We start from the raw sequence: 57,671 nt of genomic DNA on the forward strand, positions 1-57,671 counted from the left end.
TTCACCACGATTTGTGGGTGTAAAGCGGCTAATTTTTCTCCTTCGGCTACCATTCCTTCAAAATCAGTCGAAATGACTTCGGCACTGACATCTCCGTCAACCAGCTCACATATTTTTACATAATGGGCAATAATGTTATCAGTTCCTGTAATTCCTTCCTTCGCCATCAATGATGGGTTAGTGGTAACGCCATCCAGGATTCCCAGGTCGTTAGCTTCTTTTATGTCTTTTAAATTTGCGGTGTCAATAAAAAATTTCATGTCTTTATTATTTTAAATGTTTATTTACTTTCTTCGATATAGTTTAGGATTTCTGCACAAACGTGTTCGCTTGTAAATCCAAATTTTTCGTCTAATACACTTGCCGGAGCCGAATAGCCAAAATGCGCTAAACCAATTACTTTTCCGCTATCGCCAATCAAACCTTCAAGATTTACAGGAAGTCCGGCAGTTAATCCGAAAACTAATTTTCCGGTTGGAATAATACTTTCTTGATATGCTTTTGATTGTTGTTTGAAAAGCCCTTCAGATATAATTGAGGCTACATTTATTTTTAGATTTTTTTCTTTTTCCAAAAGGGCAGCAGCAGCTATAAGTGTGGCAACTTCTGAACCATTGGCAATCAAAGTAATATCAGGATTTGGAGTAGATTGAACTAAATAACCTCCTTTTTCAGCTTGAGTAGCATCTTGATATCTTGATGTTCCGGTTGCAGGAATAGCAGCAATATTTTGTCTGGAAAGAATTAATCCCGTAGGAGTTTTGGTGTTTTTCAAAGCCATATCCCAAGCTACAGAAGTTTCAATCGCATCGGCCGGACGCAGGGCTAACAAACTTTGGTTCCCGGAATGGTTTTTGATTTTTTCCAATAAACGAATTTGAGCTTCTTGCTCAATAGGTTGGTGTGTTGGTCCGTCTTCACCCACTCGGAACGAATCGTGTGTCCAAACATATTTTACCGGTAATTCCTGAATCGCAGCCAATCGAATCGCTGGTTTCATATAATCTGAAAACACAAAAAACGTAGCTACTACAGGAATAATACCACCGTGAAGCGCAATTCCGTTAGCGATAGAAGTCATTGTTAATTCCGCAACTCCAGCTTGTAAAAAGGCGCCGCTGAAATCGTTTTTTTGTAAAACAGAAGATTTTTTCAGGAAACCATCTGTTTTATCACTGTTCGATAAATCAGCCGATGAAACGATTATGTTTTCCACGTTTTCGGCCAAATATGCTAATACCGCCGATGAAGCATCTCTTGTCGCTGCATTAGCTTTTTGTACTACACTACTCAAATCCAATTCCGGTAATGCTCCGGATAAAAATAAATCCATTTTTTGAGTCAACGCTGGATTTTCTTTTTTCCAAGCAGCGATTTGATGTTTTTTGTATGCGGCATCTTCAGCTTTTTTGGCTACTATTTTAGAATAATGGGTTTTAACTTCTTCGTAAATATCAAAAGGACTTTCTGGATTGGCACCTAGATTGATTAGTGTTTTTAAATAATCAGCTTTGGTGTCACCAATAGGTTTTCCGTGTAATTCACATTCGCCTTCATACATATCACCATTTGAGGTAACGCAACCTTTTCCCATAATTGTTTTTCCAATTATTAAAGTTGGTTTCTCCAATTCTTCATGAGCTTCATTCAGCGCTTTTCTAATTTGCTCATGATCATGTCCGTCAATAGTGATGACTTTCCAGCCCCAAGCTTCATACTTCATCGCTGTGTTTTCTGAGGTCACTTCATCCGTCATCGACGAAAGTTGTACATCATTTGAATCATAAAACATGATGAAATTATTCAAGCCTAAATGCCCTGCAATTCTTCCGGCACCTTGTGAAATCTCTTCCTGAACACCACCATCAGTGATGAAACCGTATATTTTGTGATTGAAAAGTCCGCTAAATCTGGCATCTAGAAATTTGGCTGCTATAGCTGCACCAACTCCCATTGCGTGTCCTTGTCCTAATGGGCCGGATGTATTTTCTATTCCTCTAAGGACATCTACTTCCGGGTGTCCTGGAGTTACAGAACCCCATTGTCTGAAGTTTTGAACATCTTCTTTTTTGTAGTTTCCTAATAAATAGTACTGTGCATACATCAAAGCAGATAAATGTCCAGCATCCATAAAGAAACGGTCTCTAAAAGGCCAATCCATTTCGGTTGGATCAAAATTTAAATACTCAGTATATAAAATGTGCATAAAATCAGCACCACCCATGGCGCCTCCCGGATGTCCTGAATTTGCTTTTTCTACCATTGAGATAGCCAAAGCCCTTACGTTATCAGCTGCTAAATTGTCAATTGTTTTATTCATGTTATGATTATAAAATTATATGTGCTTGGTTGAAGTTAAAGAATTTATAGGCTGGTAAAATCTTCAACTGGTGTTCTGCCGAAGTCTATATGGCGGTTGTAAATTCTTTCTGTTTTAATCAATAGGATTATTAAAATTTATAGTAATAAACATCAAAAACCATAAGTAGATTAAATGATTTTGTCACTTTTTAATAGTAAACGGCTAATTAACTGCTTGTTTTTTAGCATGAGACCGTTTGAAACAATAATAAGTGTAAAAAATACATTTACAAATGTAAACATTTTTTTTTTACAATAACAAATAAATTTTTTTCTTGTTATTGTAAAAAGGAAACTGCATTTATTTTGCCAATAAAAAAGAATAGTCCTATTTTATATCCTTGGCTGAAGTTTTAAAGAAGGGTAGTATTTACAGAGAATTCCGAATAATCAAGGCGCTTTTGTTTTCTATTTGTTCTTTTTTTCCTTTCAGAATCATTTGAGCCAGAATCTTTCCCATCGCTTCAAAATTTGTCGAAATAGTTGTAATTCCGTTTGCGACAATTTTTTTTAATGGGGTTTCATTATAGGAAATAATTCCAAAATCACTTCCTAATTTTAAGTCTTGAAGATTTGCTTTTTCGATTACCCGAACCAAATCCCGGTCACTCGGAATCACATAAACTTCGCCTTTATTTATTTCCCGATTCTTAAATTCAGTGATGATTTCAAAATTAAATTCGAAATTGGAACAAAAATTCTCGAATCCAATTTTCATTCCTAAAGGTTCTCGGAATCCTGGGAAAATCATAATAAGTTTTTCGTATTTATTTAATCTGGATTTCCCTTTTACCAAGCCTTCATAGATGTCTTTTTTATGATTTTGATATACGGCGGGAAAGGAATTTAGTTCAGGATTAGTCTGATCTAAGATATAAACGTCATTTACTGGTAGGGTTTCAATAATGGCAGCGGCTCCAATTAAATTGGTGGGCATTATAATGTATTTTGTGTAATTACCATTACTGTCATTGATGAGTTTTTGAAAAACCTGAAGGTTAAAATGATGAAAGAAAATATCAACCTGAACGTCTTTTCCAATGTTCTCTAAAAAGGAATTATACAGGTCTTCTTTAAAAATATTCAGTTCTTCAAAAAGTAAAAATATCCGTTGTTTTATGCTCACTTCGGTACTTTTTATATAGTATCCTTTCCCAAGAATGGCGTAGATTATCCCTCTTTTTTTCAACTCTTCGTAAGCCTGTAAAACGGTGTCTCGCGACAAAGAAAATTCAAGACAGACTTTGTTTATTGAAGGCAATCGCTCCTCTTTTTTTAAATGGCCTTCATCAATTGCTTTCTCTATTGAAAGGATAATTTGCTTGTATTTTGGGATGCCAAGATTGTTTTGAATCGAAATTATTTTCATAAATGAATGAATTTTTTCGCAAGATACAAAAACTGGTAGGTACTGGTATGTAAATGATAACAATTATTTTACTTTTGGTTTTCATATTTGATAAAAAAATAATGAAAATAAAACAGATATCACATTTAAAAGACAATTCTATAATGGAATTAATTGGTATATTGGCTGATGGAGAAATTGTTGATTCTTGTGAATTAACGAATGAAAACGGAATGCAGTTGAAGATTATTAATTATGGTGCAACGGCAACTTCTTTGAAAATCCCTTTGAAAAACGGAAAAACCGTAGACGTTGTTTTAGGATTTGATACTCTTGAAGCATATTTAAACTCGTTCGATTTAGAGAGCGCTCCTTACTTTGGCGCAACTGTAGGCAGGTATGCCGGCAGAATTAATAAGGGTGTTTTTAGTTTGAATGGAAAACTAATTCATTTAAACAAGAACAATAATGCTAATGCTTTACATGGTGGAAATATTGGCTTTAGCCAAAAAATATGGGAGATAAAAAACGTAAAAGAAGGGAAGAATCCGTCAATAACTTTAGCGTATTTTAGTCCTGATGGCGAAGAAAATTATCCAGGGGATTTATCTGCCGAAATCACCTACATGGTATCAGAAGAAAACGAATTAATTATTGAATATAAAGCCATTTCAACCGAAGATACAGTTGTGAATTTAACCCATCATAGTTATTTTAATCTGGATGGACATGATTCTGATATTTTAGACCAGGAATTAATTGTAAATTCCCAAAAAATGGTGGAGACAACCAGTGAAAATATCCCAACCGGTAGGTTTTTGGAATTAGATAATAATCCTTTCGATTTTAATGAACCTAAAAAATGTCCTTCAAAAATAGATAACACCTTTGTTTTAGAAAATGAAAATGAATTTGCGGCATCGCTTTTCAATAAAAATAATAATCTGAAAATGACCGTTTATACGAATCAGCCCGGAGTGCATATTTATGTCGGAGGAAACTGTTTTAATACCATAAAAGGAAAAGAAAATGTAGATTATCATACTTTGAGTGGTATCTGTTTTGAAACCCAAAATTTTCCGGATGCGCCCAATCACGAACATTTTCCCAGTTCTGTTTTAAAAAAAGGAGAAGTATATCATCACAAGACAATTTATAAATTTCAATCCTTTTAAGATGAAAAATTTCAAAATCATATTGCCGTTGTTACTCTCGTTTTTGTTTTTTACGTCCTGTAATTCTCAAACGAATGTGGATCAGACGCCAACACCAACACCAACGATTTCTGCTTTTGCAAAAGGAGCCGATGTGGGATGGTTGCCACAAATGGAAGCCACCGGTTATAAATTTTATGACACGGATGGTAAGCAAAAAGACTGTTTACAGCTTTTAAAAGACAGAGGAATCAATACCATTCGCCTTCGGGTTTGGGTGAATCCGTCTAATGATAAAGCGAGCGGACATTGCAGTCCTGCCGAAACCGTAACCATGGCGGTTCGTGCCAAAAAATTAGGAATGCGCATCATGATTGATTTTCATTACAGCGATTCATGGGCTGATCCAGGCAAACAAACTAAACCGGCTGCATGGGTGAATCATACTTTTTTAGAATTACAAAACGATGTTTACAATCATACTTTTGAAGTGTTAAATCTGTTGAAAGCAGCAGGAGTTACGCCGGAATGGGTACAAGTTGGTAATGAAATTCCGGGTGGAATGTTATGGCCGGATGGGAAATCTTCAAATTTTGGTCAACTCGCTAAGTTATTAAACAAAGGATACGATGCTGTTAAAGCGGTAAATACCAAGATTAAGGTAATTGTTCATGTTGATGAAGGAAATAATAACGCAAAATTCAGATGGTTTTTTGATAATGCTAAAGCAAATGCGGTAAAGTATGACGTAATTGGAATGTCATATTATCCGTATTGGATAAAAAGTGATTATAAAGTAACTATTGCAGATTTAGCCAATAATTTGAATGATATGGCTTCCAGATACGATAAAGAAGTCATGGTGGTAGAAGTAGGAGGCGATTTTACTTTGGTTCAAAATACGTATGATATGTTAGCAGCAACAATCAAAGCAGTTAAAGCAGTACCAAATAATAAAGGACTTGGCGTGATTTATTGGGAACCGCAAGGAGAAAAGAGCTGGAGCGGTTACCAGTTGAATGCGTGGCAGTCTGACGGAAAACCTTCACCAGCTTTGGATGCTTTTAAAGAATAGTTTTGATTAATAGATCTTAAAAAATAGTACCGTTCTGCCTTTTGCGGAAGCAGGAAAATATAAAGGAACAAATTGTAATTGCATGATTTTAAATAGTTATAAAGGTTTAAAAATGAAAAAATTAATACATTTTCTGGTTCTATTTTTAGCATTTACACAAATGGCTTTGTCTCAAACACGTGAAGTTAAAGTGTTAGATACCAATTGGAAATTTCAAAAAGGCGATTTTGAAGCCGCGCATAAAGTAAATTTTAATGATTCGAAATGGGAATCCGTAACCGTTCCGCATGACTGGGCAATTTACGGGCCTTTTGATAAAAATGTAGACATACAAAAAGTTGCGATTGTTCAAAACGGAGAAAAAGTAGCTACCGAAAAAACAGGACGAACTGGTGCTTTACCTCATATTGGAACAGCTTGGTATCGCAACACATTCACCTTACCTAAAGATTCAAAAGGCAAAAAAATAATTTTACTTTTTGAAGGTGCCATGAGCGAACCTCAAGTGTATTTAAACGGAAAAAAAGTGGGAGAATGGGCCTATGGGTATAGTTATTTCTATTTTGATGTTTCCCAATTGATAGAAGAAGGAGCCAACACATTATCAGTAAAATTAACCAATAAAGAATTTGCGTCTCGCTGGTATCCTGGTGCCGGTTTGTATAGAAAAGTAAGCGTTATTATAAAAAATAACGAAAGCATTGATCAATGGGGACAGTTTGTAACAACACCTTTTATCAATGAAGAATTGGCTAAGATTAACATAAAGACCAAAGCTTCTGGAGAAAATACTCGTTTAGTCACCACTATTTTTGATGCTGAAGGACACAAACTAAGTTCAGAGGAGTCGACTTTGCAATTCGGAAAGGAGTTCGATCAAAATTTAAAAGTAGAAAATCCAAAATTGTGGAGTCCTGAAACCCCTTATTTGTATAAAGCGGTTTCCCAATTGTATGTTGGAAAAGAACTGAAAGATGAAATATCAACACGTTTTGGAATTCGAGAAATAAAATACGAGGCTAATAAAGGATTTAGCCTAAATGGAAAGATAACCAAATTTAAAGGAGTTTGTCTGCATCACGATTTGGGTCCGCTTGGAGTTGCCGTAAATAAAGCCGCTTTGCGCCGGCAAATGCAGATATTAAAAGATATGGGCTGTAATGCGATTCGTAGTTCACACAATATGCCCTCTTTCGAGCAACTTGAATTGGCGGATGAAATGGGCTTTATGTTTCTAGCAGAGAGTTTTGATGAATGGGTACTACCAAAAGTAGAAAACGGCTACCATCGCTTTTTTGAGGAATATGCCGAGAAAGATATCGTGAATTTAGTGCAGGCAACAAGAAATCATCCTTCAATTGTGATGTGGAGTTCTGGAAATGAAGTGCCGGATCAATGGGGAGAAGCAGGTGTAAAAAGAGCCAAATGGTTGCAGGAAATCTTTCACAGAGAAGACCCAACACGTCCGGTAACTGTTGGTATGGATCAAGTAAAAGCAACTATGGAATCTGGTTTTGGAGCTTTGCTTGATGTTCCGGGGTTGAATTATCGGGTACATTTATATGATGAAGCCTTTTCAAAATTTCCTCAAGGGTTTATTTTAGGTTCAGAAACCGCTTCAACGGTTAGTTCCAGAGGGATTTATAAATTTCCTGTGGTTCAAGAAAAAATGAAGCAATATCCTGACTTTCAATCTTCATCTTATGATTTAGAAGCCTGTAGTTGGTCTAATGTACCAGATGAAGATTTTGTGCTTCAAGATGATAAACCTTGGGTAATTGGAGAGTTTGTTTGGACTGGTTTTGATTATTTAGGAGAACCTACGCCTTATGATGAAAGCTGGCCGTCTCGAAGTTCTTATTTTGGAATTAACGATTTAGCGGGTTTGCCTAAAGACCGTTATTATTTATACCGAAGCCGTTGGAATACAAAAGAATCCACGCTACATATCTTACCGCATTGGAATTGGGAAGGTCGTGAAGGAGAAATAACCCCCGTTTTTGTGTACACGAGTTACAATAGCGCTGAACTTTTTGTAAATGGAAAAAGTATGGGTATTCAGACGAAAAACAAAAACACTCCGCAAAATCGCTACCGCCTGATGTGGATGGATGTGAAATATGAGCCGGGAACGGTAAAAGTCGTGGCTTTTGATGACAATGGTAAAGCTGTTGCCGAAGAAGAAGTACGTACTGCCGGAAAACCTTACCAAATTGTTTTAAACGCAGACAGAAAAACAATTAGTGCCAATGGAGAAGATATATTTTTCGTAACCGTATCTGTAGTGGATGAAAATGGAATTCCTTGCCCTACGGCGACGAACCAATTAAAATTTAAGGTTACAGGAGCGGGTACTTACAGAGCGGCTTGCAATGGCGATGCTACTTCACTCGAAATGTTTCATAAAGATACCATGAAACTTTTTAGCGGAAAATTAGTAGTGCTTGTAAAATCGAAAACAACCGCAGGGGATATAAAACTTGAAGTAAAAGGTGCAGGGCTTAAAAGCGGTAAACTGACTTTGGGTTCTGTCAAATAAATAAAAAAGGGGAAGTAGTGCAACTATACTTTTGAAAACAAAAGATTTAAAAAAGGAAAATTATGGTTCAAGTATTAGGTACGGCTTTAAAATCGGATACTTTAGCAATTTCAAAATAACAGTAATTTAAAGAAAATGAACGATTTATTAATTAAAAAAACGATAGCTTTCTTTGAGGAGAGCTTTGGTTCAGCACCAAAAAAAACAGTGCTGTCTCCGGGAAGAATTAACATTATCGGAGAACATATTGACTATAATGATGGTTATGTTTTGCCGGCAGCAATTGACAAGATTATTTGTTTTGCTTTCGAAAAAAATTATACCAATACCTCAAAAATCATTGCTATAGATTTAGATGATTCGTTTGAAGTTGATTTGACAACGGACATGGAATTGACGGATAATGTATGGACCAATTATATTCGTGGAGTTATTAATCAATTGAAAATCAAAGGTTTTAAATTTGATGGATTCAATTGTGTTTTTAGCAGTAATATTCCTGTAGGTTCAGGTTTGTCTTCTTCGGCGGCATTAGAATGTGGGTTTTTGTTTGGAATCAATGAACTTTTTGACTTGAAAATAAAACCGGTAGATATTGCTTTAATGGGTCAAAGTGCGGAACATTGGGTGGGTATCAATTGCGGAATTATGGATCAGTTTTCGAGTGTCATGGGACAAGAAAACAAAGTCATAAAAATTGATTGCAGAACATTAGAATACGAATATCATAATGCTGATTTTAATGATTATTCTTTGATTTTATTCGATTCGAATGTAAAACATTCCTTGATGACATCGGCTTATAATGAAAGAAGACAGCAATGTGAAGAAGGGATTGCGATTATAAAAAGTAATTTTCCGGAGATAACTAGTTTTAGAGATTGTAACGAGCAACATGTTTTAGAATTGCAAGATGTAATGAGTGCCAATGTTTTCAAAAGATGCCTTTTTGTGGTAAAAGAAATCAAACGAGTAACTCAGGCTTGTGACGCTTTGGACAAAGGAGATATCGAAACCTTGGGTAAATTAATGTTCGAAACGCATCAAGGATTATCGGTTGATTACGAAGTAAGTTGCGCCGAATTAGACATGATTGTAGACACGCTTAAAAAGGAAGACGCCGTAGTAGGTTCCCGATTAATGGGCGGCGGTTTTGGTGGATGCACCATCAATTTGATTAAAAAAGGGCATGAAGAGCGAATTAAACAACAGCTTTCTGCACTTTACTTAGAGACTTTTGGAATAGAATTAAAAATTTACGATGTTAAAATCGGAAATGGAACATCACTTTATATCGCGAAATAATGAAAAATTTTGATATCAACGAAGATCCGCACAGACGTTATAATCCGTTAATCAACGAATGGGTTTTAGTTTCTCCACACCGTTCGAAACGTCCTTGGCAAGGGCAAAATGAAACAGTAACTTCGGATGCATTGCCAGAATATGACCCAACTTGTTATTTGTGTCCGGGAAATGTTCGTGCGAACGGAATGGTCAATCCGGACTATGAAAGTTCTTTTGTTTTTGAAAATGATTTTGCTGCTTTAAAGCAAGAAGAAATTGCTTTTGAAGAAAACAAAAATGAAACTTTTTTTAAAGCAAAACCAGAAAGAGGAATTTCTCGAGTAGTTTGCTTTTCGCCAAAACATAATTTGACCTTGCCAGAAATGCCAGCTGATGCCATTGAAAATATCATTCATACCTGGCAAAAAGAATATACGGATTTGGGTAATGTAGATTACATAAATCATGTTCAGATTTTTGAAAATAAAGGAAGTGTGATGGGTTGCAGTAATCCGCATCCACACGGTCAAATTTGGGCGCAATCGTCTTTACCAACCGAAGTAGAGAAAACGCAAAATAACTTGAAAGCTTATTTTGACAAACATAACAAAACGCTTTTAGAAGATTATGTAAAAGAAGAGTTGAAGTTAGACGAACGCATCGTTATTGAGAACGATCATTTTGTGGCATTGGTTCCTTTTTGGGCGATTTGGCCATATGAAACTATGATTGTCAGCAAACGAAATGTGAGTAAAATAACGGATTTTACAGAAACGGAAGTATCAGATTTTGCTGTTATTTTAAAACAATTGACAACCAAATATGACAATCTTTTTGAAACGTCTTTTCCTTATTCATCAGGTATTCATCAGTCGCCAACAGATGGAGAATTGCATCCGGAATGGCATTTTCACATGCATTTTTATCCGCCATTGTTGCGTTCTGCAACCGTGAAAAAATTTATGGTAGGTTACGAAATGATGGGCGAATCACAAAGAGATATTACACCGGAGAAAAGCGCTGAAATTTTGAGAGCGCAAACGAATGTACATTATAAAAAGAAGTCATGAAAATAGTAGTTACAGGAGGCTTAGGCTTCATAGGTTCGCATACGGTTGTCGAGTTACAAAATGAAAATTTTGAAGTAGTCGTGATTGATAATTTGTCTAATTCTTCTGTCGAAGTTTTGGATGGTATTGAACGCATTACAGGAAATAAACCTATTTTTGAACAAATAGATTTAAGAGACAAAGCAGCGGTTCACAGTTTTTTTAAGAAATATGATGATGTGGCCGGAGTGATTCATTTTGCAGCCTCAAAAGCAGTTGGCGAAAGCGTAAAAGAACCCTTGTTATATTATGAAAATAACATTGCTTCGCTGGTTTATATTTTGCAGGAATTGCAACAAAAACCGGAAGCTAATTTTATTTTTAGTTCTTCTTGTACGGTTTACGGTCAAGCCGAAGTGATGCCAATTGCCGAAACGACACCAATTCAGCCTGCGATGTCTCCTTATGGAAATACCAAACAAATTGGAGAAGAAATTATTACTGATGTGACCAAAGTAAGTAACATCAATGCTATTTTGTTGCGTTATTTTAATCCAATTGGGGCGCATCCGTCAGTAGAAATTGGGGAATTGCCTATTGGTGTTCCACAAAATTTAGTTCCTTTTATCACTCAAACTGGAATGGGCTTGCGTAAAGCATTATCCGTTTATGGAAATGATTATCCAACGGTTGACGGGACCTGCGTTCGTGATTACATACACGTAGTCGATTTGGCGAAAGCCCATGTCATTGCTCTGCAACGTTTGATTGACAAAAAGAATGCAGATAAATTAGAGATTTTTAATCTGGGAACTGGAACCGGAAGCTCTGTTTTGGAAGTAATTCATGCTTTTGAAAAAGTTAGCGGACAAAAATTGGTTTACAATATTGTGGAAAGAAGAGAAGGAGATGTTACTTCGGCTTACGCCAATACGGATAAAGCGAATACTGTTCTGGGCTGGAAAACCGTTTCAACTCTGGAAGAAGCTATGGATAGTGCCTGGAAATGGGAACAAAAGGTTAGAAGTAAAAACTAATTCGAAAAAAGGCTATAAATCCGGTAGGGGATTTCCTTTGATTTTTAAGATTTAATTTATTTTTCATTTATAAATGTAAAAAACACATTTATAAATGATGTAAATAAAAATTTTTATTTTACTTTTGACTTTCATAAATTCATAAAAAAATAATAAAATTAAAACACATATCACATTTTATCCTCAATTCTATAATTGAATTGTATAGTTTCAAGCGGATATTAAATGTGATTTAGGAAAACAAAAAAGAATACAGTTTGAGTATTAAAAATAAGAAATAGCAGACGACAATAATCACATTCATTATATATTAATTTTTTAAAACAAATTACCCATGAGCCAGAACCTTGCTTTTGCAGATTATGCAGTATTTATTATCTATTTTATTGTGGTGTCCGCTTACGGATATACCATTTATCGCAAGCGCGAAAAAAACGAACATGATGCCAAAGCTTATTTTCTTGCAGAAGGAACTTTGACATGGTGGGCTATTGGAGCTTCATTAATTGCTTCTAACATTTCTGCTGAACAATTTATCGGAATGAGTGGAGAGGGATTCTTTTTAGGAGTGGCTGTTGCTGCTTATGAGTGGATTGCTGCGATTGCTCTGATTATTGTTGCGGTTTGGTTTATTCCTGTTTATTTAAAAAACAAGATTTACACCATGCCTCAGTTTTTGAAAACCAGATATAACGAATCTACGGCTTTGATTATGGCTGTTTTTTGGTTGTTTTTATATGTATTTGTAAACTTAACTTCTATTTTATATTTAGGAGCTGTTGCTATTAATGGATTAGCTGGTGGAGAATATCTGCATGCTATTATGATTGGTTTGGCGCTTTTTGCCTTATTAATTTCTTTAGGAGGAATGAAAGTGGTGGCGTATACTGATGTAATTCAAGTAGCGGTTTTGATTATTGGTGGATTGGTTACTTCGTATATTGCTTTGACTACAGTTGGACAATATTTTGGAGTTGGCGAAAATGCTATTGCAGGTTTCAAAGTATTGATGGAAAAAGCTCCGGAACATTTCAAAATGATTATACCGGAACCAACTGCGACTTCTTCTCAATTAGAAATCAACAAATATCTTACTTTTCCTGGGATGATGTCTTATTTAGCGGGTATCTGGATTATCAATCTTAATTATTGGGGTTGTAATCAGTACATTACGCAAAGAGCTTTGGGAGCTGATTTACAAACTGCCCGTACTGGTATTTTGTTTGCAGGGATGTTGAAATTATTAATGCCGGTAATCGTAATGTTACCAGGTATTGCAGCTTATGTTTTATACGAAAATGGACATTTACCACAATTAGTTGGAGGAAAAGACGGAGCCTATTCTGCTATGTTAACATTCCTTCCAACAGGTTTAAAAGGATTGTCTGTTGCAGCTTTAACGGCAGCGATTGTAGCTTCTTTGGCCGGAAAAGTAAACAGTATTTCGACTATTTATACATTAGACGTGCATAAAAAATACATTCAAAAAAATGCTACCGACAGAGCTCAGGTAAATATCGGAAGATATGCTGTTTTTGCTGCAATGCTTCTTGCGGTTATGTTTACTTGGAATGATTTACTTGGAATTGGTGGTGTAGGTGGATTTACATACATTCAAAAATATACAGGATTTATTAGTCCTGGTGTATTTGCTATGTTCTTCCTTGGAATGTTCTGGAAAAGAACAACTGGTACAGCTGCGATTGTTGGTGTAATTGCCGGTTTCTTATTGTCAGTTCTATTCAATGAACTTGCACCTTCATTGTTCGGAAATGAGACATTGTTGTATACGGCTTACGCCAATGGAAAAGGTGGTTTCGAAATACCATTCCATATTTGTATGGGATTATCATTTGTGTTTACCATGCTTCTTATGATTGCCATAAGTTTTGCCGGACCAAAAGTGAATCCGAAAGCATTTGAACTAGATACTGAAATGTTTAAGGTAAAACCGCAAACAACAGTATTAATTGTAATAACACTATTGATTATTTTTGCTTTGTACGTTAAGTTCTGGTAAAAATTAATAGACTTACTTTATTGAAAAGTGTGAAACTGAATTCGTTTAGTTTCACACTTTTTTTATGACATAAGTTACGATTCCCCAAATGATAAGTTGGTTTTCTTCGGTGACTTTTATGGGAGAATAATTGGAGTTTTCCGGCATCAGGTACAAACAGTCTTTTTCGAGTTGAATGCGTTTTACGGTAAATTCTCCGTCAATAAAACAAATAGCAATTTTGTTGTTTTTTGGTTCTAAACTACGATCAACAACCAGAACATCTTTGTCATTTATACCGGCATCTATCATTGAATTTCCTTTGACTTTGATGTAAAAAGTAGCCAGTGGATTATCGCTTAATACTTTATTTAAATCAATATTAGATTCCATAAAATCAGCAGCAGGCGATGGAAATCCTGCCGAAACCCCTTCCTTAATAAAAGGAATTTGCATGTCGCTTTCAAAATCGGGGCGATAGAAGGTTAGCTTAGGTACTTTTTTTATAGACATTTTATTTCGAGAATCTGGTTAAAATTAGTACTGTATCTTGGTGACAAATGATTCTGATTCATATTCCAGGTTAAGCTTAAATTCTGGGTGGCCAATTTTACTTTTTTATCTCCAATTTTTTTATTCAGATGATCCATTGCTTTCATTAAAGCCAGATGTTTCGGATTTTCTTCTTCAAATAATTGCAGTTGTTTTTTGTTTTCATCAATAAGCTCTGTCACAATAACGCCGGCTTTTTTGAACTTTATATTTTCATTTCCTTGATGCAATTTTTTCAGCATTGCTATAGCTGTATTCGAAATCGTTAAGGTTGAATTGGTGGCATAAGGCAAAGTTACAGCCATATTAAAATAATATTTTGAAGCTTGTATCGAATGTCGGTCAATTACTAATAGTACAATTATAGTATGACAGCAGGTGTTTTGCTTTCTCAATTTCTCTGCGCAAACGGCTGCAAAAGTGGCTACTCGTTCCCTGAGTAAATCAAAATCAGCAATTTGTTTTGGGAAGCTTCGGGTGATAGCAATACTTTTCTTTTGGTCTGCAACAGGTTCTAAGTTTAAAACTGATTTTCCTTCTAATTCACATTTTAGACGAAGACCAATAACACCCATTTCTTTTTTAATCCAACTTTCGTGTTGCGGTTGTATGAAGTCAAATGCAGTATTAATATTTCTAAGTTTTGCTTTTTTTGTTGTTCGGTAACCAATGCCCCAAACGTCTTCAATTTTTGTCCACTTCAGGGCTTTGATTCGTTTTTCTTCGCTGTCAATTACATAAACGCCTTTTGTCCTGTTTTGAAATTTCTTAGCAATTTTATTGGCTACTTTTGACAATGCCTTTGTTTCGGCAAAGCCAATACAAACCGGAATTCCAACCCATTTTTGTACGCGGGTTTTCATCTGAAGTCCGTAATCTTCATAATCTAGGATGTTGAGACCGTCAAAATTCAAAAAGGCTTCGTCGATGCTGTAGATTTCAACATTGGGTGTAAATTGATTTAAAATAGCCATAACACGATTACTTAAATCACCGTACAGCGCATAATTAGAAGAGAAAACCTGAATCTTTTTTTCTTTCACCAAGTCTCTAATTTTGAATATTGGCGCACCCATAGGAACTCCTGCAGCTTTAGCTTCGTCGCTTCTTGAAATCACACAGCCATCATTATTGGATAATATGGCAACTGGTTTTCCTACGAATTGAGGTTGAAAAACCCTTTCGCAGGAAGCATAAAAATTATTACAATCGACTAAAGCATACATGCTGTAAAATTACGGAATCGTGTCGTATGGTTTTGGAAAACGAAAGTTAATTTTTGGAACTGTTGATAAGTAAAACAGATTCAATTTTAAGAAATATAAATCAATTTTGCAACATATATTAGTATTGAAGGAAATAGAGTTGTTCTATTATTTCAATACTGAGCGCAGTTCCTGACGGTATTGTGAAGCACTTTTCCCCGTAAACTCTTTGAATGATTTATTAAAATAACTGAAATTGTTAAATCCGCTTTCGTAACAAATTTCCGTGATGCTTATGGGTTTTTCGGCCAGTAGCTTTGATGCATGAACCAAGCGGTAATCATTCACAAATTTGGTAAACGTTTTATTAGTAATTTTTTTGAAATACCGACAAAAAGAAGGCACAGTCATACTCACCAAAACAGCAACTTCCTCTAAGGTGATGGCTTCTTGAAAATGATCTTTCACATGATTGAAAACAGTATTAATTCGGTCGTTATCCTGCATTTGCATTTCCATAGAAAATCCCTCGGCGTTGAGTACTTTAAATTCTTCGGATAATTCCAGTTCATTTAAGATGGCTAGTAAGCTCAATAGTTTCTCTAATTGCGACTGGCCATCCATAGCTTCAATTTTGTGGCCTATTATTTTCTTGGTTTCTCCACCAAATGCTATTCCTGCTTTGGCTTGATCAAATAGGTTTCGAATATTTTTCATTTCTGAAATATCAAAAAAATCATTTCCCAGAAAGTCCGGTTTCATTTGAATCACGGTTTCATTTGTGTTGCCGGTTTGTTCATTAGTGAATCCACAGTGCGGCAAATTACTTCCAATTAATATAAGGTCGCCGTCATTATAATAGGAAACATGGCTTCCTACTTGTCGTTTGCCGGAGCCTCCGTTTATATAAACCAATTCGATTTCGGGATGATAATGCCAGAGGTGCGCTTTGCTATTGGCATTTTCTACATATTTAGAAAACGAAAAGGAACTACCAAAAGATGGTGTTATGATTTCTAAGGTTGGTTGTATTACTTTCATAATTCCATAAGTTTAGAATTTGGATAAAATTAACCAAAATAGATGTAATATTGTCATATTTTAACCTAAAACGTTTTCGTAAAAGGTAATATAGAACACAAAATGGGAAATACTGTGTTATAGATGATTGATCTATTGCTCTAAATTTGTAACAGATAAAAGATTATAAATCTAAAAAGAACGATTATGAAAAATTTTTTAAAACTTAGTTTAATATTTGCTTTAATATTAACTGCTATTAGTGCACAAGCTGGAGAAGCTGATTTTTCACTTAACGTGAAAAAAGAGAAAGGAAAAACAGTAAGTTTTGCTTTAAATGAAGTAAAAAATATTGAGTTATCTATTTATGATACAAGCGATAAATTAATTCATACAGAACGTATTAGCTCAAATGGTCATATTAATAGAACTTACGATCTTGCTGCTTTACCTGAAGGAACATATTATTTAGAAGCAGAAACAGAAATGAAAATTGCAAAATATGCAATTACAGTTGTTGGTGAAACAGCTACATTATCTGATTTAGCGCTTTCTGAAGTATACAAACCAATAGTGTTAAACAATAATGGGAAAGTGTCGTTAAGTATTTTAAATTTAGACAAATCTCCAGTTAGTGTTTTGATTTACGATACGGATGGGAATGAGGTTTACAACAATGTTTTTGAAGGACAACAAACTGTAGACAAGTTTTTTGATATAACTAGTGTACCACGTGAGAAGTATACTTTTGTAATGTCATATGATAATAAAACATTTACTGAAACAGTAGCTGTAAGATAGTTATTAAAATAAAATTGTAGTAATTAAAACAGCTCTTTAACGGAGCTGTTTTTTTTGTTTTCATATATTTCCTGTTATTTTATCCATAACCCAGTTGGTATGGGCTGCTGTAAAACCATTTGATGGATGTGTGCTATTACCTAATAGATGTTCCCTCATTTGTTGTACATGATACAACTGAATATTCTCTGGATGCTCTATGTCTAAAGCAGTTTCTCCTTCTTCGTTAGAAAGGACTAAAGGGATATTTTCAAAAACAGAGAAGATTATTTTACCTTTACTGCCATAAATTTCTACTTTATCTTCTCGTTCATAGCAACCAAAATTCCAACTTCCGGTTCCGGTGACTCCAGTTTCATGAGCCCAACAAGCTGTCACTGCATCTTTGGATGAATACAAACCTTGCTGATTGAGACTTATACCGGAAACCTCTTTTATATTTCCTAAAAGATGAATAAACAAATCTAATCCATGACTGGCCAAATCATCAAAATAACCTCCAGTAGCGATCTCAGAGTCAGTTCTCCAATTGTATGTTCCTGATTTATCTTGCTCAGAAGTTGGTTTGCTCAAATGCCATCGTATATGCCTGATTTCACCAATGCTGTTGGTATCAAGCCATTTTTTTATTTGTTCAAAGCGAGGAAGTGTGCGCCTGTAATAGGCAACAAATAAAGGGATATTTTTTTCTTCAAAAGCTTCATAAATGCTAATACAATCTTGGTAATTTGGTGCCAAAGGTTTTTCGATACAGCAAATTTTTCCGGCTATTGCCACTTTAAGTCCGTAATATTTATGAGTATCTGGTGGCGTTGCAATATATATGGCATCTATATCAGTATCATTAATTAAGTCATCGGCATTAGTATAATATTTCTGTATGCCATGTCTTTTAGCATAATCGGCAGCTTTATCAGCATCTCTTCGCATTACTGCTTCAATTTTAAAACCTTCCGTTTTCTGGTATGCGGGGCCACTTTTTACTTCAGTAACATTACCACATCCTATTATTCCCCAACGAATTATTTTTGGACTTTCACTTTTGTTAATCATTTTTTATAGTTTTTCATATCCTTTTGCAAACAAAATAGTCTGTTCGGTATAAAGTAAATTTAAAGATTTATAGGTAAAGACAAAACATTCATCAAGGTTATTTCTCCATGGTCAGCAATAAAAAATGATTTCTAATTTTAGTTCTTTTCATTCTTAACAATAAGAAAAAATATTCGTAAAGAGAAGGTATTCTTAAAAAAAACATAAATAGTCTTTTCTTAAAAATGATATTTCGTATTTATTTTTGTTTTTTAATAAATTGATATTGAGTGTTTTAAATACCTAAAACCTGTTTGTAATTCATAAGTATGAAACGGGTATTCAAAATTTTGGCACGCTACTTGGATATACCGAATCAAATAAATATAGCGAAAGCCGAAAAGCTCAAGAGTAGGCAAAACATAAATTGTATTGATTATGAAAAAAATTACCTTTTTAGTAGCTAGTATCTTTCTTATTGGAAGTGGTGTAGCGAATGCAACAGAAAAAACCAATTTTTCTCATGAGAGAGGATTGCCTGTTGATGTTAGAAATGCGGAACCAATTGTATTCACCGAAAGAGGAATCGAGTTTTTTGTGTTTCCTGACGGACAATTTGATTTTAATACACGCCCATCAAGTGGTAACGATATGTATTATAAATCAACAAAAGCGAAAGTTGTAAATAGAACATATGGTGCGCCTTCAAATTCTCGAAACCAAAATTACGGTATAAAAGTGCAACATGATAATTCAGGAAAAGTAAGACGTATTGGAAATGTATTTATTAACTACGATGCATATAATAGAATTAAACGAGTTGGTTCAGTATATATGTCTTACAATCGTTTTGCTTTAGAACAAGTTGGCGGATTACAAATTATTTATAATCGTCGTGGTCAAATTGTTGATTTTATTGGGAACGTAAAAGGACGTAGAGCCTATGAATACAGCCAAAACAATTATGGCAATAATGATCAGGATTATGGAAATAACCAAAATTCAAATGATGAGGATCAATACTATTATAGAACTACAGGAGCAAAAACTAAGGTTCAAAGTACAAAAGTAACCGGGAGTTTAGATATTAGAGTAGATAAAAGATAATAATTTTGTATAATTGGTTAGTTAAAAAGTCCCGTTGGTATTGGTATCAACGGGACTTTTGTTTTAAGTTATTTCTTGTTTTTTAGTCACAACCATTAATGTCACAACTATTCTCGGCATTTGTATTTAATACCGTTATTTTCGATTCAAAATTTCCTTCTTCCCACACTTTTTCTAATGTTTTCAAGAAAGTAGTTGCGTGTTGCGCTCCGGAAACAGCATATTTATTATCGAAAACAAAAAAAGGAACACCTTGCACGCCAATTGAATTAGCTTCTTTGATATCCTCTTTTACTTCTTTTGCGAAAGCATCAGAATGTAATACGTTTTGAATTTCTTCGGTCTCCAGTCCAACTTCTAGTCCTAATGCGGTTAATGTGTTTAAATCATTAACGTTCTTTCCTTCGGTCAAATAGGCCTTAAACAATAATTCTTCTAAGTTATTTGCCAAATCGTACTTTTTTGCTAAATGCAACAAACGATGTGCATGAAATGAATTGGCTAAAATTGCTTTTTCAAAATGAAAATCCAATCCGGCATTTTTTGCATTTTGGGTCATGTTATCGAGCATTTCTTGTGCCCAATCCTTGTCTTTTCTATACTTTTCTGCTAGATGTTCTACCATGTTGTCCTCAGGAGTTGCAATGAAACCAGCATCTAATTGAAAGCTTTTCCATTCAATAGTAACAGAATCTTTATGCTCAAAATGTTGAAGTGCTTCTTCAATTCTTCTTTTTCCTATGTAACAAAACGGACACATGATATCCGACCAGATTTGTATGTTTAATGTGTTTTGCATGAACTGAAAAATTATTTTTGTTGTAAAATTGAGTTATAATCACAAAACTAATCAATTCGGTTTGTAGCTTTTGTACTTTTAAGTTTTTTTTAATAAACCAAAAAACCATCAAAATTACTCTTGATGGTTTTTTTATATTTTATTAAAAAGGATTTTATCCTAATATATCCAATACTAATGAAGGAAATAAACCAATGATGATATTCAAAGCAATTGCAACAACAGCGACCGCATAAATCATAAAAGGTCTTCCGGTTCTTTCTTCATTTGGTTCTTTGGTATACATCGCTAAAATTAATTTGAAGTAGTATCCAACACTGATGATAGAATTGATTACTGCTACAATAACCAGAGCAATATATCCATCTTGAATGGTTTGACTGAATAAAACTAACTTAGCAAAGAATCCTGCAAAAATTGGAATTCCAGCCATAGAGAGTAAAGATGCAGTTAGGATAGCGGCCAATAAAGGATTGCTTTTTCCTAATCCGTGGAAATTGGTAATATCTTCGTTGTCTCTGTTTTTACAAACGTATAAAATTACGCTGAAAGCAGCGATTCCAGCTAATGAATAAGCAGATGTGTAATATAATAAACTACCCGCAGAGGTAGATAAACTCAATAAAGTCATTAACATAAAACCAGCGTGAGAAATCCCTGAAAATGCCAACATACGTTTGACATTGACTTGTCTTAAAGCCATGATGTTTCCAACGGTCATTGAAGTCATAGAAATAACTACAACTACAATTTTAAATGCTTCTGAAATATCGGCATTCATAACTGATAATAATTTGTACAAAGTTGCCATTGCAACTACTTTGGCTAATGTACTCATCAATGCTGTTGTCAAAGCTGGCGAACCTTCATATACATCTGGTGCCCAGAAATGAAAAGGAACTGCGGCGATTTTGAAAAACATTCCAATAGTCAATAAAGCAATTCCAATTGGAAACCAAATTGGTAATTCAGCTGATTGTGATAATTCACTGATTTCAATTACATCAAAACTTCCCATTGCTCCGTAAATTAAACAAATACCAAACAATAAAATTCCAGAGGCAAAAGATCCCATAAGGAAATATTTCATTCCGGCTTCGTTACTTTTTAAATTCAATCGGTCGCTTGCCGCTAAAATGTATAAGGAAATAGATAAAACTTCGATTCCTAAGAAGAACATAGCTAAGTTTCCAAAAGAAACCATAGCAACGGCTCCTGCCAATAAAAATACTTTTATGGCAATAAAATCAGAAATTTTATTTTGATGATTTTCGTAGAAATTATGTCCTAAACCTACCAAAAATATAGTAAGTACAATAAATAATGAAGAGAAAGCAGTCGAGAACTTACTTACAGTAATCATGTTATTGTAGTAACTTTCGGTTGAATTAAATTCGGATACTGTTAGTCCAAGAACCGCAAGCAGTCCGATAATTGTTACCGGAACAATGGCTTTTCTTAAATTAAAAATTTCAAATAAAAGGCATAAAACACCTAATCCTATTATAGCTATTAATGTATTCATTTTTTATTTGACTTAGTTAATTCTGTTTATTTGTGTTAAAATTTCTTGAAGACTTGGTGTAATCAAATCTACGATTGGTTTTGGATACAATCCAAAAAAGAATAAAACGGCAATGATGAGCACCAAAGTGATTCCTTCATTTGCGGTAACATCTGCGAATAATTTTGAATTAGTTTCCCCCAACATGGCATATTGAAACATTTTCAACATATAATACGCTCCTAAAATAATGGTTGTTCCCCCTAAAATGGCAAACCAAATATTTATTTGTGAAAGGCTGTACAATACGGTGAATTCTCCAACAAAGTTAAAAGTAGATGGTAAAGCTACAGAAGCTAGAACCAATATTAAAAACATAGAAGTAAATTTTGGAGATTGAGCACGAATTCCGCCCATTTCTGCAATTACTCTTGTTTCGTATCTTCTAAAAATAATTTCAGCTACAAAGAACAAACCAACGACTACAAAACCGTGAGCAATCATTTGTAAAACCGCTCCGTTTAAACCGTCTAAAGTTAAAGTGTACGTTCCGGCAGCAATTAATCCAACGTGAGCTAGTGAAGAGTATGCCAATAATTTTTTCAAATCTTTTTGTCTCAAAGCTACGATTGAACCATAAATAACACCGGCAATTCCTATAGCAATGAATATAAACATATATTCTTTTGCAGCTAATGGTGCCAAAGGTAATTGCCAACGGATTACACTGTATAATCCCATTTTAAGCATAATTCCTGACAAAAGCATAGTTCCAACTGTTGGTGCTTTTTGGTAAACTTTTGCTTGCCAAGTATGAAATGGAATCAAAGGAATTTTGATAGCATATGCTAAAAAGAAAGCTAAGAAAATCCATAATTGTTCAGCAGCTGATAAGTTGATTTTGTATAAATCTTCTATAAGGAAACTACCTGCTTTTTGGTACAAATAAACAAACGCCACTAGCATGAATAAAGAACCTGCCAGGGTGTAGATAAAGAATTTTACTACTGCTTTTTTACGTTCTTCAGCATCTCCGTTACCCCAAATTAAAGCGATAAAGTAAATAGGAATCAATGATAATTCCCAGAATATGTAATATAAAAGTCCATCAGCAGCTAAGAACGTTCCTGCCATAGCAAATGCCATGAAAAGAATTAAAGCATAAAAAGCTTTTGCATTTTTATAATCATTCCCAAAAGAAGAAAATATAATTATTGGAGTCAAAGCAGTTGTCAATAAAAGCATGGCTAATGATAATCCATCCGCTTTTAAGGCAAAAGAAACATTCGGTTTAGTAATCCATTGGTTGATTAAACTGATATTTTCGCCTAAATTGTAGTGGTTTAATACTACAATTGAACAGCCTAAAGCCGCTAAGCTGAAGAACAAAGCTACTTTCGAAGCAAACTTATCACCGGCTATATAAGTGGTAAAAGCACCAACCAAAAGAATAATTAATATAAGAGATACATTCATAGTATTAAATTATTGAGCTAAAAATAAATAGGAAATAATGGCGCAAAGCCCTAAAACAAAAGCAAAAAGGTATAATCCAACACTTCCGTTCTGTATTTTTTTACCTTGAAAACTGATTTCGTTGGTTACTTTTCCTAATCCAAAAACCAATGCAGATAATGCGGTTTCTACATCGTCTCTAAAGAAACGAGATAATCCTTTTACCGATTTTACAAATAAATAGTCATAGATTTCATCTACATAATATTTGTTGTACAACACTTTTGTGATTCCTGTAATTTCAGCATCTGCATCAGGAAGAGTGTTTTGTTTAATGTATTTGATGTATGCAATTACTATCCCAACTAAACCTCCGATAACAGCGATTGCCATTAAAATATATTCGGTTATCCCTAAATGGTGTTCTGCCGAAGCTAATTTTGGCAAAATAGGAGTTAAATAACCGTTCAGCCAACTGTGTCCAGGTAAACTGATGATTCCTCCAATAGTAGCAAGGATTGCCAAAATGATTAAAGGAAATGTAATTAAAGCAGGACTTTCATGCAAATGATGTTTTTGTTCTTCGGTACCTCTAAATTCTTTAAAGAATGTCAAGAATATCAATCGGAACATATAAAATGCTGTCATAATTGAAGCAATAGAAGCGACAATCCATAACGGAATGTTATGATGAAAAGCCACTAATAAAATTTCGTCTTTTGAGAAAAATCCTGAGAACAAAGGAACTCCAGAAATTGCCAAAGAAGAAATTAACATGGTTGCATAGGTTATTGGCATTACTTTTTTCAATCCACCCATTTTGCGCATGTCTTGTTCTCCATGTAAAGCGTGAATCACAGAACCTGAACCCAAGAACAAACAAGCTTTGAAGAAAGCATGTGTGATTACGTGGAAAACAGCTACTTCATAAGCGCCTAATCCTAAAGCTAAAAACATTAATCCCAATTGAGATACAGTAGAATAAGCTAATACTTTTTTGATGTCATTTTGTACTAAACCAATAGTTGCAGCAACCAATGCCGTTATAGCTCCAACAATTGCAATTATATTTTGAACATCTGGTGTCAAATCAAACAAAAAGTTCAATCGTGTAATCATAAAAATACCCGCGGTAACCATTGTCGCTGCGTGAATCAAAGCCGAAACTGGTGTTGGTCCAGCCATTGCATCCGGCAACCAAGTGTATAATGGAATTTGTGCTGATTTTCCACAAGCTCCAATAAACAGTGCAAAAGCGGCAGCAGAAAGCCAATACATATTAAGGTCAGTTGCACCAGCAATTGCCGTTTTTAAAGTAGCATAATCTAATGTAGAAAATAAATGTCCAAGAATAAATATTCCGATTAACAATCCTAAATCTCCAATACGGTTCATAATGAATGCCTTTTTTGCAGCATCATTAAATTCTTGGTTTTTATACCAAAATCCAATTAGTAAGTAGGAGCAAAGACCAACGCCTTCCCAACCAATGAACATCACTAATAAATTACTTCCGATAACTAACGTAATCATGAAGAATACAAACAAATTCAAATACGCAAAGAACTTATGCATATTTTCATCGTCGTGCATGTAACTGATAGAATATAAATGAATCAATGATCCAATTCCGGTTACAAAAAGCAGCCATAAAATAGACAATTGATCTAAAAGAAAGCCAAAATCTAATTTGAAAGTACTGATTTGAATCCATTCAAAAAGAGAAACTTGTATTCCTGCAGGATTTGATGAAATCCCTCCGAAAAAATATAAAGTTGCAGCAAAAGAAACCACAACCGAAAGGGTTCCGATAATTCCTGAAACCGATTTCCCAAGGCTCTTTCCAAAGAAAACATTGGTTAAAAATCCTAAAAAAGGAGCAAGAACTAAAACTAAAGCTATATTGGTATTCATTTCCATTTATCCTTTTAAGTTTTTTAAATTATCGATACTAATCGAACCTGAATTTCTGAATATCGACACTAAAATTGCTAATCCTACAGCAACTTCCGCCGCAGCAACAGCCATCGAGAAAAACACGAAAACCTGTCCTTGTGCATCTTGGTGATAGGTCGAAAAAGCCACAAACAATAAGTTTACCGCATTCAACATAATTTCGATAGACATGAAAACGATAATGGCATTTCGTCTGTATAAAACTCCAAAGATTCCAATACAAAAAAGGATAATGCTCAGGAAGATATAATTTTCTATACCAATTTGATTTAAAATATTATTCATATTATTTCTGCAATTTTTCTTTTTTAGACAATAGAACAGTACCAATCATCGCTACCAAAAGCAATATTGATGCAAATTCGAAAGGAACCATATATTCGTTCAATAGTATTTTACCCAACACTTTGATAGATTGATAATCTTCACCAGTTGCAATATATTCGCCAACAATAGGTTTAGAATTGATGAAAATAGCAATTAAAACCAAACAGATTAAACAAAAAGAAACCAAAGCACCAAGCCTTGTAATTCTTGGTTTGTGTACTTCATTTTCTTTATTTAAGTTCATCAACATGATGGTAAATAAGAACAAAATCATAATCGCTCCCGAATATACAATTACATGAACTATGGCTAAAAACTGTGCATTCAATAACAAATAATGTCCGGCAATCGAGAAGAAACAAATCACTAAGTAAATAGCACTGTGAATCGGATTTCGACTAAAAATGGTCAAAAATGCTGTTGATAATGTGATTGCGGCTAATACGCAAAAAAGTATAAGTAATATAGACATTAGTTAGCGTTTTTAAGTTGAGCATTTTTTATGGCCATTTCCAGAGGCATAACCAATTTATCTTTTCCAAAAATAAAATCTTCTCTTTCGTAGCTCGAAGGAACCAATACTTTTGAGGTTGTCAAGTAAATCGCATCTTTCGGACAAGCCTCTTCGCACAAACCGCAAAAAATACAACGCAACATATTGATTTCATATATTTCGGCATACTTTTCTTCTCGGTACAAATGTTTTTCATCCGCTCTGCGTTCTGCCGCTTTCATAGTAATCGCTTCTGCAGGGCAGGACAAAGCACACAAACCACAAGCCGTACAGTTTTCGCGCCCCTCTTCATCGCGTTTCAACATGTGTTGACCACGATATACAGGACTCATTTCACGAACTTGTTCCGGATACTGAATCGTTGCTTTTTTCTTAAAAAAGTGTTTAATCGTAATAAACAACCCTTTTACAATTGCTATAAGATACATGCGCTCCAAAAAAGTCATCTCTTTGTTCGAGACCATCTTCTTTCTACCCGATAATGATATAGTTTCTATTGACATTTTTATTTTTTATTTGAAGCTAATCCTGCTATTCGTTGCAATCTTTTATCCTGAACTTGTTTCAGGATAAAGGATTTCACTACTATCAGGGCTAGGGCTTTTCGTATTTAATTAGAATCCTAAATAAGCAGCAATATCGCTTCTTAAAATCACAATTCCTGTAATCATAATATTGATGATAGATAGCGGAATTAATATTCTCCATCCCAAATGCATCAATTGATCGTATCTGAATCTCGGAATCGTCCAGCGAATCCACATATAGAAAAAGATGAACCCACAAATTTTTGCAAATAAAACAATAATTCCGATGATATTTCCAATATTCACCCCAACGTTTTCAACAACCCAACTCATTCCCGGATAATTATAACCTCCAAAGAATAAAATCGCTAAAATCGTAGAAGAAATAAACATATTAGCATATTCAGCAAACAAATAGAATCCCATTTTCATCGAAGAATATTCCGTATGGTATCCTCCAATTAATTCACTTTCGCATTCCGCTAAGTCAAATGGTGTTCTGTTTGTTTCTGCAAAAGCACAAATCAAAAAGATTAAGAATGATAGCGGTTGGTAAAATACATTCCAGTTCATTCCGGCTTGTTGCGCAGAAATTTCTCTTAAACTCAAAGTACCAGTCATCATCAACAAAGCAATCATTGATAATCCCATCGCTACTTCATATGAAACCATCTGCGAAGCTGCACGAACCGCTCCCATCAAAGAGAACTTATTATTCGATGCCCATCCACCAATCATGATTCCGTAAACTCCCACAGAAACTACTCCGAAGAAGTATAACAATCCAATATTCAAATCAGTAGCTTGTAGTAAAACGTCTCTACCAAAAATATGTAATTTGTCTCCCCAAGGAATTACTGCACTGGTCATTAAAGCCGTACTCATGGCAATAGCAGGACCTACAAAAAATAAGAATCGATTTGGAGTATTTGGTTCAAATTCTTCTTTCGAAAATAATTTTAAACCATCAGCAAGTGGTTGTAATAATCCACCAAAACCGGCACGATTGGGACCAACTCTGTCTTGTAAAAAAGCAGCCACTTTACGTTCCGCCCAAGTAGAGTACATTGCCATAATCATTGTCACAGCAAAAACTACAACAATAACAACACTTTTTTCTATAATAAACGTACTATCCATTTTTAACAAGTTTGGTCATTAGGTTTCAATGGAATTTCAGCCATACTAATTTTTTTACGATCTTCTTCTCTACCTAAAAGGATAGTCTCTTCTGTGTTAATAACAACTTTCTCTAATTTACGATTGTATTTGTTTTGATTGATTACGGAGTCTTTTTCAAAAGCTCTTGGTCCTTCAATAGTCCAATCGTTAACATCTTTATGGTCAAAACGACAACTGTTACAGATGAATTCTTCTACTTCATGATACTCATCTTTACGACCGGTAACACGTTGTATTTCTCCACCAAACATCCAAACGGTTGTTTTTCCGCAACATCCTGGAGTTGTACATTCTCTGTGTGCATTATATGGTTTGTTGAACCAAACTCTTGATTTGAATCTAAAAGTTTTATCAGTCAAAGCGCCTACAGGACATACGTCAATCATATTTCCGGAAAACTCATTGTCAATCGCTTTTGAAATACAAGTAGAAATATTAGCATGATCCCCGCGATCCATTACACCATGTACTCTGTTATCGGTCAATTGATCCGCAACTTGTACACAACGTTGACATAAAATACAACGGTTCATATGCAATTGAATATTTGGACCAATATCTTCCGGTTCAAATGTTCTTTTTTCTTCTATGTAACGACTTTGAGATTTTCCATGCTCAAAACTCAAATTTTGCAAATCACATTCTCCTGCCTGATCACAAACCGGGCAATCTAATGGGTGATTGATTAATAAAAATTCAGTTACTGATTTTCTGGCTTCGGTTACTCTTTCAGAAGATTTACTGTTTACTTCCATTCCGTCCATACAACCCGTTACACAGGAAGCCATTAATTTTGGCATTGGTCTCGGATCTGCTTCACTCCCTTTGGCAACTTCTACTAAACAACAACGACATTTACCACCGCTTCCTTTTAGTTTAGAATAATAGCACATTGCTGGTGGAACTACTTCCCCACCAATCATACGGGCTGCTTGCAGGATGGTTGTCCCTGGTTCTACTTCTATTGACTGACCGTCTATTGTTACTTTCATTTTTTTAGGTCTTATTGTCTAAAATCAGAATTTTAAATTCTAGATTTTTAAATTTTAACTATACTGTTTGTTTTGCTACTAAATGCTTTACTTTTTCAAAAGGCTCATTCACAAAATGGTCTCTGTGTTTTATTTTTTCCGGAAAACGAATGTGATATTCAAACTCATCTCTAAAGTGACGAATCGCAGCAGCTACAGGCCAAGAAGCAGCGTCACCTAAAGGACAAATCGTATTCCCTTCAATTTTGCTTTGAATGCTTAACAGCAATTCAATATCTTCTTCACGACCGTGACCATTTTCAATTCGGTGCAATACTTTTTCTAACCAACCCGTTCCTTCACGACATGGTGTGCATTGTCCACAACTTTCGTGGTGGTAAAAGCGAGAGAAATTCCAAGTATTACGAACGATACAAGACGTGTCATTATATACAATAAATCCACCTGAACCTAACATTGATCCGGTAGCAAAACCACCGTCACTTAAAGATTCGTATGACATCAATCGGTCTTCACCGGCCGCTGTTTTGTAGATTAAATTAGCAGGTAAAACGGGAACTGAACTTCCTCCGGGCACGAATGCTTTCAAAGGTCTGTCAGAACTCATTCCGCCTAAATATTCATCAGAATTCATGAATTCGTAAACGCTTAATCCCAATTCAATTTCGTAAACACCAGGATTTTTGATGTGTCCTGAAGCTGAAATTAATTTAGTACCAGTAGAACGACCAATACCAATTTTAGCATAATCAGCACCTGAATTGTTTACAATCCATGGCACAGCAGCGATAGTTTCAACGTTATTTACTACTGTTGGATTTGCCCAAAGTCCTGATACTGCAGGAAATGGAGGTTTGATACGTGGATTTCCACGTTTTCCTTCCAATGATTCAATTAATGCAGTTTCTTCACCACAAATGTAAGCTCCGGCTCCACAATGAACATGAAGTTCTAAGTCGAAACCTGAACCTAATATATTTTTACCCAAAAATCCTGCAGCCTTAGCTTCGGCAATGGCTCTTTCTAATATTTTGTAAACCCACATGTATTCTCCACGAATGTAGATATACGAACGATTGGCACCCAATGCGTAACTGGAAGTAATCATTCCTTCAATCAATAAATGAGGAATAAATTCCATCAAATAACGATCTTTGAATGTTCCCGGCTCAGACTCATCGGCATTACAAACCAAATGTCTTGGTTTTCCTGATTTTTTATCAATAAAACTCCATTTCATTCCGGCAGGGAAACCAGCTCCACCACGACCACGTAATCCTGAAGTTTTCACTTCTTCAACAACTTCGTCCGGAGTTAGGGTTTTTAATGCTTTTTCTACAGAAGCATAACCGCCGTTTGCGCGATAAACTTCGTAGGTTTTGATTCCTGGGATATTGATTTTATCTAATAATATTTTTTGTGACATCTTATTTATCGTGTAATATTATTGTATTGTTTTTGCAATCGTCGATTAACTGATCGATTTTTTGTTCGTTTAAGTGTTCTTTGTAAAAATCACCCAATTGCATCATTGGAGCATATCCACAAGCACCTAAACATTCAACACCAACAACGGTAAAGTTTCCGTCTTCGGTTGTTTCGCCTAGATTTATACCTAGTTTTTCACAAGTATAGTCCATCAAGTTTTCGGCTCCATTCAAACAACAAGGAGACGTTTGACAGAATTCGAACATGTATTTTCCTATTGGTTTTTGGTTAAACATGGTGTAAAAAGAAACTACTTCATAAACCTCAATTGGTTTAATCTGTATAATTTCGGCAACCTTGTTCATTAATTCAATACTCAACCAATTTTCATGTGCATCCTGAACTTCATGTAAAACAGGCAACAAAGCTGATTTTCTTTTATCTTCAGGATAATGACTAATTAATTCATTGATGCGATTCATCAATGTTTCAGTCATGTTTATTTCTTGTTTGTGATAGGTACGTTCCATAATTTATGCGTCTAATTCTCCGGCAATAACATTTAAACTTGATAAAATAACAATTGCATCCGAAAGCAAAGCTCCTTTAATCATTTCAGGATATGCCTGATAATAAATGAAACAAGGTCTTCTAAAGTGCAATCTGTAAGGCGTACGACTTCCGTCAGTTACTAAATAAAAACCGAGTTCTCCGTTTCCTCCTTCTACAGGATGGTATATTTCTGCCACCGGAACAGGAACTTCTCCCATTACAATCTTGAAGTGATAAATTAAAGATTCCATGTTGTGATACACATCTTCTTTTGGAGGCAAGTAATATTCAGGAACATCTGCATGATATTCATTTCCTTCCGGCATTTTGGCCAAAGCTTGTTTGATGATGCTTAAACTTTCCCACACTTCTGCATTACGAACACAGAAACGATCATAAGTATCTCCAGATTTTCCAACAGGAACAATAAAGTCAAAATCTTCGTATGAACTGTAAGGTTGTGCCACACGAACATCATAATCTACACCAGCAGCACGAAGGTTTGGACCTGTGAAACCGTAAGCCATAGCTTGTTCAGCCGAAATAGCTCCTACATTAACGGTTCGGTCAATAAAAATTCTGTTTCTTTCAAAAAGGTTTTCAAACTCTTTCCAAGCAACTGGAAATTCTTCTAAAAACACATCTAATTTGCGGAAAGCTTCTGGTGACCAATCTCTTTCGAAACCACCAATTCTTCCCATATTTGTAGTTAAACGAGCGCCACAAATTTCTTCATAAATCTCGTAAACTTTTTCTCTGAATTGAAAAACATATAAAAAGCCAGTATACGCTCCAGTATCAACTCCAAGGATAGAGTTACAGATTAAGTGGTCTGTAATTCTTGCCAATTCCATTACAATAACTCTTAAATATTGAGCTCTTTTTGGAACTTCAACACCTAATAATTTTTCTAATGTCATCCACCATCCCATATTATTAATAGGAGAGGAGCAATAGTTCATTCGGTCTGTAAGTGGCGTAATTTGATAAAAAGGGCGATTTTCGGCAATTTTTTCGAAAGCTCTGTGGATGTAACCAATAGTTGGCTCTGCTTCGAGAATTTTCTCTCCGTCCATTAACAAGATATTTTGAAAAATACCATGTGTGGCTGGGTGAGTTGGACCTAAATTCAAAATCGAAAGCTCGCTTCCGTCTTCGTTGTGTCTCTCTTTGATTATTTTAGCATAGCGATGCTCTGGTGGTAATAATAGTTCTGACATTTATTGAATGTGAAAAATTATATATTGTGTTTTTAGCAATTTGATGGTGTTCTTCCAAAGAAACGGTCATCTTTATCCGTTCTTCCGCTGTCTTCCATCGGGAATTCTTTTCGCATCGGAAAAGAAACCATTTCATCCATATTCAAAATTCGTTTTAACTGTGGATGACCTATGAAATTGATTCCGTAAAAATCATATGTTTCTCTTTCCATCCAGTTTGAACTCAAGAAAATATTAGATATCGTTTTTATTTCTGGTTTTTCACCATTAATAAAGGCTTTTATTTTGATACGTTTGTTTTCATACCAATTATGCAAATGATACACCACTGCAAATTGTCTTTCTTCTTCATTATCGGGATAGTGTACACCACATAAATCAGTTAAAAAATGGAAACGTAATGTTGGATCATTTTTCAAAAAAAGAATAACAGCCGTAATTTTATCGGCATCTGCTTCAAATGAAAAAATATCTTTTTCCTGATTGAATTGAAAAACTGCTGAACCAAAGGTTTCAACTAATTTATCTTGAATTTCTATTGTTTCTAAAGCCATCTTGTTATTTGATATTATAAGAAGCTAATAATTCTTGATACTCTGGAGAACTTCTTCTTCTCACGGATTCGTTTTTTACTAATTCTTGCAATTTCATTACACCGTCTACAATTTGTTCTGGTCTTGGAGGGCATCCTGGAACATAAACATCTACGGGAATTACTTTGTCAATCCCTTGTAAAACAGAATACGTATCGAAAATTCCGCCTGATGAAGCGCAAGCACCAACAGCAATTACCCAACGTGGTTCAGACATTTGCTCGTAAACTTGGCGTAAAATAGGAGCCATTTTTTTTGAAATAGTTCCCATAACCATTAGCATATCCGCTTGACGAGGAGAAAAACTCACACGCTCGGAACCAAATCGCGCTAAATCGTAATGAGATGCCATTGTAGCCATAAATTCAATTCCGCAACAAGATGTAGCAAAAGGTAAAGGCCAAAGCGAATTGGCACGTGCCAAACCTACAACATCATTTAGTTTTGTGGCAAAGAAACCTTCACCAACAACACCTTCAGGAGGGGCAACCATGTTTATATTTGAATCACTCATTTTTTATTGTTTTGAATTATAAAATTTGAATTTTAAATAAAATTCAGCATTTAAAATAAATTTTTATTCCCACTCTAAGGCTTTCTTTTTGATGATGTAGAAAAAGCCCACCAAAAGTAAAAGCATAAAAATAACCATTTTTACCATTCCTTCCATTCCTAACTCCTTGAAGTTGATCGCCCAAGGGTAAAGAAAAATTACCTCAACGTCAAATAAAACGAACAAAATGGCAACCAAAAAGTATTTTACAGAAAACGGGATACGAGCATTTCCAACGGATTCGATACCGCATTCGAAATTTTTATCTTTGCTTTCAGAGTTTCTTTTTGGACCTAATTTCCCAGATACAAATATGGTTCCTGCAACAAATCCTACTGCTAAGATTAATTGCATAATGATTGGAATGTAATTTAATTGATCGGATTGCATACTAATTTTTTATGTTGCGTAAAAATAAGACACAAAGATAGCTTTCATGTATTTAAAACACAAGTTTAAAGGACTATTTAGTCTTTCGAAAAATACAAATACCCCTTTATTTTTATTGATTACAAATAAGAATTATTGTTTTTGTTTTTTAGATCTAAAAATTTCGTTAAAGCACAAAAAAAACGTCCCGAAGTACATCGAGACGTTTTAGCCATTCGTAGGCTTAAAAATATGTATTTTTAAGCTTAGATAACTGCTACTTTCGCAGCAACTTTTCCTTTTCTTCCTTCTTCTTCTTCATAGCTAACTCTGTCACCTTCGCGCAATTCTTCCGCGTTGATTCCTGATGCATGAACAAAAATGTCTTTTCCTGTTTCTTCGTCTGTAATGAATCCGTAACCTTTAGATTCATTGAAAAATTTAACTGTACCTGTACGCATTGTAATAGTAATAATAATTTATAATGGAGCAAATGTAATATTTAATATAATACGAAAGACGTTCTTGTATTTTTATTTTGTAAAAATATTGATATTCAACGTTTTCCAGTAAATAAAATCGATGAACTACTTTAGGTCTAATTTTATATGCAGCTCTTTTAGTTGTGAGTCATCAATTATTGATGGCGCATCTATCATTACATCTCTGCCTGAATTGTTTTTTGGGAAAGCAATAAAATCTCGAATTGTTTCTTGTCCACCTAAAATAGCAACCAGTCTGTCTAGTCCAAAAGCTAATCCTCCGTGTGGTGGAGCACCAAATTGGAAAGCATCCATAAGGAACCCAAATTGTGCTTTAGCTTCTTCTTCGGTAAAACCTAAATATTTGAACATTAACTGTTGTGTCGCTTTATCATGAATACGAATAGAACCGCCGCCTATTTCATTTCCATTCAGAACCATATCATAAGCATTGGCACGAACTTTTCCCGGATTGGTTTCTAATAAGTGCATGTCTTCCGGTTTTGGAGAAGTAAATGGATGGTGCATCGCGTGGTAACGACCGCTTTCTTCGTCAAATTCTAATAAAGGAAAATCAACTACCCAGAGTGGTGCAAATTCGGCTGGGTTTCTCAATCCTAATCGAGTGGCTAATTCCATACGCAAAGCACTTAATTGTCCACGGGTTTTATCGGCAGGTCCTGAAAGTACAAAAATCATATCTCCAGGTTTTGCGCCGGTGATTTTTGCCCATTGGGACAAATCGTCTTGGTCGTAGAATTTATCTACGGATGATTTATAGGTTCCATCGTCATTGCATTTTACATAAACCATTCCGCTGGCGCCTACTTGTGGACGCTTTACCCAGTCAATCAATCCGTCAATTTCTTTACGAGTGTAGTTTCCAGCTCCGGGAACAGCAATTCCAACCACTAATTCTGCAGCATTAAATACTGGAAATTCTTTGTGCTGTGCGACTTCGTTTAATTCGCCAAATTCCATTCCGAAACGAATATCCGGTTTGTCATTTCCATAGGTTTTCATCGCATAATCGTAGGTGATGCGAGGAAATTTATCTACTTCAATTCCTTTTATTTCTTTTAGTAAATGTCTGGTTAGTCCTTCAAAAACATTCAAAATATCTTCTTGTTCCACAAAAGCCATTTCGCAGTCAATTTGTGTAAACTCCGGTTGTCTGTCGGCACGTAAATCTTCGTCACGGAAACATTTTACAATTTGAAAATATTTATCCATTCCGCCCACCATCAATAATTGTTTGAAGGTTTGTGGCGATTGTGGTAATGCATAGAATTGTCCTTCATTCATTCTACTTGGAACAACAAAATCTCTGGCTCCTTCTGGAGTTGATTTGATTAAATAAGGCGTTTCTACTTCGCAAAAATCCAAGTCCGAAAGGTATTTTCTAACTTCCATGGCTACTTTGTGACGAAAAAGTAAACTGTTTTTTACCGGATTTCTTCGAATGTCCAAGTAACGGTATTTCATTCGGATATCTTCACCACCATCTGTTTCATCTTCAATCGTAAAAGGAGGAGTCAAAGCGGCATTCAAAATAGTCAGTTCAGTGACTAAAATTTCGATTTCACCAGTCGGGATATTTTTATTTTTGGCTTCACGCTCTATAACGGTTCCTTTTACCTGAATTACAAATTCACGACCTAAGGTTTTAGCGGCTTCAAAAACTGATTTTTCGGAACGACTTTCGTCAAAAATTAATTGGGTTATTCCATAACGATCACGCAAATCGACCCAATTCATAAAACCTTTATCTCTGGATTTCTGAACCCAGCCTGCAAGTGTAACTTCTGTATTGATATGTGAGGCGTTTAGTTCACCACAATTATGACTTCTGTACATGATTTAAATTTTAGACTGCAAAAGTAAACACAAAAATCAAATTAATTCAGAAAACTATACAGGAGATAGAATTTAAAATGAAAAGTTATGTTAATGTTTAAAATCTTCATAAGTAATTTCTTTAGATTTGGGATGCTATAAATTAAAACCCATTAATTATGAAGAAATTATTTTTTACCGCACTCGTATTAATCAGCACGTTGAGTGGTATGGCTCAGAAAAACAAGTATATGACTTTTCGTGGCGAGATAGCCAATAACAACAGTGATGCAATTTTCATTACTGACAGCAAAAATAAATTGATTAAAAAAATTCAGATTAGTAGTGAAGGTGTTTTTAAAGACACGTTGAATGTTGTCCCGGGAAGATATAGTTTATCGGATGGTAATGAATTTACAATAGTGTATTTGAAAAATGGATTTGATTTGACCTTAAAAATGGACACTAAAATGTTCGATGAGTCGATAACTTATACCGGAAAAGGAGCTTTGGAGAATAATTTTTTAGCCAAGAATTCCTTATTTGAAGAACAAACCGATATGGGTAGTTTGCTTGCTGCAACGGAAGTTGATTTTTTGAATGGACTTGACAAGAAAAAAGCAGATGATTTAAAACGCTTAGAAAACACAAAATTAGATCCTGTTTTTATTGACCTTCAAAAGAAAAGTATTGATGATAATTATAACGGAATCGTTCGTTATTACAAAATGAATTATGAAGCGAATTTAGCCAAAAGCAAATTGGTGAATACCATGTCGCCTTCTTTTAATTATGATAATTATGCCGGAGGCAAAACAAAATTAGAGGATTTTAAAGGGAAGTATGTTTACATTGATGTTTGGGCAACTTGGTGCGGTCCTTGTCGTGCTGAAATTCCTTTTTTGAAAAAAACAGAAGAAAAGTACAAAGGCAAAAATATTTCATTTGTAAGTATCTCTGTTGATGTGCAAAAAGATGTAGAGAAATGGAAAGCTTTAATCAAAGATAAAGAATTGGGTGGTGTACAACTTTTTGCAGATAATGATTGGAATTCTCAATTCATAAAAGACTATGGAATTAACAGTATTCCGAGGTTTATTTTGATAGATCCAACCGGAAAAATTGTAAGTGCTGATGCTGCAAGACCTTCTTCTGCGGAATTACAAGTGCAATTGGACGCACTTTTGAATTAATCATCAATTTTCAAAAATATCAAAGTCAGTGCGTAAACACTGGCTTTTTTTTATACTTTTTAATTTTCCAATGTTAAGTTTTTGTCTAATGTTACTAAATTGTTATGTAAATGTATTTTAAATGTAAAATATTATTTAATTTTGAATAACAAATCTATAAAACATTAAAAACTAACGATATGAAAAAGTATTTAATTTTAGCAGCTATTTTATTCACAGGAGTAATTTCTGCTCAAGAAGCAAAACCAGTATTAGAGCCTTTTGGAAAACAAGTGAAAGCAACTTACTTTTTTGAAAATGGACAAGTACAACAAGAAGGTTTTTTTGAAAATGGAAAATTAGAAGGATTTTGGGTTTCCTATAATGAGGATGGAAGCAAAAAATCTTCTGGATTTTATGCTGATGGAATCAAAACCGGAAAATGGTTTTTCTGGAATGAAAAGAATTTAAGCGAAGTAGATTATTCTAATAATGCTATCGCTATGGTTAAAAATTGGAAACAAGAAGCGATTGCAATCAGCAATTAATATAGTTTTCATTTTATAAAATAAAAAAGCCCACTACAATAATTGTAGTGGGCTTTTTTAATAAGTAAGAATTACATTGTTTCTTGTTCTAGTTTACTTTGTTTACGGTCTCTTAACCAATATTTGGTTCTCTTAACCAGATAGAACATTACAGGAACCATTACTAAAGTCAGAACGGTAGCATAAGTTAATCCAAAGATAATAGTCCAAGCTAACGGCCCCCAGAACATTACGTTATCTCCTCCAATGAAAATATGTGGATTAAAGTCTGTAATCAATGAGAAGAAGTCAAAGTTTAATCCAATTGCTAATGGAATTAATCCTAAAACTGCTGTTAGCGCTGTTAGTAATACAGGGCGTAAACGTGATTTCCCAGATTCGATAATTACTTCTTTTATTTCTTCAAGAGTTAAATCATCATGGCTTTCTAAGTGTTTTTCAGCAACCTTTTTGTCTAATAAAAGGACAAAGAAATCCATCAATACAATTCCGTTTTTCACTACAATCCCCGCAAGAGATATAATTCCCATCATGGTCATTAAGATTACGAAATCCATTCCGGCGATGACATATCCGTAGAAAACACCACTAAAACTCAAAATTACCGTGAATAAAATTACCATCGTTTTTGAAACCGAATTAAACTGTAAAACAATAATAATTGTAATTCCAGCAATGGCTAAAAACAAAGCATACAATAAGAAACTTTGGTTTTTACCTTGTTCTTCTTGAACACCTGAGAAAGAGTAACTAATGTCTTTTGGTAATTGATAGCTTTTTAAATCCGATTGGATTTGTTTAGTTATCTCATCACCATTATACCCAGTTAATACATTTGAATAAATAGTCATTATTCGTTTGTGATTCTTTCTTTTAATCTGGTTGTAAGTTGTTGTTTTTTCTGTTTTGGATATTGCCGAAACAGGAATTTGAACAATTTGACCATTATTTTGATTTCTGAAAGTCAACGATTGATTGAAAAGAATGTTTTCGTTTTTTCGTTGATCATCCTGCATGCGCATCACAATATTATAATCATCATCCCCTTCTTTATAAGTAGAGATTTCCTGACCATAAACAGAACGACGTAAAGTAAAACCTAATTGCCCTGTTGAAACGCCCATACTTCCTGCATTAACACGGTCAACACTTACTTCTAACTCTGGACTTTGTTTATTTACATCAATGCTTAATTTTTCAATTCCAGGAATGTTTTTTGAATCAATGAATTTAATCATATCATCAGCTTGTGTAAGCATTTTATCGTAATCAGTTCCAGTTAACTGAATACTAATTGGGTAACCTGCTGGAGGACCATTAGCATCTTTTTCAACTGTAACGGTAGCTCCCGCAATTCCAGTTACTTTCCCTCGGATTTCTTCTAAAATATCAGCAGTATTTATACCTTGTCTGAATTTGAATTCAGAGAAATTAACAGTTACTTTTCCTTTATATGGCGTTTCAGAAGCAGAACCCGCATCTACATTTGGATTTCCTGCGCCAACACCTACTTGAGAAACAATAGATTCTGCTAAGAAATTTTCATTTGTTTTAGGATCTACATATTTCTGTAAAATGGAGATAACTTGTTTTTCTACGAATAAGGTAGCTTTATTAGTTTTCTCAATTGAAGTTCCTTGTGGGTATTCAATATAAGCAATAGCTTGATTTGGAATATTGTCAGGGAAAAACAATACTTTTCTCGGGAAAATTCCCAATAAAATAAAGGAGAAAAACAACATTCCAATAATTCCTGCTAAAGCCAACCATGCTTTTCTGCCTGTAAGTATTTTTGCCAAAAAGTTCTTGTACTTGTCTTCCATTCTTGGAAAAAAGTCATGTTGAAAATCTTGAGTCCATTGGTATAATTTAATTTTATACAACCACATTAATACCAAGGAGATTATTGCCAAATGCCCAATTGCTTTTGCAAATTTTATATCGTAAACATTTCCAACAAGAACAAAAACTACGGCTACTATTGTAAAAATAATAGAATATAATTTAGCTGATTTTTTAGAAACATTTTTGTCGTCAATAGCCATATAACCACCCGTCATTGCAGCATTTACAATCATTGCAACGAATAAAGAAGCGGATAAGGTAAACGTCAATGTGATTGGGAAATATTTCATGAATTTACCCATTGTTCCCGGCCATAACAAGAATGGTAAAAATGCCATCAAAGTAGTTGCCGTTGATGAGATTACAGGCCAAGCGATTTCGCCAATACCAACTTTGGAAGCGGTAACTCTGTCCATTCCTTTTTTCATGTTGGCAAATACGTTATCAACTACCACGATACCGTCATCAACTAACATACCTAATCCCATTACTAATCCGAAAAGAACCATCGTATTTAACGTCAATCCAAAAGCTGAAAGAATACTAAATGCCATTAACATAGAAAGCGGAATTGCAGCTCCTACAAATAAAGAGTTACGTAAACCCATTGTAAACATTAATACAATCATTACCAATACAATACCAAAGATAATGTGGTTTGATAATTCACTTACTTGGTGTTCAACTCTTGAGGATTGATCGTTAGAAAGTGTTAGTTTTAAGTTAGAAGGTAAATAAGATTTTTTAGCGTCTTCTAATTTTTCTTTTACTTGCTCAATAGCAGAAATCATGTTTTGATTAGAACGTTTTTTCACGTTTAGCATCACAACTTCATTTCCTTTTTCGCGAGCATAAGTTGTTTTTTCTTTCTCCTTAAACGAAATTTTAGCAATGTCTTTTAAGTAAACTGCTCCACCAAAAGATTTTACAATGATGTTCTCTAATTCTTTCGGGTCTTTAATTTCACCGATGATTCTAATGTTGTTCCTGGAACCTTGAGAAACTAGATTTCCTCCAGAAAGGGTCATATTTTCGTTTTTGACAGCCATTTGAATTTCATCAAAAGTCACTTGTGCTGCTGTCATTTTGAAGATGTCAACTGCAATTTCAACTTCTTTATCATCTACTCCAAGAATGTCAACTTTCTTAACCTCTGTAATTTCTTCAATATCATCTTGAAGTAATTCGCCATACTTTTTAAGCTGTTGCGTAGTGTAATTCCCTTGTAAGTTGATATTCAAAATTGGCACTTCTTCCGAAATGTTTAATTCGAATACATTTGGTTCTACCTTACTTCCGTTGTCCATATTTGGCCAATCTGTATCCGCTTTGGCATTGTCAACTTTATCTTTAATTCTAGTTTTAGCTTCTTCGATAGAAACATCATCTGAAAACTCAGCGATAATCATTCCATAATCTTGAAATGAACTTGAAGTTACTTTGTCAACTCCACTGATGTTTTTGATTTCTTTTTCTAAAGGTTTGATGACTAATTTTTCTACATCTTCGGCTGAATTTCCTGGGAAAACAGATGAAATGTAAACTTTGTTTTCGATGATTTCTGGAAAATCTTCACGCGGCATTGTTACATAAGCGATAACACCTGTAATAACAATTAATAAGGTCAAGATGTAAACGGTAACTCGGTTATCAACAGCCCAGCTGGATATTCCGAATTCTTTATTTTGGTGACTCATATATTTTATTTTATTGAGGTTGTGTCCTAATTAGAAATTTAATTTCATTCCGTCTGAAATAGTGTTTACACCTTCCGTAACTACGATATCATTTGCAGATAATCCGCTTAAAATTTCAGTTGCGTTATTAGAAGATTGTCCTACAGTAACGATAACTTTTTTAGCAACTCCCGAAGTAGCGGTAGCGTTTGTAACGATGTAGACAAAGTTGTTTTTCTCGCCATCTTCTTGAACTACATTTGTAGGAACTACAATTGCGTTTTTAGAAGTATAATCTACAATTTTAAGTTTTGCTACTTGGTTTGGTCTTAACAAGTTTTCTTTGTTAGGTACTGAAACTTCAATGCTGAACGTTCTGTTGTTTGGATTGATGTTATTAGCTACTTGTCTAATTCTACCAGTGTAGGTTTTGTTTAATGAAGTTAAATACACATCAACATTTGTTCCTGTATTTAGTTTTCCAATGTAGGTTTCTGGTACTGATGTTGAAACATACATATTATTTAGATTTACAATTCGCATTAATCCTTGACCAGGTCCAACTACTTGTCCTCTTTCGATTAAAGTTTCGTCAATTACACCTGAAAAAGGAGCTATTACTCTAGTTTTTGCTAATTGAGCATTAATTTGAGAAACTGCTTTTTGTTGGCTTATCATATTTGTTTGTGCTTGAAGATATTGAATTTCTGAACCAATTTTTTGATCCCACAAACGTTTTTGTCTTTCAAATGTAGTTTTTGCTAATGCTAATTGTGATTGAACTTGTGCTAATTGTTGGCTCAAACCACCATCATCAATTATTCCTAATACCTGACCCTTGCTAACTCTTTGTCCAGCAGTTACATTTAATGAAGTTAGTATTCCTGAGAATTGAGGATAAATAATAAGATTCTCTTTTGTTTGTACATTTCCTTGAACTTCAAGATAGTGACTAAAAACAGTGTCTTTTACAGTAACTACAGAAACTAAAGCTTCTTCAACTTTAGCTGTTTCTAAAGTTGCTAAAGCTGCATCAATTTGTGTTATTTGAGCTTGAAGTTCCGCTCTTTTTGCTTTGATTGAAGTAAGATTTTTTGAAGCTAATAAAGTTTCAATATTAGTATTAGTTTCTTTATCTGAACACGAGATTAAGAAAACAGATAGTGCGGTGAATAATAGTATTTTTTTGGTCATATTTATAGTATTGATTTTTTGGAATTTTTGCGTTGATTTCATAAGTATATCTTTTATGTTGCTCATTATATTTTGTTTATTACTTTTTCTAAGCTGGCTTTTTTATTGATAATTTCAACCATCGTTTGTAAGTATTTTTGTTGTGCGGCATACAGTTGACGTTGCGCATCATTGAAATCAAAACTAGAAGATAATCCTTCTGTAAATTTTATTTGCTGTTTTTTCTCAATGCGTTCAGCTAGGTTCAAATTAGTTTTTGCTGTTTCGTACTCTTCAATGCTGAATTCATATTCACTTTTTGCATTGGCATACTGCAATTTCAATCTTTGCTCTGTTTCTGTTAATTGTGTTTTTGCTTTTTCTAAAGCTATTTTAGCTTGTTGTGTTCTGGCAGTTCTAGCTAAACTGCTGAATATTGGAACGTTTAAGCTTATTCCAAGATTAGAATAGTTAAGCCATTTTTGGTTTTGAGTAAAAAACTGGAATTGATTTCCGAATGCATTGTATCCAAAATTTACATTAGCCGATAATGTAGGTAGCGCTTTGCTTTTTTCTAATTTCAGTTCTAACTCTTTTTGTTGTTGAAAGTTTTGAGCCATTTGGTAATTAATGTTATTTCCAACAATAAAGCCAGTTTGTGAAAAAGCCATATCTAGATTACTAATAGTCAAATTGTCTAACTTATCTGTTAGTTTTAAATCAGCGTCAATATCAATCCCTAAAGCTATTTTTAGCATTTTATACGAAACGTCTAACAATCTTTTGTTATAGTTTATATTGCTGTTAATTGAAGTAAGAGTGATTTGAAGTTGTTCTACATTCTCTTCTTCAATTAATCCATTTTTAAATGTTTCTTTAGTATCAAACAGTGTTTTTTCTAAAGTTGCCTTATTTTTCTCAAGAATAATAATTCCTTCTTCGGCTAATAAAACATTTCCATAGGCATTGATAATCATTTCTTTAGTGTCAATGTCTGTTTTTAGTTTCGCATTTTCGTAATATTTTAAATACGTTTTTGAAGCTTGTAAAGCAACAATATAAGAACCGTCAAATAACAATTGACTCAAGGTTGCTCTAGCGGTCATATTGTGTCTAGTTCCAAAAGCTACTTCCAAAAATTCTCCTTTGTTCCCTCCAAAAAATTCGGCTGGAATTAAGGATTTTTGCAGTTCAATATTGTTTTGATAATCTAAACTACTGTTTATCTGTGGTAATCCCATCGCAGTAGTTTCCCATTTTTTCTTTTTGGCAGATTCTATATCACGACCCGCATTAATAGTACTGTAGTTATTAATCAAAGCGTGTGTTATAGCTTGTTCTAAACTAAAACTATAGGTTTTTGTTGTTTGATTCTCTACATTAGTGTTATTCGATTCTTGTGATTTTGCTGTTATTACAAAAGCTAAGAAGGTGATTAATAGTATTTTTTTCATTGATCAATGTTTATATATTAAAGTGTTGTATTTGTTTTTCTAATTCGACAACTCCGTTTGGCGTTGCCATTGCTCTGGTATGGTATTCTAATGCTTCAAATTCCAGTCTGTTTGCTTCTTTTTCGGAGCTCGTGTTGCCATTTATACTAAAAATTAGGGTGTAGTAAAACTGAACATAAGTATCAACATCAAGGTCTTTTCGATATAATTCTTGTTGAATCCCTTTCTCAATATTTTTTTTGAAAACGGTATTGCATTCGTTAACTTCTCTTGACATTACGGTATCGTAAATTTCAGGATAATGTTTTTTTAATTGATAAACAGGAGATGTATCTCCAGATTTGAACATTTCTTTAAACATTTTTCTGATTTCAAAATTTTCTTCAATTGCATTATGATTTCTCGCTACAATTGTATCAATACTTTGATGTACCGCTTTGTGTACCGCTTCGGTGCTTTCGGCTATCAGTATTTCTTTATTACAGAAATACTTGTAAATTGTTTTTTTAGAAATGCACATTTCACACGCAATGTCGTCCATGGTAACGCTCTTAAAACCTAGTTTTAAGAAAAGGTCGGTTGCTTTTGATATGATTTTATTTTTCATTTTATTTTTTTCCTTAATGTGTTTCGATTTTTAATAAACTTCGTTACAAATACAAAGGGTTTGGTGTCAAAATAGATTTTTTCTTTTTTTAATGATTAAGCAGTAAATTCTAAATTCGCAATAAGCTTTATGTCTTGTCCGCCAGCTATTCCTCCGGATTGAGTAAAAGAATTGGATGAAAGTCCAAAATCTTTGCGATTGATGTCTCCAGTTATTTCAAAAGCCGCTTTTCGGTCTCCGTTATACGCATTGAAACCAATGAATTCAGCGTCAAGTTCTACTACTTTTGTTATGTTTTTGATGGTTAAATTTCCTTTTAAAAAATTGATATTCTTATTTACTTTTTGGAACGACGTTGATTTAAAACTGATAATTGGATATTCGTTGATGTCTAAAAAATCATTTAATCTTAAATGCGTATCTATATGTTCCAGTTTTGTTTCCTTATTATTTACATTTAATGAAAATTCTATTGATGCATCTTCAATTTCATTGTTCCTAATATCTACATGTCCCTTAAATTTATTAATTGTTCCGGCTAAGTAGGCGATTATTGAATGTCTCATTTTAATCAAAACATCCGATTGGCTTGAATCAATTTTCCATGTAGTTTTCATAATAATTAGGGCTTTGTTTGGGTTCTGGGTTCTTTTTTGAAAGAAAAGAGACCGTTTTGATTCTTTTAATTCGGTGCAAATATAAATAGGAAACTTTGAATACCAAAATAGTTTCCAATGTTTTTTCAATTATTTCATGTTGGCATGACACTAACTTTAAATTAGAGCTATTTTTAAAACTTATAATTCATAATGGAATCGTATATTTGGCCTTTTCCAAATTTGAATTCTATTTTATGCATTCTATTTACCAGTATCAGCAATTTATTTCGGATTATTTACAATCGCAATACACCATCAAGGAGCCTAAGAACTTGTATGAACCCATACATTATATTTTAGACCTTGGAGGCAAAAGAATGCGTCCTGTTCTGACTTTAATGAGTGCGGAAGTTTTTGATGCCGATTATAAAAAGGCTTTGCCGGCTGCTTTGGCGGTAGAAGTTTTTCATAATTTTTCGTTGGTTCATGATGATATTATGGATGCTGCGCCTTTGCGAAGAGGTAACGAAACTGTTCATGAAAAATGGAATATCAATACTGCTATTCTTTCGGGAGATGCGATGTTGATTTTGGCGTATCAATATTTTGAGCAATACGAACCGACAGTTTTCAGGGATTTGGCAAAATTATTTGGTAAAACAGCATTAGAAGTTTGTGAAGGACAACAATGGGATGTAGATTTTGAAACCCGAAAAGACGTTACCATTCCGGAATATCTCAAAATGATCGAATATAAAACCGCTGTTCTAGTTGCTGCGGCAATGAAAATGGGCGCAATTGTAGCAGAAACATCATGTGAAAATGCCAATTTAATTTATGATTTCGGATTGAATTTAGGATTAGCATTTCAGTTGCAAGATGATTATTTAGATGCTTTTGGAGATCCTGAAACCTTTGGAAAACAAGTTGGAGGAGATATTATTGAAAACAAAAAAACCTATTTATACCTTAAAGCTGTTGAGTTTGCCAGCCCGCAAGAAAGAGAAAAATTATTGTATTTATTCTCTAATCATCCGGACGACAGCACCAATAAAATACAAGAAGTTAAGGAGATTTTCAATGCAACCGGAGCTTCAAAAGCTACACAGCAAGCGATTCAGGATTACACTTTGAAAGCATTTGAAACCTTACAGAAAATCAATATTGATAACGAGAAAAAAGACAAATTACAGTCTTTTGGCGAGAACTTGATGGGAAGAAAAGTCTAGTCCCATGTTAGTTTTTAATAAGCCGGATTCTTTTGGGTATTCCATAAACAACTACTTTTTTACTGGCGAAAATCAGCCTGCGCAAAAGCGGATGTTTTATGCGCTGTTCTTTACTATTTTTACTATTATTGCGCTTGGAATTGATTCTGTTTTTTTTACAAAACACTATTTTGATGCCAGACAAATAACTAATCTTTTGGCGATAGTTTATTTCTCACTCTTTTTCTTTGCTTCGAATTCGCATCTGAGGAAATTGATGTTTGTCATGGTTTTCCTTTCGTATATCGGAGAATTGATTTTTTGCAAATGGTTAGCAATGTATGCGTATCGCTCGAATGATATTCCGTTATATGTGCCTTTTGGCCATGCAATTGTATACGCTTCGGGCTATGTTTTTTCTGAAAGTTCTTGGGCGATTAAAAATGAAAAAGGTTTAAGGACGTTTTTTGCAGTTTTTTTTATAGCCCTTTTTTTGTCCGTTGGTGTATTTCTCAAAGATATTTTTTCGATGCTGTTTGGCGTTTTGTTTTTTTTACTTTTAAAAAGAAAACGTTGGCAAAACTTGTATTATTTCATTGCACTATGTGTTATTTTTATAGAATTAGTGGGCACTTTTTTTGGGTGCTGGAAATGGGTTCCTAAGATATTTGGCACAATTTCTGCGGTAAATCCGCCAATGGGAGCCGTGTTTTTCTATGCAGGAGGTGATGTCCTTTTGGCTAAAATAGTTGCTGTTTGGGAAAATAAAAAATTAAAAACGATACTGTAATTTATGAATTTTATCACGCCAAAATCGACAGACTTATTGCTTTCTGAAGCCGAAACGGAAAATTTATACCTTAAATTAATTGAACAAATTAATAAGGATTTTAATTTGGCAAACGAAGGAATTGATCTTCCTTTAAGTCTTTTGCCCAATGAAATTAAGTTGCAACTGCATGAAAAAATATACAGGCTGATTCAATATAAATTTGCCGAATACCTCAATTTGCTTTACATTATTGATGTTTCCGAAGAGGAAATAAAAAAGCTGGACGGTTCAGATCTGGTAATTTTAGCTGAACAAGTCGTTTTTTTGATTCTAAAAAGAGAATGGCAAAAGGTTTGGTTTCGCAATAAATACAAATAAAATTTAAAAATAAACCCGAACAAATGGCATAAAAGCGTCGCTGTAAATGCTTTTGTTGTCATCGTGCAGTACGTCATAACGGGCGCCAATAGTAACGTTTCCGGATCGATATCCTGCGCCAAGATGCAAGGCAGTATTCCAGAAATTATCAGATTCTAAATAGATGTAGTCTGTATTTATTCGTAATTGTTCTAACTCTGCTGAAAGTTGAATTTGCGGAATCGGATTTATTAAACCGATTAAGCTGCCGCCATACGTATAGGATTTGTAATAGTTTTTTGAAGAAATGTACCCGCCTTGAAGACTCATACCAAGGGCAAAAGTTTCATTAAAATTATAAATCGCACTCGGTGATAAAGCAATATCAGTATATCCGGAACCAAAACTTAACCCGATACCACCACCAAATTGTACTTTTTCCCAAAAATCATCAGAAGAAGTCGAGCGATAAGAATTTTGTTGTGCCCATAATGATGTGAAAAAAAATAAGCTTGCGAAAATTAAAAAAGGTTTCGAAACGGCTAAAAAATGATTTTTTTTCATGATTATGGGATTAATTTAACAAATATTAACGTAAAAGTAAGTAAAAAACTGAATTAAATATATTCCTTTATTGTACTTTTGTCCATCGATTTAACAAAAAAAGTACATTCACAACTATTATGGATAGGTTTTCATTTTTAAACGCAGCACACACCGAATTTTTTGCACAATTATACGATCAATATTTAGAAAATCCAGACAGCGTTGAGCCAAGCTGGAGAAGTTTTTTTCAAGGTTTTGACTTTGGAATGGCAACTTATAATGACGAAAATCCAGTAACTTACATTGCAAATGTAGCGTCTGGAAATGTTGAAAGCACCCTTGTGTCAGAAAAACTTCAAAAAGAATTTAATGTTTTGAAATTAATTGATGGCTACAGATCTCGTGGGCATTTGTTTACTAAAACCAATCCGGTTAGAGAACGAAGAAGTTCGACTCCAACTTTAGATATTGAAAATTTTGGACTTTCGAAATCCGATTTAAACACGGTTTTTGATGCTGCAAAAGTGATTAAAATCGCGCCTTGTTCGCTACAAAAGATTATCACTCATTTAGAAACTATTTATTGCCAACACATCGGGGTGGAGTATATGTATATTCGTAAACCTGAAGTGATTGATTGGATTCAAAATAAATTGGGTGTTAATGACAATCAGCCTAATTTTTCGGTTGACGAAAAGAAAGCTATTTTAAATAAATTAAATCAAGCCGTTTCTTTCGAGAATTTCTTGCATACAAAATACGTAGGTCAAAAACGTTTTTCACTTGAAGGGGGAGAATCTATTATTCCTGCGCTTGACGCTTTAATTGAAAAAGCTGCAGAAAAAGGAGTAGAACAGTTTGTGATGGGTATGGCTCACCGTGGACGTTTGAATGTTTTGGCCAATATATTTGGTAAATCTACACAAGATATCTTCGGAGAATTTGATGGTAAAGATTACGATCAGGAATATTTTGATGGTGATGTAAAATACCATTTAGGGCTTACAGCCGATAAAAAAACAAGCACTGGAAAAAGCATTAATATCAATTTAGCGCCAAATCCTTCTCATCTTGAAACAGTGGGAGCTGTAATTGAAGGGATTACCAGAGCAAAACAAGATAAATATTTCCCGGATGATTTTTCTAAAGTATTACCAATTGCCGTTCACGGTGATGCTGCAATTGCAGGTCAGGGTATTCTTTATGAAATTGTACAAATGGCGCAACTTGACGGCTACAAAACCGGAGGTACGATTCATATCGTAATCAATAACCAAGTTGGTTTTACAACAAATTATTTAGACGCTCGTTCTTCTAAGTATTGTACAGATGTTGCCAAAGTAACCTTATCGCCCGTTTTACACGTAAATGCAGATGATGCAGAAGCAGTTGTTCACGCCATGTCATTTGCATTAGATTTCAGAATGCAATTTGGATGTGATGTATTTATAGATTTATTAGGATATAGAAAATACGGACATAACGAAGGTGATGAACCTCGTTTTACACAGCCTGTTTTATACAAAATCATTGCAAAACATCAAAATCCAAGAGATATTTATGCGGCTAAACTATTAGCAGAAGGAGTAATTGGAGATACTTTTGTTAAGGATTTAGAAACAGCCTATAAACAAGATTTAGATGACAATCTTCAAGCATCACGTAAAAAAGATTTGACGATAATTACTCCGTTTATGAAAAATGAATGGAGCGGATTTGAACAAGTTACCGATACGCAAATGCTGCAAAAAGTAGATACTACTTTTTCTAAAGATGGACTTACGGCAATTGCAAATGTGATTTGTAATCTACCGGAAGACAAGAAATTTATCAGTAAAATTCAGAAACTAATCAACGACAGAAAAACAATGTTTTTCGAAACCAATAAGTTGGATTGGGCTATGGCCGAACATTTGGCATATGGTTCACTTTTAACCGAAGGATACGATGTACGTATATCTGGGCAGGATGTGGAACGTGGAACTTTTTCTCACCGTCATGCGGTTGTTAAGGTAGAAGATTCAGAGGAAGAAGTTACTCTGTTGAATAATTTAGAAGGGAAAAACGGAAAATTCAATATTTTCAATTCGCTTTTATCAGAATATGGAGTTTTAGGTTTTGATTATGGATATGCTTTAGCGAATCCAAAAACACTAACAATTTGGGAAGCACAGTTTGGAGATTTCAGTAATGGAGCCCAAATTATGATTGACCAATATATTTCTTGTGGAGAAGACAAATGGAATAATCAAAACGGTATTGTTTTATTATTGCCTCACGGATATGAAGGGCAGGGAGCGGAACACTCTTCGGCAAGAATGGAACGTTATTTACAACTTTGCGCCAGACATAATATGTATGTTGCAGATTGTACAACGCCAGCCAACTTTTTTCACTTGTTGAGAAGACAAATGAAAACTACTTTCCGTAAGCCACTTATTGTGTTTACACCAAAGAGTTTATTGCGTGATCCAAGAGTAGTTTCTTCTGTTGAAGAATTTGCAACAGGTAGTTTCCAAGAAACATTCGATGATGAAACAGTGAATAAAGCCGAGGTGAAAACACTGGTTTTCTGTACCGGAAAATTCTATTATGACATCACTGCCGAAAGAGAAAATAACGGTCGTAAAGATGTGGCAGTTGTTAGAATTGAACAATTATTCCCATTACCGGTAGAACAATTAAAAGCGATTATCGCTAAATATCCAAATGCTGATGATTATGTTTGGGCACAAGAAGAACCAAAAAACATGGGAGCTTACAGTTACATGTTGATGAATTTTGATTTGGTGAAATGGAGATTAGCTTCGTTAAAAGCATATTCCGCACCGGCAGCAGGAAGTTATACTCGTGCAAAACGTCGTCAGGCAGATGCTATCAGAATGGTTTTTGATAAAAATTTATTTAGATAGATTTATATGAAAAAAGTACTTTTAATAGTCGTAGTTTTATTTGCAACAGCAATGTATTCGCAAGATCTTAAGAAGCCTAGTGAAGGAAAATCATTAGTTTATTTTGTAAGATCATCTTCGGTTGGTTTTTTAATCAATTTTAAATATTTTGATGGAGAACAATATTTAGGAAAATTCAATTACGGTAAGTACTTAGTATATGAATGTGAGCCTGGGAAACATTTGTTTTGGTCAAAATCTGAAAATTCAGATTATCTTGAAGCGGAACTTGAAGCTGGAAAAGTTTATATAATTGATTCTGAACCTCAAATGGGAGCCATTAAAGCGGCAGTTAAATTAGTGCCTTTTGACAATAATCAGAATAATTATAAGAACATCAAAAAGTACGAAAAGAAAAAAGAAAGTATATTAGAGTCCATTTCAAAGTCAAAAGAATATACAATTACTACTGAGGAATTAGACGAATCCAAAAAAGATTTAGAGGATTTGGTAAAACGCTCTATAGAAAAATACACCAAACGAAAAACTAAAGGAGATGTCTTTACTATGATGCCAGCAAATGGTAATTACAGTTCAGATTCGGAAGGTAAATAAGGAATTTGTTTTTACAGTAAATCAAAGGGTATAATAAATTAAAATTCATAATTTAAAAGAATAGAAGATGATTTTAGAAATGAAAGTCCCATCACCAGGGGAATCTATAAAAGAAGTTGAAATTGCAACTTGGTTAGTAAAAGACGGAGATTATGTAGAAAAAGACCAAGCTATTGCTGAAGTTGATTCGGATAAAGCAACATTAGAACTTCCGGCAGAAGCTAGTGGAATTATCACATTAAAAGCAGAAGAAGGTGACGCAGTTGCTGTAGGTGCAGTTGTTTGTTTAATTGATACCAGTGCTGCAAAACCATCAGGTTCAGCTCCAGCCGTTGAAGCTGCTCCAATAGTAGAAGCTCCAAAAGCTGAGGTTAAAGTTGAGGCTCCAAAAGCTGCTCCAGTAGCAACATCATATGCTTCCGGAACTCCTTCGCCAGCTGCCCGAAAAATATTAGACGAAAAAAATATCGCTCCAGCATCAATTCAAGGAACTGGAAAAGATGGAAGAATCACTAAAGATGATGCTGTAAATGCAGTGCCGTCAATGGGAACTCCAACTGGAGGATCTCGTGGTTCTGAACGCACTAAATTATCAATGTTGCGTCGTAAAGTAGCAGAAAGATTAGTTGCAGCGAAAAATGATACCGCTATGTTAACTACTTTCAATGAAGTAAACATGACGCCAATCAATACTTTGCGTAATGAGTACAAAGATGCATTCAAAGCAAAGCATGGTGGAATTGGTTTGGGATACATGTCATTCTTTACAAAAGCAGTTACAAGAGCGTTGCAATTGTATCCGGATGTAAATTCTATGATGGACGGTGATTATAAAATAGGGTACGATTTCTGCGATATTTCAATTGCAGTTTCTGGACCAAAAGGACTTATGGTTCCTGTAGTTCGCAATGCTGAAAACTTGACTTTCCGTGGAATTGAAGCGGATATTAAACGTTTGGCTATTAAAGCACGTGACGGACAAATTACGGTTGATGATATGACCGGAGGAACGTTCACAATTACTAACGGTGGTGTTTTTGGAAGTATGTTGAGTACGCCAATTATCAATCCTCCACAATCAGGAATCCTTGGAATGCACAACATTATTGAGCGCCCTATCGCTGTTAACGGTAAAGTAGAAATTCACCCAATGATGTATGTGGCACTTTCTTATGACCACAGAATTATTGATGGTCGTGAGTCTGTTGGTTTCTTAGTGGCCGTAAAAGAAGCTTTAGAGAATCCAGTTGCATTATTATGTGATAACAATCCTAAAAAAGCATTTGAATTGTAATTCAATAAACACATAAATAGCAAATCCGTTTAGAGCTTTTTCTAAACGGATTTTTTGTTTATTTGTCTTTCCAACCAATACTATTTATGGCGTCAAATAAAAAGCAAGCTGCTATCGGCTTTATCTTCATCACAATGTTAATTGATATAACTGGTTGGGGAATTATCATTCCGGTTATTCCAAAATTGATTAAAGAATTAATTCATGGCGATGTTAGTGATGCAGCAAAATATGGAGGTTGGTTAACATTTGCTTATGCAATAACTCAATTTATGTTTGCTCCTTTAATTGGTAATTTGAGCGATAAATTTGGGCGAAGACCCATAATATTAATTTCGCTTTTTGCCTTTTCATTGGATTATATATTGTTGGCATTTGCCCCAACGATTACATGGTTATTTATAGGAAGAGTAATTGCAGGATTAACTGGTGCGAGTATTTCAACCGCTTCAGCGTATATAGCTGATGTGAGTACGCCAGAGAATAGAGCCAAAAACTTCGGAATGATTGGTGTGGCTTTTGGTCTAGGATTTATAATTGGACCCGTAATAGGAGGTGTTTTGGGGCATTACGGATCTAGGATTCCGTTTTATGCTGCGGCAGTTTTGTGCTTGCTGAATTTCTTATACGGTTATTTTATTTTGCCCGAATCATTATCAAAAGAAAATAGAAGACCTGTTAATTTAAAAAGAGCTAATCCAATTGGTGTTTTTTTTAATTTAAAGAAATACCCCTCATTATATGGATTATTGTTTGCTCTGTTTTTAATTTATGTCGCTGGACATGCGGTAGAAAGTAACTGGAGTTATTTTACAATGTACAAATTTAGTTGGGACGAAAAAATGGTCGGAATTTCGCTGGGCGTTGTTGGAGTTTTAGTAAGTCTGGTTCAGGGAGGATTGATACGATGGACTAGTCGAAAACTAGGAAATGAAAAAAGTATTTATATTGGAATGGTATTATATACTATTGGAATGTTTTTATTTGCTTTTGCTTCAGAAAGTTGGATGATGTTTCTCTTTTTGATTCCGTATTGTCTTGCAGGAATCGCTGGTCCAGCATTGAGAGCTATAATTTCAAATCATGTTTTGCCATCAGAACAAGGGGAAATTCAAGGAACAATAGCGAGTTTAACGAGTGCCGCAACTATTATTGGACCACCAGTAATGTCGAGTCTTTTCTATTATTTTACGCATAAAGGTTCGCCATTTGAATTTGCTGGAATGCCATTTATTCTCGGAGGTTTGTTGATGATGATTAGTGGTATTGTTGCTTATTTTTCGTTAAAAAAGTATGGTGCTTCAAATACAAACATTGATTAAAATAATCAATATTCTTTTGTCTTTCATTAAGAACATGGATTACGATAAGTTTGTGAGGTTTGATATAGATATTTCATTTGTGGTTTCTGGACCAATGGGATTAATGGTTTTATAGTTCGTAATACAGAGAATTTACTTTCTGTGATATTGAATTGGATATTAAACGTTTGCAATTATTATTAGTTGTTGCTTTGTAAAAGTGGTAAATGTTTAATTATTTGTCAATATTTTTACATTTTACATTTTTATTTCTTAAAAAATAAAATTTTATACACTTTATATATGCTGTACTAATGATGATACCTATACATCACCACAACATTTTTTAATAGTCATACCGGTTTATTATATTTGAATAGTTTAAAAAAGCCTATTAAATTTCGTAAAGTCAGTGTTTTAGTATGGTTTTTAACATTTTTAATTTTTGATAACTTCGTATAGTTTTTACATACTTCTTATTTAATTAACGAATTAAATACATTCATAGATTTGGGTTCTAACTAAAAACTCAATTATTATGAAGAAAATTACTTTTATTGCATTAGTTGTATTTTCCTTGATTGGAAATGCTTTTAATGCCATATCACAAAACACAGTAACCGTTAGCGGAAGTTCTGCTTGGATTGGATATGCCAATGTGTTTGGCTTAGACGGAACATCCTACGAGTTTGGTAGCGGATGGGGACTCGCTGATGTTAAGTCGGTAGTCAATATCGGTACAAATTCAGTAACCCTCTATCCTAATTTTAATACCTATGCAAATGCAGTAACTCCTACCGATATTGCTTATTGGCGAAACGGCTCTATTGGTAACAAAATATTTGAAGGGAACACATTTGTTGAAAATGCTGCTTTAGCAGGACAAGTACTTACTTTTTCGGGAAATGTTGTGAGTAATACTTTGGCTTCAGGATATACGGCTGTAGCTTTTATCAAGGGATTAAATCCTGCTACAGGATACAGTGCAGATGTTAATGTTTCGGTGCCTTTAGTGAGTGGTCAAGCTTTTACAGTTACAACAACTACTGCAATTCCTGCAGGATTAATTGTTCAATACGGATTCACAATAAAAGGATTAAATGGAAATCCAGCTAATGAAGTTGCTTTAGGTAATGTAGTAGTTGGCCCTAGTACAAGTGGTTCAACTCCATTAACTCAAATGAGTCTTCCGGTTACTTTTGACGAAACAACTGTAGATTATGGTTTAATAGGATTTGGAGGAGCAGAAGCTTCTACTGTAGTTGAAGATCCAACTTTATCTTCTAATAAAGTGGTAAAAGTGATTAAGTCTGCAGGCGCTCAAACTTGGGCGGGTTCAACTGTTACTGCAGCAGCTGAATTAGGTTTTTCACCTAAAATTCCATTTACGTTAACCGATACAAAAATGAATATTCGTGTTTGGTCTCCAAATGCGGGAATTCAAGTGCGTTTAAAAGTGGAAGATCATACCGATAAAAATATTACTTGTGAAACAGAAGCTACGGTAACAACAGCAAGCGGATGGCAGACTTTAGAATTTAATTTTGCGAATCAAGCTACAGGAACACCAGCTTTAGATGTTACAAAAAACTTTGATAAAGCTTCTATTTTCTTCAATTTTGGAGTTTCAGGAGCTACAGCAGGAGAGAAAACATACTATTTTGATGATGTGAAATTTGGAGCTGCTCCATCTGCACCAGTTGAATTAACTCAAATGAGTCTTCCGGTTACCTTTGACGAGACAACTGTAGATTATGGTTTAATAGGATTTGGAGGAGCAGAAGCTTCTACTGTAGTTGTAGACCCAACTTTATCTTCTAATAAAGTGGTAAAAGTGATTAAGTCTGCAGGCGCTCAAACTTGGGCGGGTTCAACTGTTACTGCAGCAGCTGAATTAGGTTTTTCACCTAAAATTCCATTTACGTTAACCGATACAAAAATGAATATTCGTGTTTGGTCTCCAAATGCTGGAATTCAAGTGCGTTTAAAAGTGGAAGATCATACCGATAAAAATATTACTTGTGAAACAGAAGCTACGGTAACAACAGCAAGCGGATGGCAGACTTTAGAATTTAATTTTGCGAATCAAGCTACAGGAACACCAGCTTTAGATGTTACAAAAAACTTTGATAAAGCTTCTATTTTCTTCAATTTTGGAGTTACAGGAGCTACAGCAGGAGAAAAAACATACTATTTTGATGATGTGAAATTTGGAGCTGCTCCATCTGCACCAGTTGAATTAACTCAAATGAGTCTTCCGGTTACTTTTGACGAAACAACTGTAGATTATGGTTTAATAGGATTTGGAGGAGCAGAAGCTTCTACTGTAGTTGAAGATCCAACTTTATCTTCTAATAAAGTGGTAAAAGTGATTAAGTCTGCAGGCGCTCAAACTTGGGCGGGTACTACAGTTACTGCAGCAGCTGAATTAGGTTTTTCACCTAAAATTCCATTTACGTTAACCGATACAAAAATGAATGTTCGTGTTTGGTCTCCAAATGCTGGAATTCAAGTGCGTTTAAAAGTGGAAGATCATACCGATAAAAATATTACTTGTGAAACAGAAGCTACGGTAACAACAGCAAGCGGATGGCAGACTTTAGAATTTAATTTTGCGAATCAAGCTACAGGAACAGCCGCTTTAGATGTTACAAAAAACTTTGATAAAGCTTCTATTTTCTTCAATTTTGGAGTTACAGGAGCTACAGCTGGAGAGAAAACATATTATTTTGATGATGTGAAATTCGGTGCTGCGCCAGTAGAAACAGGCGGTTTGGCACTTCCTATAGATTTTGAATCATCAACTATTACTTATGCATTCACTGATTTTGACGGTGGTACAGCTACAAAAATTGCAAACCCACAAAGCTCAGGAATCAATACTAGTGCTACTGTTGGACAAATGGTTAAAGGAGACGGAGCTACTTGGGCAGGAAGTTATATTACGATGCCTTCGGCAATTGATTTCTCTACTAAAAAAATATTCAAAGTAAAAGTATGGTCTCCGGTAGCAGGTAAAAAACTACTGTTGAAGTTTGAAGGAGCTGGTGCTGCTTTTGAAAAATTATCGACTGCTGTTACTGCTGCCAATACATGGGAAGAATTAACTTTTGACTTTACAGGTTTAACGGTTAATAATTTGAATAATAAAATCGTCTTGATGTTTGATTTTGGAACTGTAGGTGATGGGTCAGCAAATTCAACGTATTTATTTGATGATATAACACAATCTGCTGCAAGTGGACCTGTTTCGGATCCTGTTACTTTACCTTTAACTTTCGAATCCTCTTCAGTTAATTATAGTTTTATTGATTTTGATGGTGGTGCAGTTACAAAAATTGCCAATCCTCAAAGCAGTGGATCCAATACCAGTGCTACTGTTGCACAAATGGTAAAAGGAGCCGGAGCAGCATGGGCTGGTAGTAAAATCATAATGGCATCTCCTATTGATTTTTCTGTAAATAAAATATTTAAAGTGAAAGTTTGGTCTCCTGTTGCTGGTAAAAAATTATTGTTGAAGTTTGAAGGTGCAGGTGCCGCTTTTGAATTAGAATCAGCTCCAATAGCAACAGCAAACACTTGGCAGGAATTAACGTTTGATTATACATCTGTAGCTGGAGTGAATAATTTGAATAATCAAATCGTCTTCATATTCGATTTAGGAACAGTAGGAGACGGAAGCGCAAATTCAACGTATTTATTTGATGATGTTGTTCAAACGAATACTTTATCAGTTGCTAAATTTGAACGTACTTCTG

49 protein-coding genes (2 of these 49 only partly in view) are annotated in these 57,671 nt (G+C 34.5%); 19 read left to right on the plus strand and 30 right to left on the minus strand.

All coding sequences use genetic code 11. The annotated features are described in order from the left end of the window. From fsa to O6P34_RS05400, 3 genes are all read right to left on the minus strand, one after another. Window positions 1–260: the 5' end (the start) of a fructose-6-phosphate aldolase gene (fsa, locus tag O6P34_RS05390; protein WP_269686302.1), read on the minus strand. 397 nt of this gene lie to the left of the window's left edge; only the first 260 of its 657 coding nucleotides appear in the window; the start codon lies at window positions 258–260; its stop codon lies beyond the left edge, outside the window. Window positions 261–280: 20 nt separating this feature from the next. Then, window positions 281–2,320: a transketolase family protein gene (locus O6P34_RS05395; protein ID WP_269686303.1), complete on the minus strand. Its 2,040-nt coding sequence runs from the start codon at window positions 2,318–2,320 to the stop codon at window positions 281–283. Window positions 2,321–2,731: 411 nt separating this feature from the next. Continuing rightward, window positions 2,732–3,730 carry a GntR family transcriptional regulator gene (locus O6P34_RS05400; protein WP_269686304.1) on the minus strand — a complete coding sequence of 333 codons (999 nt, stop codon included), beginning with the start codon at window positions 3,728–3,730 and terminating at the stop codon, window positions 2,732–2,734. A gap of 101 nt (window positions 3,731–3,831) precedes the next feature. Here O6P34_RS05400 and O6P34_RS05405 point away from each other — a divergent pair, with 101 nt between their 5' ends. The 7 genes from O6P34_RS05405 (at window position 3,832) to O6P34_RS05435 (ending at window position 13,870) form a co-directional block, all read left to right on the plus strand. Continuing rightward, window positions 3,832–4,884: an aldose epimerase family protein gene (locus tag O6P34_RS05405; RefSeq protein WP_269686305.1), complete on the plus strand. Its 1,053-nt coding sequence runs from the start codon at window positions 3,832–3,834 to the stop codon at window positions 4,882–4,884. A 1-nt stretch (window position 4,885) separates the two neighbouring features. Further along, window positions 4,886–5,938: a glycoside hydrolase family 53 protein gene (locus tag O6P34_RS05410; RefSeq protein WP_269686306.1), complete on the plus strand. Its 1,053-nt coding sequence runs from the start codon at window positions 4,886–4,888 to the stop codon at window positions 5,936–5,938. A 112-nt stretch (window positions 5,939–6,050) separates the two neighbouring features. Beyond that, window positions 6,051–8,477, plus strand: coding sequence for a DUF4982 domain-containing protein (locus O6P34_RS05415; protein WP_269686307.1), 2,427 nt, complete (start codon window positions 6,051–6,053; stop codon window positions 8,475–8,477). 135 nt (window positions 8,478–8,612) lie between these two features. Continuing rightward, a complete protein-coding gene (gene galK, locus O6P34_RS05420; protein WP_269686308.1) occupies window positions 8,613–9,782 on the plus strand; it encodes a galactokinase in 1,170 nt (389 codons plus the stop codon). After that, window positions 9,782–10,834 (plus strand): UDP-glucose--hexose-1-phosphate uridylyltransferase, encoded by a 1,053-nt coding sequence (locus O6P34_RS05425; RefSeq protein WP_269686309.1) that lies wholly within the window; start codon window positions 9,782–9,784, stop codon window positions 10,832–10,834. Before galK ends, O6P34_RS05425 begins: the two co-directional genes overlap by 1 nt. Next, window positions 10,831–11,850 carry a UDP-glucose 4-epimerase GalE gene (gene galE / locus O6P34_RS05430; protein WP_269686310.1) on the plus strand — a complete coding sequence of 340 codons (1,020 nt, stop codon included), beginning with the start codon at window positions 10,831–10,833 and terminating at the stop codon, window positions 11,848–11,850. The genes O6P34_RS05425 and galE overlap by 4 nt, the downstream gene beginning before the upstream one ends. 334 nt (window positions 11,851–12,184) lie before the next feature. Then, on the plus strand, window positions 12,185–13,870 hold the full coding sequence (locus tag O6P34_RS05435; RefSeq protein WP_269686311.1) for a sodium/sugar symporter: 1,686 nt from the start codon (window positions 12,185–12,187) through the stop codon (window positions 13,868–13,870). Window positions 13,871–13,921: 51 nt separating this feature from the next. Here O6P34_RS05435 and O6P34_RS05440 read toward each other — a convergent pair whose 3' ends face one another. The 3 genes from O6P34_RS05440 to O6P34_RS05450 all read right to left on the minus strand — a co-directional run bounded on the left by O6P34_RS05440 (window position 13,922) and on the right by O6P34_RS05450 (window position 16,647). Then, window positions 13,922–14,362 (minus strand): LexA family protein, encoded by a 441-nt coding sequence (locus O6P34_RS05440; protein ID WP_269686312.1) that lies wholly within the window; start codon window positions 14,360–14,362, stop codon window positions 13,922–13,924. After that, entirely contained in the window at window positions 14,353–15,627 is a 1,275-nt protein-coding gene (locus O6P34_RS05445) for a Y-family DNA polymerase (RefSeq protein ID WP_269686313.1), read from the minus strand. Before O6P34_RS05445 ends, O6P34_RS05440 begins: the two co-directional genes overlap by 10 nt. Before the next feature lie 147 nt (window positions 15,628–15,774). Then, window positions 15,775–16,647, minus strand: a complete 873-nt coding sequence (locus tag O6P34_RS05450; protein ID WP_269686314.1) for an AraC family transcriptional regulator — start codon at window positions 16,645–16,647, stop codon at window positions 15,775–15,777. A 186-nt stretch (window positions 16,648–16,833) separates the two neighbouring features. On the opposite strand from O6P34_RS05450, the gene O6P34_RS05455 reads away from it, so the two are divergent. Then, complete coding sequence (locus tag O6P34_RS05455; protein WP_269686315.1) at window positions 16,834–17,427, plus strand: T9SS type A sorting domain-containing protein; 594 nt, start codon at window positions 16,834–16,836, stop codon at window positions 17,425–17,427. Window positions 17,428–17,487: 60 nt separating this feature from the next. Here the strand turns inward: O6P34_RS05455 and O6P34_RS05460 are convergent, their stop codons facing one another. Beyond that, the gene (locus tag O6P34_RS05460; protein WP_269686316.1) at window positions 17,488–18,480 is read right to left on the minus strand and encodes a Gfo/Idh/MocA family protein; all 993 of its coding nucleotides are present in this window, start codon (window positions 18,478–18,480) and stop codon (window positions 17,488–17,490) included. 417 nt (window positions 18,481–18,897) lie between these two features. On the opposite strand from O6P34_RS05460, the gene O6P34_RS05465 reads away from it, so the two are divergent. Then, window positions 18,898–19,566, plus strand: coding sequence for a hypothetical protein (locus tag O6P34_RS05465; RefSeq protein ID WP_269686317.1), 669 nt, complete (start codon window positions 18,898–18,900; stop codon window positions 19,564–19,566). A gap of 82 nt (window positions 19,567–19,648) precedes the next feature. Here O6P34_RS05465 and O6P34_RS05470 read toward each other — a convergent pair whose 3' ends face one another. The 17 genes from O6P34_RS05470 to aspS all read right to left on the minus strand — a co-directional run bounded on the left by O6P34_RS05470 (window position 19,649) and on the right by aspS (window position 35,876). Further along, entirely contained in the window at window positions 19,649–20,365 is a 717-nt protein-coding gene (locus tag O6P34_RS05470; protein WP_269686318.1) for a DsbA family oxidoreductase, read from the minus strand. A gap of 154 nt (window positions 20,366–20,519) precedes the next feature. Then, window positions 20,520–21,890, minus strand: coding sequence for an NADH-quinone oxidoreductase subunit N (locus O6P34_RS05475; RefSeq protein ID WP_269686319.1), 1,371 nt, complete (start codon window positions 21,888–21,890; stop codon window positions 20,520–20,522). 12 nt (window positions 21,891–21,902) lie between these two features. Continuing rightward, window positions 21,903–23,345: a complex I subunit 4 family protein gene (locus O6P34_RS05480; RefSeq protein WP_269686320.1), complete on the minus strand. Its 1,443-nt coding sequence runs from the start codon at window positions 23,343–23,345 to the stop codon at window positions 21,903–21,905. 9 nt (window positions 23,346–23,354) lie between these two features. Beyond that, entirely contained in the window at window positions 23,355–25,238 is a 1,884-nt protein-coding gene (gene nuoL, locus O6P34_RS05485) for an NADH-quinone oxidoreductase subunit L (protein WP_269686321.1), read from the minus strand. Window positions 25,239–25,244: 6 nt separating this feature from the next. Continuing rightward, window positions 25,245–25,565, minus strand: a complete 321-nt coding sequence (gene nuoK, locus O6P34_RS05490; protein WP_269686322.1) for an NADH-quinone oxidoreductase subunit NuoK — start codon at window positions 25,563–25,565, stop codon at window positions 25,245–25,247. Between the two features lies 1 nt (window position 25,566). Beyond that, window positions 25,567–26,079: an NADH-quinone oxidoreductase subunit J family protein gene (locus tag O6P34_RS05495; RefSeq protein WP_269686323.1), complete on the minus strand. Its 513-nt coding sequence runs from the start codon at window positions 26,077–26,079 to the stop codon at window positions 25,567–25,569. Beyond that, window positions 26,079–26,624, minus strand: coding sequence for a NuoI/complex I 23 kDa subunit family protein (locus tag O6P34_RS05500; protein WP_269686324.1), 546 nt, complete (start codon window positions 26,622–26,624; stop codon window positions 26,079–26,081). Before O6P34_RS05500 ends, O6P34_RS05495 begins: the two co-directional genes overlap by 1 nt. 111 nt (window positions 26,625–26,735) lie before the next feature. Beyond that, window positions 26,736–27,788: an NADH-quinone oxidoreductase subunit NuoH gene (nuoH, locus tag O6P34_RS05505; RefSeq protein WP_269686325.1), complete on the minus strand. Its 1,053-nt coding sequence runs from the start codon at window positions 27,786–27,788 to the stop codon at window positions 26,736–26,738. Window positions 27,789–27,790: 2 nt separating this feature from the next. Continuing rightward, on the minus strand, window positions 27,791–28,822 hold the full coding sequence (locus O6P34_RS05510; RefSeq protein ID WP_269686326.1) for an NADH-quinone oxidoreductase subunit G: 1,032 nt from the start codon (window positions 28,820–28,822) through the stop codon (window positions 27,791–27,793). 58 nt (window positions 28,823–28,880) lie between these two features. Further along, the gene (nuoF, locus tag O6P34_RS05515) at window positions 28,881–30,248 is read right to left on the minus strand and encodes an NADH-quinone oxidoreductase subunit NuoF (RefSeq protein WP_269686327.1); all 1,368 of its coding nucleotides are present in this window, start codon (window positions 30,246–30,248) and stop codon (window positions 28,881–28,883) included. A gap of 1 nt (window position 30,249) precedes the next feature. Then, entirely contained in the window at window positions 30,250–30,780 is a 531-nt protein-coding gene (locus tag O6P34_RS05520; protein WP_269686328.1) for a complex I 24 kDa subunit family protein, read from the minus strand. Window positions 30,781–30,783: 3 nt separating this feature from the next. Next, a complete protein-coding gene (locus O6P34_RS05525; protein WP_269686329.1) occupies window positions 30,784–32,022 on the minus strand; it encodes an NADH-quinone oxidoreductase subunit D in 1,239 nt (412 codons plus the stop codon). A gap of 32 nt (window positions 32,023–32,054) precedes the next feature. Continuing rightward, window positions 32,055–32,576 (minus strand): NADH-quinone oxidoreductase subunit C, encoded by a 522-nt coding sequence (locus tag O6P34_RS05530; RefSeq protein WP_269686330.1) that lies wholly within the window; start codon window positions 32,574–32,576, stop codon window positions 32,055–32,057. A gap of 4 nt (window positions 32,577–32,580) precedes the next feature. Continuing rightward, window positions 32,581–33,129, minus strand: coding sequence for an NADH-quinone oxidoreductase subunit B (locus O6P34_RS05535; RefSeq protein WP_269686331.1), 549 nt, complete (start codon window positions 33,127–33,129; stop codon window positions 32,581–32,583). A 63-nt stretch (window positions 33,130–33,192) separates the two neighbouring features. Next, window positions 33,193–33,558, minus strand: coding sequence for an NADH-quinone oxidoreductase subunit A (locus O6P34_RS05540; protein ID WP_269686332.1), 366 nt, complete (start codon window positions 33,556–33,558; stop codon window positions 33,193–33,195). A 245-nt stretch (window positions 33,559–33,803) separates the two neighbouring features. Then, window positions 33,804–33,998 (minus strand): cold-shock protein, encoded by a 195-nt coding sequence (locus O6P34_RS05545; protein ID WP_007137066.1) that lies wholly within the window; start codon window positions 33,996–33,998, stop codon window positions 33,804–33,806. A 126-nt stretch (window positions 33,999–34,124) separates the two neighbouring features. Next, window positions 34,125–35,876, minus strand: coding sequence for an aspartate--tRNA ligase (gene aspS / locus O6P34_RS05550; protein ID WP_269686333.1), 1,752 nt, complete (start codon window positions 35,874–35,876; stop codon window positions 34,125–34,127). Window positions 35,877–36,034: 158 nt separating this feature from the next. On the opposite strand from aspS, the gene O6P34_RS05555 reads away from it, so the two are divergent. Both O6P34_RS05555 and O6P34_RS05560 read left to right on the plus strand, forming a co-directional pair. Further along, the gene (locus tag O6P34_RS05555) at window positions 36,035–37,048 is read left to right on the plus strand and encodes a TlpA family protein disulfide reductase (protein ID WP_269686334.1); all 1,014 of its coding nucleotides are present in this window, start codon (window positions 36,035–36,037) and stop codon (window positions 37,046–37,048) included. 179 nt (window positions 37,049–37,227) lie between these two features. Then, entirely contained in the window at window positions 37,228–37,575 is a 348-nt protein-coding gene (locus tag O6P34_RS05560) for a toxin-antitoxin system YwqK family antitoxin (RefSeq protein WP_269686335.1), read from the plus strand. Window positions 37,576–37,646: 71 nt separating this feature from the next. On the opposite strand, the gene O6P34_RS05565 is transcribed toward O6P34_RS05560, so the two are convergent. From O6P34_RS05565 to O6P34_RS05585, 5 genes are all read right to left on the minus strand, one after another. After that, complete coding sequence (locus O6P34_RS05565) at window positions 37,647–41,117, minus strand: efflux RND transporter permease subunit (RefSeq protein ID WP_269686336.1); 3,471 nt, start codon at window positions 41,115–41,117, stop codon at window positions 37,647–37,649. A gap of 30 nt (window positions 41,118–41,147) precedes the next feature. Next, on the minus strand, window positions 41,148–42,332 hold the full coding sequence (locus tag O6P34_RS05570; protein ID WP_269686337.1) for an efflux RND transporter periplasmic adaptor subunit: 1,185 nt from the start codon (window positions 42,330–42,332) through the stop codon (window positions 41,148–41,150). Between the two features lie 23 nt (window positions 42,333–42,355). Beyond that, window positions 42,356–43,723, minus strand: coding sequence for a TolC family protein (locus O6P34_RS05575; RefSeq protein ID WP_269686338.1), 1,368 nt, complete (start codon window positions 43,721–43,723; stop codon window positions 42,356–42,358). A 10-nt stretch (window positions 43,724–43,733) separates the two neighbouring features. Beyond that, window positions 43,734–44,330, minus strand: coding sequence for a TetR/AcrR family transcriptional regulator (locus O6P34_RS05580; protein WP_269686339.1), 597 nt, complete (start codon window positions 44,328–44,330; stop codon window positions 43,734–43,736). Between the two features lie 95 nt (window positions 44,331–44,425). Beyond that, window positions 44,426–44,947 carry a YceI family protein gene (locus O6P34_RS05585; RefSeq protein WP_269686340.1) on the minus strand — a complete coding sequence of 174 codons (522 nt, stop codon included), beginning with the start codon at window positions 44,945–44,947 and terminating at the stop codon, window positions 44,426–44,428. A 236-nt stretch (window positions 44,948–45,183) separates the two neighbouring features. Between O6P34_RS05585 and O6P34_RS05590 the strand changes: the two genes are divergently transcribed. From O6P34_RS05590 to O6P34_RS05600, 3 genes are read left to right on the plus strand one after another with little or no spacing between them, the layout of a single operon-like run. Beyond that, window positions 45,184–46,158: a polyprenyl synthetase family protein gene (locus O6P34_RS05590; RefSeq protein WP_269686341.1), complete on the plus strand. Its 975-nt coding sequence runs from the start codon at window positions 45,184–45,186 to the stop codon at window positions 46,156–46,158. A 4-nt stretch (window positions 46,159–46,162) separates the two neighbouring features. Continuing rightward, the gene (locus O6P34_RS05595; protein ID WP_269686342.1) at window positions 46,163–46,927 is read left to right on the plus strand and encodes a hypothetical protein; all 765 of its coding nucleotides are present in this window, start codon (window positions 46,163–46,165) and stop codon (window positions 46,925–46,927) included. A gap of 3 nt (window positions 46,928–46,930) precedes the next feature. Beyond that, entirely contained in the window at window positions 46,931–47,287 is a 357-nt protein-coding gene (locus tag O6P34_RS05600; protein ID WP_269686343.1) for a hypothetical protein, read from the plus strand. Between the two features lie 3 nt (window positions 47,288–47,290). Here the strand turns inward: O6P34_RS05600 and O6P34_RS05605 are convergent, their stop codons facing one another. Then, the gene (locus O6P34_RS05605; RefSeq protein ID WP_269686344.1) at window positions 47,291–47,830 is read right to left on the minus strand and encodes a hypothetical protein; all 540 of its coding nucleotides are present in this window, start codon (window positions 47,828–47,830) and stop codon (window positions 47,291–47,293) included. 119 nt (window positions 47,831–47,949) lie between these two features. Between O6P34_RS05605 and O6P34_RS05610 the strand changes: the two genes are divergently transcribed. The 5 genes from O6P34_RS05610 to O6P34_RS05630 form a co-directional block, all read left to right on the plus strand. Continuing rightward, window positions 47,950–50,724 carry a 2-oxoglutarate dehydrogenase E1 component gene (locus tag O6P34_RS05610; protein WP_269686345.1) on the plus strand — a complete coding sequence of 925 codons (2,775 nt, stop codon included), beginning with the start codon at window positions 47,950–47,952 and terminating at the stop codon, window positions 50,722–50,724. Between the two features lie 6 nt (window positions 50,725–50,730). Next, window positions 50,731–51,318: a hypothetical protein gene (locus tag O6P34_RS05615; RefSeq protein ID WP_269686346.1), complete on the plus strand. Its 588-nt coding sequence runs from the start codon at window positions 50,731–50,733 to the stop codon at window positions 51,316–51,318. 67 nt (window positions 51,319–51,385) lie between these two features. Then, window positions 51,386–52,612 (plus strand): 2-oxoglutarate dehydrogenase complex dihydrolipoyllysine-residue succinyltransferase, encoded by a 1,227-nt coding sequence (gene odhB / locus O6P34_RS05620; RefSeq protein WP_269686347.1) that lies wholly within the window; start codon window positions 51,386–51,388, stop codon window positions 52,610–52,612. Window positions 52,613–52,698: 86 nt separating this feature from the next. Beyond that, entirely contained in the window at window positions 52,699–53,934 is a 1,236-nt protein-coding gene (locus tag O6P34_RS05625; protein WP_269686348.1) for a TCR/Tet family MFS transporter, read from the plus strand. 517 nt (window positions 53,935–54,451) lie between these two features. Then, window positions 54,452–57,671: the 5' portion of a T9SS type A sorting domain-containing protein gene (locus O6P34_RS05630; RefSeq protein ID WP_269686349.1), read on the plus strand. Its footprint extends 221 nt past the window's final position; 3,220 of the gene's 3,441 nt are visible here — the first part of the coding sequence; it begins with the start codon at window positions 54,452–54,454; its stop codon lies beyond the right edge, outside the window.

This window comes from Flavobacterium lacustre (assembly GCF_027474525.2).
Taxonomy (GTDB): Bacteria; Bacteroidota; Bacteroidia; order Flavobacteriales; family Flavobacteriaceae; genus Flavobacterium; species Flavobacterium lacustre.

Excerpts from the sequence above, each read along its gene's own strand:
- O6P34_RS05450 (WP_269686314.1), bottom strand. The coding sequence starts at position 16,647 with ATGAAAGTAATACAACCAACCTTAGAAATCATAACACCATCTTTTGGT.
- O6P34_RS05445 (WP_269686313.1), bottom strand. The coding sequence starts at position 15,627 with ATGTATGCTTTAGTCGATTGTAATAATTTTTATGCTTCCTGCGAAAGG.
- O6P34_RS05535 (WP_269686331.1), bottom strand. The coding sequence starts at position 33,129 with ATGAGTGATTCAAATATAAACATGGTTGCCCCTCCTGAAGGTGTTGTT.
- O6P34_RS05465 (WP_269686317.1), top strand. The coding sequence starts at position 18,898 with ATGAAAAAAATTACCTTTTTAGTAGCTAGTATCTTTCTTATTGGAAGT.
- nuoL (WP_269686321.1), bottom strand. The coding sequence starts at position 25,238 with ATGAATACCAATATAGCTTTAGTTTTAGTTCTTGCTCCTTTTTTAGGA.
- O6P34_RS05410 (WP_269686306.1), top strand. The coding sequence starts at position 4,886 with ATGAAAAATTTCAAAATCATATTGCCGTTGTTACTCTCGTTTTTGTTT.
- O6P34_RS05405 (WP_269686305.1), top strand. The coding sequence starts at position 3,832 with ATGAAAATAAAACAGATATCACATTTAAAAGACAATTCTATAATGGAA.
- O6P34_RS05575 (WP_269686338.1), bottom strand. The coding sequence starts at position 43,723 with ATGAAAAAAATACTATTAATCACCTTCTTAGCTTTTGTAATAACAGCA.
- O6P34_RS05530 (WP_269686330.1), bottom strand. The coding sequence starts at position 32,576 with ATGGCTTTAGAAACAATAGAAATTCAAGATAAATTAGTTGAAACCTTT.
- O6P34_RS05460 (WP_269686316.1), bottom strand. The coding sequence starts at position 18,480 with ATGATTAACAAAAGTGAAAGTCCAAAAATAATTCGTTGGGGAATAATA.
- aspS (WP_269686333.1), bottom strand. The coding sequence starts at position 35,876 with ATGTACAGAAGTCATAATTGTGGTGAACTAAACGCCTCACATATCAAT.
- O6P34_RS05570 (WP_269686337.1), bottom strand. The coding sequence starts at position 42,332 with ATGAAATCAACGCAAAAATTCCAAAAAATCAATACTATAAATATGACC.
- O6P34_RS05590 (WP_269686341.1), top strand. The coding sequence starts at position 45,184 with ATGCATTCTATTTACCAGTATCAGCAATTTATTTCGGATTATTTACAA.
- O6P34_RS05580 (WP_269686339.1), bottom strand. The coding sequence starts at position 44,330 with ATGAAAAATAAAATCATATCAAAAGCAACCGACCTTTTCTTAAAACTA.
- O6P34_RS05610 (WP_269686345.1), top strand. The coding sequence starts at position 47,950 with ATGGATAGGTTTTCATTTTTAAACGCAGCACACACCGAATTTTTTGCA.
- O6P34_RS05470 (WP_269686318.1), bottom strand. The coding sequence starts at position 20,365 with ATGCAAAACACATTAAACATACAAATCTGGTCGGATATCATGTGTCCG.
- O6P34_RS05500 (WP_269686324.1), bottom strand. The coding sequence starts at position 26,624 with ATGTCAATAGAAACTATATCATTATCGGGTAGAAAGAAGATGGTCTCG.
- O6P34_RS05495 (WP_269686323.1), bottom strand. The coding sequence starts at position 26,079 with ATGTCTATATTACTTATACTTTTTTGCGTATTAGCCGCAATCACATTA.
- galE (WP_269686310.1), top strand. The coding sequence starts at position 10,831 with ATGAAAATAGTAGTTACAGGAGGCTTAGGCTTCATAGGTTCGCATACG.
- nuoK (WP_269686322.1), bottom strand. The coding sequence starts at position 25,565 with ATGAATAATATTTTAAATCAAATTGGTATAGAAAATTATATCTTCCTG.
- O6P34_RS05395 (WP_269686303.1), bottom strand. The coding sequence starts at position 2,320 with ATGAATAAAACAATTGACAATTTAGCAGCTGATAACGTAAGGGCTTTG.
- O6P34_RS05540 (WP_269686332.1), bottom strand. The coding sequence starts at position 33,558 with ATGCAATCCGATCAATTAAATTACATTCCAATCATTATGCAATTAATC.
- O6P34_RS05425 (WP_269686309.1), top strand. The coding sequence starts at position 9,782 with ATGAAAAATTTTGATATCAACGAAGATCCGCACAGACGTTATAATCCG.
- O6P34_RS05565 (WP_269686336.1), bottom strand. The coding sequence starts at position 41,117 with ATGAGTCACCAAAATAAAGAATTCGGAATATCCAGCTGGGCTGTTGAT.
- O6P34_RS05595 (WP_269686342.1), top strand. The coding sequence starts at position 46,163 with ATGTTAGTTTTTAATAAGCCGGATTCTTTTGGGTATTCCATAAACAAC.
- O6P34_RS05400 (WP_269686304.1), bottom strand. The coding sequence starts at position 3,730 with ATGAAAATAATTTCGATTCAAAACAATCTTGGCATCCCAAAATACAAG.
- O6P34_RS05510 (WP_269686326.1), bottom strand. The coding sequence starts at position 28,822 with ATGAAAGTAACAATAGACGGTCAGTCAATAGAAGTAGAACCAGGGACA.
- O6P34_RS05440 (WP_269686312.1), bottom strand. The coding sequence starts at position 14,362 with ATGTCTATAAAAAAAGTACCTAAGCTAACCTTCTATCGCCCCGATTTT.
- O6P34_RS05520 (WP_269686328.1), bottom strand. The coding sequence starts at position 30,780 with ATGGAACGTACCTATCACAAACAAGAAATAAACATGACTGAAACATTG.
- odhB (WP_269686347.1), top strand. The coding sequence starts at position 51,386 with ATGATTTTAGAAATGAAAGTCCCATCACCAGGGGAATCTATAAAAGAA.
- O6P34_RS05480 (WP_269686320.1), bottom strand. The coding sequence starts at position 23,345 with ATGAATGTATCTCTTATATTAATTATTCTTTTGGTTGGTGCTTTTACC.
- O6P34_RS05555 (WP_269686334.1), top strand. The coding sequence starts at position 36,035 with ATGAAGAAATTATTTTTTACCGCACTCGTATTAATCAGCACGTTGAGT.
- O6P34_RS05615 (WP_269686346.1), top strand. The coding sequence starts at position 50,731 with ATGAAAAAAGTACTTTTAATAGTCGTAGTTTTATTTGCAACAGCAATG.
- O6P34_RS05600 (WP_269686343.1), top strand. The coding sequence starts at position 46,931 with ATGAATTTTATCACGCCAAAATCGACAGACTTATTGCTTTCTGAAGCC.
- O6P34_RS05605 (WP_269686344.1), bottom strand. The coding sequence starts at position 47,830 with ATGAAAAAAAATCATTTTTTAGCCGTTTCGAAACCTTTTTTAATTTTC.
- O6P34_RS05625 (WP_269686348.1), top strand. The coding sequence starts at position 52,699 with ATGGCGTCAAATAAAAAGCAAGCTGCTATCGGCTTTATCTTCATCACA.
- galK (WP_269686308.1), top strand. The coding sequence starts at position 8,613 with ATGAACGATTTATTAATTAAAAAAACGATAGCTTTCTTTGAGGAGAGC.
- O6P34_RS05560 (WP_269686335.1), top strand. The coding sequence starts at position 37,228 with ATGAAAAAGTATTTAATTTTAGCAGCTATTTTATTCACAGGAGTAATT.
- O6P34_RS05585 (WP_269686340.1), bottom strand. The coding sequence starts at position 44,947 with ATGAAAACTACATGGAAAATTGATTCAAGCCAATCGGATGTTTTGATT.
- nuoH (WP_269686325.1), bottom strand. The coding sequence starts at position 27,788 with ATGGATAGTACGTTTATTATAGAAAAAAGTGTTGTTATTGTTGTAGTT.
- O6P34_RS05475 (WP_269686319.1), bottom strand. The coding sequence starts at position 21,890 with ATGAATACATTAATAGCTATAATAGGATTAGGTGTTTTATGCCTTTTA.
- O6P34_RS05525 (WP_269686329.1), bottom strand. The coding sequence starts at position 32,022 with ATGTCAGAACTATTATTACCACCAGAGCATCGCTATGCTAAAATAATC.
- O6P34_RS05415 (WP_269686307.1), top strand. The coding sequence starts at position 6,051 with ATGAAAAAATTAATACATTTTCTGGTTCTATTTTTAGCATTTACACAA.
- O6P34_RS05545 (WP_007137066.1), bottom strand. The coding sequence starts at position 33,998 with ATGCGTACAGGTACAGTTAAATTTTTCAATGAATCTAAAGGTTACGGA.
- nuoF (WP_269686327.1), bottom strand. The coding sequence starts at position 30,248 with ATGTCACAAAAAATATTATTAGATAAAATCAATATCCCAGGAATCAAA.
- O6P34_RS05455 (WP_269686315.1), top strand. The coding sequence starts at position 16,834 with ATGAAAAATTTTTTAAAACTTAGTTTAATATTTGCTTTAATATTAACT.
- O6P34_RS05435 (WP_269686311.1), top strand. The coding sequence starts at position 12,185 with ATGAGCCAGAACCTTGCTTTTGCAGATTATGCAGTATTTATTATCTAT.